This is a genomic window from Calothrix sp. CCY 0018 (assembly GCF_963920925.1).
In the GTDB taxonomy this organism is placed as follows: domain Bacteria; phylum Cyanobacteriota; class Cyanobacteriia; order Cyanobacteriales; family Nostocaceae; genus Rivularia.
In genome coordinates this window covers 57672-101008 of the sequence record NZ_CAWUDI010000034.1, presented here as the reverse complement: position 1 = coordinate 101008, position 43337 = coordinate 57672, and the positions used below count along the sequence as shown (strand labels likewise).

Annotated in this window: 36 protein-coding genes and 2 pseudogenes (1 of these 38 only partly in view); 13 read left to right on the top strand and 25 right to left on the bottom strand. The window is 38.8% G+C overall.

The features are described 5' to 3' along the window. Window positions 1–260 precede the first annotated feature (260 nt). Together ACM03V_RS23205 and ACM03V_RS23200 are read right to left on the bottom strand one after the other, a co-directional pair. The gene (locus tag ACM03V_RS23205; RefSeq protein ID WP_414623161.1) at window positions 261–563 is read right to left on the bottom strand and encodes an RNA recognition motif domain-containing protein; all 303 of its coding nucleotides are present in this window, start codon (window positions 561–563) and stop codon (window positions 261–263) included. A gap of 343 nt (window positions 564–906) precedes the next feature. Then, window positions 907–1767: a glycosyltransferase family 2 protein gene (locus ACM03V_RS23200; RefSeq protein WP_414623160.1), complete on the bottom strand. Its 861-nt coding sequence runs from the start codon at window positions 1765–1767 to the stop codon at window positions 907–909. A gap of 306 nt (window positions 1768–2073) precedes the next feature. Between ACM03V_RS23200 and cobO the strand changes: the two genes are divergently transcribed. After that, the gene (cobO, locus tag ACM03V_RS23195) at window positions 2074–2739 is read left to right on the top strand and encodes a cob(I)yrinic acid a,c-diamide adenosyltransferase (protein ID WP_414623159.1); all 666 of its coding nucleotides are present in this window, start codon (window positions 2074–2076) and stop codon (window positions 2737–2739) included. Window positions 2740–2830: 91 nt separating this feature from the next. Here the strand turns inward: cobO and ACM03V_RS23190 are convergent, their stop codons facing one another. From ACM03V_RS23190 to ACM03V_RS23180, 3 genes are all read right to left on the bottom strand, one after another. After that, on the bottom strand, window positions 2831–3625 hold the full coding sequence (locus ACM03V_RS23190) for a hypothetical protein (protein ID WP_414623158.1): 795 nt from the start codon (window positions 3623–3625) through the stop codon (window positions 2831–2833). A gap of 888 nt (window positions 3626–4513) precedes the next feature. Next, window positions 4514–5497: an RNA polymerase sigma factor, RpoD/SigA family gene (locus ACM03V_RS23185; protein WP_414623157.1), complete on the bottom strand. Its 984-nt coding sequence runs from the start codon at window positions 5495–5497 to the stop codon at window positions 4514–4516. A gap of 591 nt (window positions 5498–6088) precedes the next feature. Then, the gene (locus ACM03V_RS23180; protein WP_414623156.1) at window positions 6089–7318 is read right to left on the bottom strand and encodes an RNA-guided endonuclease InsQ/TnpB family protein; all 1230 of its coding nucleotides are present in this window, start codon (window positions 7316–7318) and stop codon (window positions 6089–6091) included. A 27-nt stretch (window positions 7319–7345) separates the two neighbouring features. On the opposite strand from ACM03V_RS23180, the gene tnpA reads away from it, so the two are divergent. Further along, the gene (tnpA, locus tag ACM03V_RS23175) at window positions 7346–7741 is read left to right on the top strand and encodes an IS200/IS605 family transposase (RefSeq protein ID WP_414623155.1); all 396 of its coding nucleotides are present in this window, start codon (window positions 7346–7348) and stop codon (window positions 7739–7741) included. Between the two features lie 176 nt (window positions 7742–7917). Here the strand turns inward: tnpA and ACM03V_RS23170 are convergent, their stop codons facing one another. Further along, window positions 7918–9654: a helicase HerA domain-containing protein gene (locus ACM03V_RS23170; protein WP_414623154.1), complete on the bottom strand. Its 1737-nt coding sequence runs from the start codon at window positions 9652–9654 to the stop codon at window positions 7918–7920. A 141-nt stretch (window positions 9655–9795) separates the two neighbouring features. Between ACM03V_RS23170 and ACM03V_RS23165 the strand changes: the two genes are divergently transcribed. Together ACM03V_RS23165 and ACM03V_RS23160 are read left to right on the top strand one after the other, a co-directional pair. Then, the gene (locus ACM03V_RS23165) at window positions 9796–9957 is read left to right on the top strand and encodes a hypothetical protein (RefSeq protein WP_414623153.1); all 162 of its coding nucleotides are present in this window, start codon (window positions 9796–9798) and stop codon (window positions 9955–9957) included. A 114-nt stretch (window positions 9958–10071) separates the two neighbouring features. Then, complete coding sequence (locus tag ACM03V_RS23160; RefSeq protein ID WP_414623152.1) at window positions 10072–11019, top strand: DUF6492 family protein; 948 nt, start codon at window positions 10072–10074, stop codon at window positions 11017–11019. A gap of 118 nt (window positions 11020–11137) precedes the next feature. On the opposite strand, the gene ACM03V_RS23155 is transcribed toward ACM03V_RS23160, so the two are convergent. The 9 genes from ACM03V_RS23155 to ACM03V_RS23115 all read right to left on the bottom strand — a co-directional run bounded on the left by ACM03V_RS23155 (window position 11138) and on the right by ACM03V_RS23115 (window position 20182). Continuing rightward, entirely contained in the window at window positions 11138–11872 is a 735-nt protein-coding gene (locus tag ACM03V_RS23155; RefSeq protein ID WP_414623151.1) for a sulfotransferase domain-containing protein, read from the bottom strand. Window positions 11873–11916: 44 nt separating this feature from the next. Then, on the bottom strand, window positions 11917–13137 hold the full coding sequence (locus ACM03V_RS23150) for a glycosyltransferase family 4 protein (RefSeq protein WP_414623150.1): 1221 nt from the start codon (window positions 13135–13137) through the stop codon (window positions 11917–11919). Window positions 13138–13192: 55 nt separating this feature from the next. After that, window positions 13193–14020: a phytanoyl-CoA dioxygenase family protein gene (locus tag ACM03V_RS23145; protein ID WP_414623149.1), complete on the bottom strand. Its 828-nt coding sequence runs from the start codon at window positions 14018–14020 to the stop codon at window positions 13193–13195. A gap of 185 nt (window positions 14021–14205) precedes the next feature. Next, complete coding sequence (locus ACM03V_RS23140) at window positions 14206–15975, bottom strand: multicopper oxidase family protein (protein WP_414623148.1); 1770 nt, start codon at window positions 15973–15975, stop codon at window positions 14206–14208. Window positions 15976–16376: 401 nt separating this feature from the next. Next, window positions 16377–16958: an NADPH-dependent FMN reductase gene (locus tag ACM03V_RS23135; protein WP_414623147.1), complete on the bottom strand. Its 582-nt coding sequence runs from the start codon at window positions 16956–16958 to the stop codon at window positions 16377–16379. A 106-nt stretch (window positions 16959–17064) separates the two neighbouring features. Continuing rightward, window positions 17065–17499, bottom strand: coding sequence for a hypothetical protein (locus ACM03V_RS23130; protein ID WP_414623146.1), 435 nt, complete (start codon window positions 17497–17499; stop codon window positions 17065–17067). Window positions 17500–17535: 36 nt separating this feature from the next. Further along, window positions 17536–17946, bottom strand: a complete 411-nt coding sequence (locus ACM03V_RS23125) for a hypothetical protein (protein ID WP_414623145.1) — start codon at window positions 17944–17946, stop codon at window positions 17536–17538. A gap of 103 nt (window positions 17947–18049) precedes the next feature. Continuing rightward, complete coding sequence (locus ACM03V_RS23120) at window positions 18050–18835, bottom strand: SDR family oxidoreductase (protein ID WP_414623144.1); 786 nt, start codon at window positions 18833–18835, stop codon at window positions 18050–18052. A gap of 114 nt (window positions 18836–18949) precedes the next feature. Continuing rightward, the gene (locus ACM03V_RS23115) at window positions 18950–20182 is read right to left on the bottom strand and encodes an acyl-CoA dehydrogenase family protein (protein ID WP_414623143.1); all 1233 of its coding nucleotides are present in this window, start codon (window positions 20180–20182) and stop codon (window positions 18950–18952) included. Between the two features lie 526 nt (window positions 20183–20708). Here ACM03V_RS23115 and ACM03V_RS23110 point away from each other — a divergent pair. Beyond that, entirely contained in the window at window positions 20709–22226 is a 1518-nt protein-coding gene (locus ACM03V_RS23110; protein WP_414623142.1) for a hypothetical protein, read from the top strand. Between the two features lie 180 nt (window positions 22227–22406). Here ACM03V_RS23110 and ACM03V_RS23105 read toward each other — a convergent pair whose 3' ends face one another. Then, window positions 22407–23201 carry a glutathione S-transferase family protein gene (locus tag ACM03V_RS23105; protein ID WP_414623141.1) on the bottom strand — a complete coding sequence of 265 codons (795 nt, stop codon included), beginning with the start codon at window positions 23199–23201 and terminating at the stop codon, window positions 22407–22409. Window positions 23202–23915: 714 nt separating this feature from the next. On the opposite strand from ACM03V_RS23105, the gene ACM03V_RS23100 reads away from it, so the two are divergent. Next, on the top strand, window positions 23916–24803 hold the full coding sequence (locus ACM03V_RS23100; RefSeq protein WP_414623140.1) for a fasciclin domain-containing protein: 888 nt from the start codon (window positions 23916–23918) through the stop codon (window positions 24801–24803). A gap of 78 nt (window positions 24804–24881) precedes the next feature. Here the strand turns inward: ACM03V_RS23100 and ACM03V_RS23095 are convergent, their stop codons facing one another. Both ACM03V_RS23095 and ACM03V_RS23090 read right to left on the bottom strand, forming a co-directional pair. After that, window positions 24882–26429, bottom strand: a complete 1548-nt coding sequence (locus ACM03V_RS23095) for a phenylacetate--CoA ligase family protein (protein WP_414623139.1) — start codon at window positions 26427–26429, stop codon at window positions 24882–24884. Between the two features lie 80 nt (window positions 26430–26509). After that, window positions 26510–27692 (bottom strand): annotated as a pseudogene (locus ACM03V_RS23090) (RNA-guided endonuclease InsQ/TnpB family protein). Between the two features lie 67 nt (window positions 27693–27759). On the opposite strand from ACM03V_RS23090, the gene ACM03V_RS23085 reads away from it, so the two are divergent. From ACM03V_RS23085 to speD, 4 genes are all read left to right on the top strand, one after another. After that, entirely contained in the window at window positions 27760–27891 is a 132-nt protein-coding gene (locus ACM03V_RS23085) for a ribbon-helix-helix domain-containing protein (RefSeq protein ID WP_414623138.1), read from the top strand. Window positions 27892–28235: 344 nt separating this feature from the next. After that, complete coding sequence (locus ACM03V_RS23080) at window positions 28236–29957, top strand: protein kinase domain-containing protein (protein WP_414623137.1); 1722 nt, start codon at window positions 28236–28238, stop codon at window positions 29955–29957. Between the two features lie 571 nt (window positions 29958–30528). Then, window positions 30529–32721: a protein kinase domain-containing protein gene (locus ACM03V_RS23075; protein WP_414623136.1), complete on the top strand. Its 2193-nt coding sequence runs from the start codon at window positions 30529–30531 to the stop codon at window positions 32719–32721. Between the two features lie 207 nt (window positions 32722–32928). Then, a complete protein-coding gene (speD, locus tag ACM03V_RS23070; protein ID WP_414623135.1) occupies window positions 32929–33366 on the top strand; it encodes an adenosylmethionine decarboxylase in 438 nt (145 codons plus the stop codon). Window positions 33367–33447: 81 nt separating this feature from the next. Here the strand turns inward: speD and ACM03V_RS23065 are convergent, their stop codons facing one another. Continuing rightward, a complete protein-coding gene (locus ACM03V_RS23065) occupies window positions 33448–33612 on the bottom strand; it encodes a hypothetical protein (protein WP_414623134.1) in 165 nt (54 codons plus the stop codon). A 77-nt stretch (window positions 33613–33689) separates the two neighbouring features. On the opposite strand from ACM03V_RS23065, the gene ACM03V_RS23060 reads away from it, so the two are divergent. After that, complete coding sequence (locus tag ACM03V_RS23060; RefSeq protein WP_414623133.1) at window positions 33690–34904, top strand: RNA-guided endonuclease InsQ/TnpB family protein; 1215 nt, start codon at window positions 33690–33692, stop codon at window positions 34902–34904. Here ACM03V_RS23060 and ACM03V_RS23055 read toward each other — a convergent pair. The 5 genes and pseudogenes from ACM03V_RS23055 to ACM03V_RS23035 all read right to left on the bottom strand — a co-directional run bounded on the left by ACM03V_RS23055 (window position 34896) and on the right by ACM03V_RS23035 (window position 41051). Then, window positions 34896–37172, bottom strand: a complete 2277-nt coding sequence (locus ACM03V_RS23055; RefSeq protein WP_414623132.1) for a hypothetical protein — start codon at window positions 37170–37172, stop codon at window positions 34896–34898. The two genes, ACM03V_RS23060 and ACM03V_RS23055, sit on opposite strands and share 9 nt — an antisense overlap. A gap of 542 nt (window positions 37173–37714) precedes the next feature. Further along, window positions 37715–38638 (bottom strand): right-handed parallel beta-helix repeat-containing protein, encoded by a 924-nt coding sequence (locus tag ACM03V_RS23050; RefSeq protein ID WP_414623165.1) that lies wholly within the window; start codon window positions 38636–38638, stop codon window positions 37715–37717. A gap of 78 nt (window positions 38639–38716) precedes the next feature. After that, complete coding sequence (locus ACM03V_RS23045) at window positions 38717–39001, bottom strand: hypothetical protein (protein WP_414623131.1); 285 nt, start codon at window positions 38999–39001, stop codon at window positions 38717–38719. Window positions 39002–39220: 219 nt separating this feature from the next. Continuing rightward, window positions 39221–39601, bottom strand: a pseudogene (locus ACM03V_RS23040) (NUDIX hydrolase); the annotation flags it as partial. A gap of 244 nt (window positions 39602–39845) precedes the next feature. Continuing rightward, window positions 39846–41051: a phosphoglycerate kinase gene (locus ACM03V_RS23035; protein ID WP_414623130.1), complete on the bottom strand. Its 1206-nt coding sequence runs from the start codon at window positions 41049–41051 to the stop codon at window positions 39846–39848. 164 nt (window positions 41052–41215) lie between these two features. On the opposite strand from ACM03V_RS23035, the gene ACM03V_RS23030 reads away from it, so the two are divergent. Together ACM03V_RS23030 and ACM03V_RS23025 are read left to right on the top strand one after the other, a co-directional pair. Further along, window positions 41216–42403 carry an RNA-guided endonuclease InsQ/TnpB family protein gene (locus ACM03V_RS23030; protein WP_414623129.1) on the top strand — a complete coding sequence of 396 codons (1188 nt, stop codon included), beginning with the start codon at window positions 41216–41218 and terminating at the stop codon, window positions 42401–42403. Between the two features lie 79 nt (window positions 42404–42482). Further along, window positions 42483–42893, top strand: coding sequence for a universal stress protein (locus ACM03V_RS23025; RefSeq protein ID WP_414623128.1), 411 nt, complete (start codon window positions 42483–42485; stop codon window positions 42891–42893). 216 nt (window positions 42894–43109) lie between these two features. Here ACM03V_RS23025 and ACM03V_RS23020 read toward each other — a convergent pair whose 3' ends face one another. After that, window positions 43110–43337: the 3' portion of a DUF1622 domain-containing protein gene (locus ACM03V_RS23020; protein ID WP_414623127.1), read on the bottom strand. Its footprint extends 186 nt past the window's final position; 228 of the gene's 414 nt are visible here — the last part of the coding sequence; the start codon falls outside the window, past its right edge; the stop codon is at window positions 43110–43112.

The following is a 43337-nucleotide window of genomic DNA, read 5'->3' as shown; positions in this document are numbered from 1 at the left end:
AAATTTCATCCCACGATTAAAAACCGTGGGCTTTCATTTTCGTGAATGTTGTAAAGTTGTAGAGATGCAATATAAAACATAAAAAAACCCGGTTTTTTGGGAAAAACCGGGTTTTTTAGTTCTTAATTGAGATAGAGCAGATAGTTAAAGGTAATATCTTTCTCCATCAAAAAACTCAAGCATTCTCGCCTGAGTGACAAGTAAATTAATTTTATGGACTAGATAAGGTAATTAGCTGTTAAAGCTAACATAGATAAACCTTAGTAGCGGTTGTTAAAATTATTTCTACGATTGCCTCCTCCTCCGAAGGAATTTCTCTGTTCTCTGGGTCTTGCCTTATTTACTTTAAGATCGCGCCCCATCCATTCAGCACCATCGAGAGCCTCGATAGCCGCTGCTTCTTCATCTTCTGAATTCATTTCTACGAAGCCAAAACCGCGCACTCTACCTGTTTCGCGGTCAGTAGGAATTTGAACTCGTCTTACAGTGCCATATTCTGCAAAAACGGCATTCAAATTTTCCTCTGTAACGTCGTAAGAAAGATTACCTACGTAAATCGACATGGATCGTCTCCGAAATCATTAGTGTGTAGAGATTTACATTTCGGAGATAAGTCTGTGAATACTAAAAACAAACGCTGTCTACCGAATTCTATTCTCCTTGGTAAGTATAACATAAGGGTCAACTTATGGGGAGGGAATAATTCGTAGTTCCTAATTAAAGTTATGGGGAAATTAGTGGTGTCAGTTTCCTACCTATGATTTTTTATGTTTGACTTTAGGTTAAGATTATTACTTAATCTATATCAGTACACAATAAGAGGAAAAAGGTATTTATCCTTGTTAAAATTATCAAAGCGTCATCTCTACCTTATTCTAATTCTTATTAATATAATCACTATCTAATTTAGATAACCGGGTAATTATACTTAATACAACCTTGTAAATGCCCTCCTAACCAAGCCAAATCTAATAACCATCTGACAAAAGTTTCTTTATCCCGGACTTTAACTAAAAATTTCAGAGGGAGAATTGCAGCATCTTTAGACAAATTTCTCCACCTAATTAATTTAGGCATTCCCATCTTTTGATGTTTTTGATGCAGCAAAATATCGTAACAAGCTAATCTCCAGCATCGACGGTACATACCTTTTACAGTATTGCGAAATCGAAAATAAATGACTGCATTTGATGCGGATTCCAGCTTAATGCCCGTTTTTTGTACTCTCCAGCAGTAATCTATATCTTGGAGTAACAGCATCGTTTCATCGAAGCCACCAACTCGATCGTGAACCGAACGTTTAATACCAAGATTATTGCCTCCTGCATAAGGGAAATATACATAATCTTTGATTCCGTTAGCTTCTCTGACTCCGCAGCATTTTACTATCCACGGTTCGTTTAATTTGGAATAATCGCTATTACCAGCTACGAAGTCATGTTTCGAGAGTGCTTCTATGATTGCTGCTACCCACCCGGTTGTTACTTCATCATCAGCATCGCAAAATGCTAAATTATCAGATATTGCTACACTTGCTCCTACATTACGAGCATGAGCAGAACCTTTGATGGCTGATGCATTAACTATACGTAGGTTAGGTAAATTATGCTGATATTGCTTTACAATATTTGAGGTTTCATCTGTTGAACCATTATCAGCAATAATAATTTCCCAAGGTTCCGAGCATTTCTGTTTTGTCAAAGCTTCTAATTGAGCCGCAATAGTATCAGCAGCGTTAAAGCATGGAATTACAACACTTAATTTCATAAAAAAATTAGTTTTAGAAGGTTCGTTTGATTGTTTCTATCTCAGGAATTTCAAAAAAGTAGTTTATCTATACCTGTATAAATGTCACAGATAACACTCCATAATTGGAACAATCAATACAAATCAGAAATTATTTTTTACTTACTTTTAACTTACGATAAAAAGCTGTTAATAACCTTTAATTAATGGTGATTTTTCTGTAAAGATAGTTCAATATAAATAGAAGCATAAGTTCTTTTACCTACGAAATTTTAGTAATGACAAAGGTTTTAGAACTTTTAATTAAATAATTAAAAACAGGGTATCATGGAAGATAATCAAAATTTAGATACTTCATCTGACGTAAACGTTGCAGAAAGTAAATCGCTAACAGCAGAACAGTATCGTAAAAAAATGCAGCGGCGTAAAGCAGTGCAAGACCAAAGAATCGCAGACGCTTCTCTCGAAAAAGGTTTAATTGTTGTCAATACTGGCAATGGTAAGGGAAAAACAACGGCATCGTTAGGAATGGTGTTGCGTTCCCTCGGACACGGTTATAAAGTAGCAATTATTCAGTTTATTAAAGGTGCTTGGGAACCTTCTGAAAAAAAAGCATTTAGTACTTGGAAGGAAAACGGTCAGCTAGTTTTTCACGCAATGGGTGAAGGTTTTACTTGGGAAACTCAAGACCGCGATCGCGATATTGAAAAAGCCCAAGCAGCATGGGATAAAGGATTGGAATATATTCGCAATCCAGAGTATAAACTAGTACTTTTAGATGAAATTAATATAGCTATAAAACTCGGTTATTTAAGAGTAGAAGAGATATTAACTGGACTAGAACAAAAACCCGAAAGAAATCATGTCATATTAACAGGTAGAGGGGCACCTCAATCGCTGATCGAGCGAGCCGATTTAGTTACTGAGATGAGCCTAATTAAACATCCTTTCCGCGACCAAGCTATTAAAGCACAGCCGGGAATTGAATATTAAAGCAGGTTAGTTGTTAGTTGTTAGTTGTTAGGAGTTAACAGTTAACAAGATGGTTAACCATCAACTTAACTCTACTATTTAATCACCAAAACTATTGAAAATTAGCTTTACAGGCTTTCAAAATATTTTGGTCATTTTCACCAACGGTATCAAGCTGATAATAATCTTGCAATGTAACTGAATAAGCGTAGTTTGCTAATTCATTCTCATCTTCTTTGGGCAGCCCATTTGTTGAAGCTACTTCAGTTGGATGAATATCGCCAGCGTAACCTTTGACTGTCATCGCGATTTCTCCGGAGCGATCGAGAGTCCCTTGAAAGCAGTTGAACTCGGAAGAAGGCATATACATTCCACCAACAACTCTAAGTGCTTGTTTTTCAAAGACTATATACCCTTTACCAAATTCTCCGGCTCGTTGCGAACTTCCATAAAGAAATACCCCATCACGCTCCGGAAAATTATTTGTCAGTATAGTTCCCTTTATAGATGCTTTCTCCTCAGAAAATCTGGTTTGAGTGGGAGATACACTGTCTAATTCTTGCGTAACATCTTCGTAATTAGAAGAATTATTGCGCTGTATCCAAGTATAAGTCTTGCCAGGAGATACGCTCGCAGTGTCAGATGGGGACTCAGCAGACGAACTGTCTAATACTTTCCGCAATCGCGCTTCCTTAGAAATTAATTCGGGATTAATTTCCTGATTATTTTCTATCCCACTAGTTGCTTCTTCTTCCAAATGTAATGATGATGCTGCTTGTAGTCGAGCAATCTGTTTGGATCGAACGGGTTGAGCGTATTGAGCTACTGTACCAATCGCTAAAAATAATCCTAGTAAAGGAAGTGCAAAACGGCGGGATGGAACAATCTTTTTAATATTTTTAAGCACTCAACTCCTCCTATGATATAAACGTTTATATTTACGTATTAGGTTATAAACTTTACTAAGTGTTTTCCTTGAATGTATTATTAAAACTCTAATTTATATTGTCCGGTAAAAAAACCGTAAGTTATTAAAAGTTTTGTTTTATTTTTGTAAGTCAACTTTATACTATCACTACATAAGTATTGGCAGATCGTCCAAAAGGTTGAATCCAAAGGATGAAAAGTAGAAGTATTAAATAATTATTCAAATAAATAATTATGAAATTATTTATACTTTTTTCATCCTTCTATTTAGGTATTTTGATTTGTAAAAACTTATGACGTTAAATAAATTATTTTCACCTAAAAGCTCTTTGCTGCAATGCTTTCAAGCGTTATAGCCATTGAATAAATGATTTTTCATAGTTAAATAAAATTTATGATTAATCATTAATCATTTATCTTTGAATATATAACAGATATTAATCATTTGACAGTTTTGACAAGATACTTTATGTCTGAAAAAAATAATATATATTCTTTACGAAAACTTTGATAAATTACATAGACATTTAACCCTACATAACAATCCGATATGTTATCGGAATTTAATAAAAGCAATAATTGAAATTATTTTAATTGTTATAAACGGTTTTTTATCCTTAAAAGCTATTAGCTCCACCGCTGTTAGCTGTTAGCTGGCAATGTTCGTTGGGGATTTAAACCCCAACAAGACGCAAAGTCTGCCACGGGGATACTCCCTGTGGCGAGCTTTGCGGCTTGCACGCCCATTGACGGCGGGGCATATTAAACCCAGAGACGGCTAAAAGCGGGCATGCCGAAAGCTGGATAAAAAATCGCCCCCCTTATGGGAGGCGCGTCGCGTTTGGAATATTGCTACATCAAACTATTATTAACTTGCGACATATTCCTTAACATTGGCACGACGGCGACGTAAATGAGCCAGTGCTTGGTGTTCCAATTGACGAACTCTTTCGCGACTGAGGCTTAAACGTTCGCCAACTTTCGCTAAGGACATTTCATTACCATCTGTTAATCCGAAGCGTAAAGCCAAAACTTGCCGTTGTTGGGGAGTAAGTTCCGCTAACAAGTTGTTCAAGTCTTGACGTAAGAACTCCTGAGTTGTGTAATACTCTGGTGAAGGGCCGTCATCTTCAAGCATTTCTTGCAACTCGGTGTCCTGATTGTCGCCAACCCGTACATCTAAAGAAACTGGTTGACGAGCCATATTCAAGTACTCGCGAATTTGTGCGGGTTCCAAATTCAACTCTTTTGCAATCTCTGTCGGAGATGGCGATCGCCCTAATGTCTGAGCAAGTTCGCGCTGTACTTTTTTGATTTTGTTCAGCTTCTCGGTAATATGAATTGGTAAGCGAATAGTTCTACCTTGCTGTGCGATAGCGCGAGTAATCGCTTGACGAATCCACCAGTAAGCATAGGTAGAGAACTTATAGCCGCGAGTCGGATCGAATTTTTCTACACCCCGCTCTAATCCTAAAGCTCCTTCCTGAATTAAATCCAGAAACTCCATATTTCGCTTCTGGTACTTCTTGGCGATCGCCACAACCAAGCGCAAGTTCGCTTCAATCATCTTCTGCTTGGCGCGTTTACCCTCAAAAACTGTCTTTTCCAGTTCAGAACAAGGTAAATCAACTTCCTTACTCCACTCTTCTAAACTTATTTCGCGATCGTGCTTTTTCGAAGCAGCTTCTTTGGCTTCAACAAGCTTCATCATTTTTTGCACTTGCTTCCCGAAAATAATTTCTTGCTCGCGGGTAAGCAACGGTACTCTACCAATCTCGCGCAGATAGGTTCGCACCATATCAGCCGTAAACTTGGTATTGTTTTTTTCAGTTACAGTTTTTTCAATGGGCATTAGTGCGTTTTCCTCTACTCCGTAAATACTATGAGTATTTAATTAATTAGGGAGGGAATGGAAAATACTAGTGGTAGAACCGGCGGAAATGCCTTCCTTAAATCCCTACTCATACAGAGACTTTTCAGACGGTGATACTTCCCCATCAGTTCTTGTGCCTCCCCCTATTTATCAATCCCCTAGAATTAAAATTTTATGGTTTCAACAATTTATTTATTTTCCTCTATCGCCAATAGCGACAGCTTAAATATGAAGTCAGTATGAGTTTTACTTAATCTAATATTACGACAAATTTTGTCGTTAGTAAAGACCATTATATAAATCTTTCCATTATAAAGCATTAAGAGTCGGTTTACCAAGAAGTAACAAAGAGTTATCCTTTTTAGGGCAGCCGATATGTATATATATATAGTGACGCGAAAACAGCTAATCCGGTTCTCTCCAAATAGCCGGATAACCGAACTTAGGGGGATTTTTCATGGGTGGAAGTTACTAAGTTGATATATTGCGGAATCAGTAATTATCAATTTGTAGTTAACGGATTGTCTTTCTTTGACACTCCCCATCCATAAATGGAAGGGGATTCTAGTTTCACCGTCGTTGTTTGCTTTTGCAGGTATTGCTACCAACAGAAGTAGGGACTACAACTCCACTAGCGTTAGTTTGGGGATGCCCTCCCCTACCGTTTACACGACTTAGAATTACTTTGGCGGCGTTAATGTCGCGCTGTTCGATGTGTCCGCAATGAGAACAATAATGTGTCCGAGTACTGAGACTTTTTTGAGTCCTAACTCCGCAATTACTACATTCTTGAGATGTGTAGTGTGGTGGCACTGCGATTACTTCACGACCGAACTTTCTGCCAAAATATTCGAGCCACTGGCGGAAAAGATACCAAGATGCATCAACAATACTAGACGCTAGTTTGTGGTTTCTTACCAAGCCGCTTACATTTAAGTCTTCCAAGACGACCATACTGTTTAGTAGGCATAAGTTACGCGCAAGTCTAGAGGCGTGTTCATTCCTTTGTCTTGTTACTCTCAGATGTTTACGAGCATAAACACCACGCGCTTTTCTTCTACCAGATGACCCTTTTTTCTTTTTATAAATCTTGCGTTGAGAACGCTTTATATCTTTTTCGACTTTGCGTAAAAACCTTGGGTTGTGTTCATGATTACCGTTACTATCTGAATAAAAATATTCAAGCCCGACATCAATACCGACTTCAGAAGTAGTGTCTGGTGCGGGTTGAGTATTATCAACTTTGACGCAAAATTGAACATAAAAACCGTCGGCACGTTTAACTATACGCACACGTTTTATCAATTTTTCATCAATAGTATTGATGTCCCACTTGCCTAAAAGTTTTAATCCCCCAACACCTTTTTTATCAGTAAAGGTAATGCGTCTTTTAGTCGGGTGCAACTTCCACCCAGATTGTTTATATTCAACTGAACGGCTATGTTTTTTGAAACGAGGATATCCTTTTTTGCCAGGTTTTCCTTTTTTACACTTATCAAAGAAACGATTAATAGCACGTTCTACGTTTTCTACAGATGCTTGGCAAGCATGACTGTTTAAGTCTTTTACAAACTTGAATTCATCTCTCAACTGAGTGTTGTAACGGTAAAGCTCTTTTTTGCCAACACCGCGATTATCCATCCAGTAACGTAACACCTTGTTACGCACAAACTGTGATGTCCGAATAGCTTCGTTTATAGCAATTTTTTGGTTTTTATTTACTACTGCTTTATACTCCATTACAAGCACTCTTGCATCACCTCCTTGTCCCCACCGCTCACTTCTATATTTTATATACATATTAACTATATAATTGCAATTAAAATAATGAATCCTGTCAAATCAAACAGAAATATTGTTTACTCCTGCAAGTATCACGTTGTTTGGTGTCCTAAATATCGCCGTCCTGTACTAGTTGATCAAGTAGAGAAACGTCTTAAAGAGTTGTTATTTGAGATTGCAGAAAAAATTCAAGTAGAAATAATCGAACTTGAAACGATGCCCGACCATGTTCATATTTTGTTTGAATGTGACCCACAGTTTGGAGTACACAAAGTGGTAAAAAGGTTTAAAGGTGCTACTAGTAGATATTTGCGGCAAGAATTCCCACACTTGAAAAGCCGTATTCCTACTTTGTGGACTAACTCTTACTTTGTTTCTACTGTTGGCGGCGCTCCCTTAGAAGTTATAAAGCAATATGTAGCTAATCAAAAGGAAATTTGACGGACAATAAATTGTCCTACTGGCTAACCCCATAAATAGAATTTAGGGGCTTGCGCCCTATGATTCCCGGTCAAGGAAAGTAGATTACATTTGAGGAGATGGGGGGACAAGGAGACAAGGGGACAAGGAGACAAGGAGATAATATAAATAACTCCTAACTGTTAACTGTTAACTGACTAAAAGCCCAAATCTGCTTTTGCTAATTCTGCGGCTGCAAATACTTCTTCATCAGGTTTGCTTTCCCATTCGGGGTCGCCAATTTCTTTGTAAAATTCGGTATCATAGGGACGAGTACGCACAACTACCGGCATGGGAACGGCGTGACCTAAAATTAATGCTTGTTGTTTGGAATCTAATTTTGCTAACACCGATTTCAAGCCTCCAGCACCGGAAACCCCTGTAAATATCGCGTCAATGTCTTTTTCGTCGTTGAGCAAAGCTGTGATGCGGGTACCAACTTGGGACATAACTTCATTATCTATCCCAGAAGGTCTTTGGTCTACTACTAATAAAGTTACGAAATATTTCCGCATTTCACGAGCAATGGTACCAAAAATTGTACTTTGCACTATTGCCGAGTCAAGGAAACGGTGTGCTTCCTCAATTGTAATCATTAACTGTAATGGTTTATCAACGGGATTTTTAGTTTGCAGAAACTTTTCTGCTTTACGAACGTATTGTTGGTGAATGCGCCTTGTAATCATGTTCGTCACCAACATATAAGAAAGCATATCCGATTGAGAACCGAATTCTACGACAACATTTTTCCCAACTTCGAGCGATCGCATAATTTGAGTAATATAATTGTGTGGACAAGCAGCACGCATATACTTCATGTTGTCCATCCGCAACAGTTTGCGCTGTAGTGCGGTAATTGAACCTTGGTGTCCCCGTTTTTCTTCGCAAAACATTTTAATTTCTTCGTTTGTCATGTTCAATAGCTGAACAATCCAAGATTTACCAAATTCAGCGTGAAGAATATTAGCATTATCAATACTCGCGTCGGAAAGTCCTAACTCACGAGAACATAACTTAATATCTTCTACTTCTATTTGGTCGTAACTTAAATAAAGGTCTTGAGCGTGAGGTACTCCACGACGTTTTGTAGATTCCGGATCGAGAGTATATACTTCTATTTTGCTGGGAAATAACTGCTTTAAACCCTTAACAACACTTAAATTCTTCCCTTCGGAAACCGCTTCCCAACCGTATTCCGAGTGCATATCAAAAATTAAATTTACCGCAGCATTTTTCTTAATTGTCCCAGCTAAAAGCAAGCGCGTCAAAAAGGATTTACCCGTTCCAGATTTACCAAAAACGCCATTACTTCTTTCCACAAACTTATTCAAATCGATGCAAACGGGTACATCCATATCCAAAGGTTTACCAATGGAAAAATTCTTCCTTTGTGGATCGTCTTCCCAACCGAATACCCGGCGAAAGTCATCTTGAGAAGCTTCGTAAACTTGGCTAAAATGAGTCGGAATGGTTTTAACCGGCATTAATTCCATCGTAGTACTAGTTTGCGCTTGAAACGATGCCAAACTAGTATTTACAGCTTCTTTTATTTTTGCAGACTTGTTATTTGTATAAGAATCCGATTCGTTTGATTCGGGAGTAAACATTAACATTGGCGAAAGATTGATAGTACCGTAAGTACCGCTTCCTGCCAAAATATCGCGCATAAAAGTATCTTCCCAACTCGGAGGATAAGCCACAATCCTTTGGTTGGCTATTCCTAATGCCACATCCGTCAGCATACAGAAAAATCGCGATCGCACACCTTGAACAACCAGAAACTTACCCACCCGCATATCTTCAACCAAAATATCGGGGTGCAGTCGAACTTCCAATCCCCCAGTTAAAGAACCTTGAATAACCGAACCTAATGGTTGTCTATTAATAGAATTCATAAAAATCAGCGCATAACTTTATTAGTTCTTCTTAAAGAATTTTAATTGTACTGTATAAGTTATGCGAAAAATATATGAATCTATCCCACTAATACCAAAATTTGATAATCTATTTCTTAACTGAGAAGGGTGTATCACTTTATGGCTGGGCGTTTTGAAGGATTAAGCGATAAGACATGGAAGTTGTTCGAGGATATATTTCCTCCAGAACCAGAACAACGTGGTAAAGGAATGCCTCATGCACCGTATCGTCATATATTAAATAGTGTTATACATTTTTATTACTGGATGTCGATGGTGTGACCTGCCGCGAGGTTGTATAGAACCCATTTGGTATCTTTTCTTGAAATGCAACGGCTTTCCTAAAGCCGTTTTAACCACCCTAGTAACTATAAGGGTTGGGGAAACCGAAAAATCATGAAAAATATTCAATTAAAATCTTCAAAAATACCTGCCGTTTTACCAATAGCCGTTCACCCTCAACGTAATCAATTAGATTATCAACGGTTGCAAATGCTTTTGTATTCTCTAAGAAAAAAAGAAGCATATAAATGGCTAGAACAGTTATATCTGGTAACACCAGACAATCAAAAACAATCCCTAGCAAAGCATTGCAAAAATGTTGATTTTATCAAAATTAACATTTTAGGAGAAGAAGAATTATTTCCTGAATTTAAGCAGTATATTAATAAGCACTATTATAATTATAGAAAGCAAATGCTCATCAAGATTGGCATTGCTAAAATAATTGAAACCGAGTTTTTTTTAACTTTAGATAGCGACATTATTTGCCTCCAAGAAATTACCTCAGAAAGCTTAATTGTTGATGGCAAGGCTCTGATGGATTATGAAGAAAAAAGCTTACATCATGCTTGGTGGGAATCATCAGCAGAAGTTTTATCTACTCCTGTAGAAACTAACATACCGGGAATATCAGTTACTCCATCCATTTTGTCACGAACTATATGTGAGTACCTCATTGAAGAAGTTGAGAATAAGTATCAAGAGAACTGGATTTTGACTTTGATGGGAATGGAAAGAATAGAAAAAGCTAAATTTTGGACAGAGTACTCTTTATATTTTTTGTGCGCTCAAAAGAAAAACTGTTTGACAAAGTACCATTTAGATAATTTAGATGACAAGAATATTCCGTTGATAGATCATAACTATAGTGTATGGTTCGCTAGTGAAATTGAAAAGATGAAAAACCTAGAGCAATTGCCACCACCATCGGGTTTATTTGCAGTACTTCAAGGTGCATCAGGTATTTCTTTAGAAACAATCCTGAATCATCTTCCTACTATGCTTAAAATAGACTCTGAAGACGAACAGTTACTTGAATTACGTCAGGATATTTTACACTAACTTCTTTACAAAATATCAAGAAAAGCTACTAAAACATCATTTTCAATTTTTCCATTTTCGTTGCGTAAGTCCTATACTTATAAGATGGCGGATCACCCGATATTTATAATTTTTTTTACTACCAATTCTCATCAGTTTCATAACCAGTTTTGATTAAAATTGGATTAAACAATTTTTTGAACTGCTCAATGTGATGGGATGAAAAATGATTTTTCCAATCTCCTGGCAAACCCCTACGATAATGAGAATAAACATCTTCCTCTCCCTCTTTCCTTCCACCCGACAAACGATTAAAAGCGTGTTTCTCTACAATTGCGTGTAAATCTTCCTGAGAAAGTAAGTTTGGTGTAATCTGTAGATGTGAAAATATCTGTTTAAATTCCTCCACTGGATTAGCAATCAAATCCTCAAACCTTTTTTCTAAAATGTTGGGATTGTGGTAATCCCAAGAAAAGATGTGGTATAAGTAAACTGAGGAAAATTCCATTTCAGCTAATATTCCCTTTTCCTTATCTAAGGTTTTTAAGTAATTTCTATATACCTTCATCTTTGGCCAGCGTTCGCTATGATTGTATAAATGTGAGAAATAGCCAGATACAATCATGTCCCTGGGATCGCGTATGACATGGAAACCCGGACATTCCAAAGAGCGTACAAGTAAATAATCTGAATTCCAACAAATTAAACAGGATTTTTCTAATGGTAGATAATCTGGATAGAGTCGCTTAGGCAATTCCACTGCATGATCTTCTATTTCCCATGTATATTTGAGAGTATCACAGATATCCTTAATAATCTTAGTTATATACTGAGAGCAACATTTGTGATGACCATAATAGGCAGTTTGAAACATTTTTTAATACCTAATTAAAACAGTAGATTTTCTGTTAAATTTGCTCAAAATAGTTCTGCTACAGCAGATTCCACCCTTTTACCAATAGCTGACCAAGAATATTCTGCTTGCACCAGTTCAAAGGCTGAAGTAATAAGTTTTTGTGCCAAAGATGGATCTGACCAAAGCTGACGTACTCCTTCGGCGATCGCATCTACTTCTTCTCGTATCAGCAAATGTTCGCCGTCTTTAACTTTTAACCCCTCCGCACCTTTAGCGGTACTAACCACAGGAAGTCCAGCAGCAAAGGCTTCTAAAATTTTCAACCGCGTGCCACTACCGTGATATAATGGCACAACCATTACACTAGCTGCTGCAAAATAAGGACGCATATCTGGAACTGCACCAATTACAGTAATTCCAGAATCTTGTTCAGCAGCATCGAGCATCCATTGAGTTGGGTTACGTCCTACCACCAACAGACGACAATCTGGGTAAAGTTGTCGTAGTTGGGGATAAATTTTATTAATCAGTAACTCAACTGCCAAAGAATTAGGGGGAAATGAAAGCGTACCAGGAAAAAGTATATTTCGCTGTGTCTTTTCCCATCCTTCGGGTATTGGGTATTCACCAAAGCGAACACTATCGTAGTAAATTGTATTGACTCCGTTAGGAATCAAACGAGTGTCCCAAGCTCTTCCATATACCTCTGTTAGACCTTCGTCATCTACATCGCTGAATGTCCAAATTTGATCTGCTTGCGGGAGCAACTTACGTTCCGCTTGCTTTGTGCGGTAAATATCTATGAAGCCCGATAATTTATCATAAACCTTCACTTTCTGGTTCTTAATCGAAGAACGCGCTGTGTGGAACGCTTCAGTCACTACCACTTCAACGTTGTGTTCCTCTAAAATGAAGCGGCAACCATAACGTTTAATGACCGGAATATAATTATAAGCTCGAATATCCGCAAGCACTACATCAGGTCGAAATTCTTCCAGAGCTTTCTGTAGTTCTTGTTCGGCAACTTTGGTATACCGTCCCATTGTCCTACCAAATCTACCAGGATGCAGCCACCAAAATTGGAGTTCTAGTTTCTCCCAGAATGAATATTGCGGTGCAGTTAGGTTGTAATGATGCTGTGGTTCAATCCCTGGGATTACTTGAGGGTCGGGTTTCCTGGCAAAAATGTAAAAAACCCCAACAGGACCAAATTTCATCATAATATTAACGTCTTGCCAGTGACGTAAAGGTCCTCCTCCCTTGGCTGGGTACGGTTCACCCATAGAAATGATAATGAGTGTACGAATCGTGGGAATAGTCACGCACAAAACTCCTTATTCAACCAATTGTTGATAATAAAGCATCTTCTCGCAGTTGCTCAAGCGGTCGATAATCTTTACCTGCTAAATATTCAGGACGTGGATTTTCAACCGGAATGGGAATATTATCCACACTGTTGTAGGCAATTACGACAATTGTACGATTGAACGGGGACATAATATTAGGTGCTGAACCATGAACACAACTGGGATGAAACAGAAGAACTGAACCAGCAGCACCTTTTGGTGCAACAATTCCGTATTTTTCCACCAATTTGCTAACAGTTGTTCTACTCAACATATACTGTGTTCGACGATATTTAAGATATTGTTTCTGTTCGAGGGCTGAAGCTTCTTCCTCTTCAGCAATCGGGTTAATCAAGCCTTCGTGATGAGAACCGGGCATCAGCAAAGTCGGACCATTAAATTCGTTAACCTCATCCAAAAATACCATAGCGATCGCAGCAGCATCTGTAGGCATACCATCGTCTTTGCAAAAATAGTAAGAATCTTGATGCCACGACCACATGGTGTCTGCAAATGCTGGCTTAAAATTCAGGCTACAGCGGTGAATGTATACAGAAGAGTCCCCTACTATCTGCATTACTGGCTCTATAAGTTTTGGGTGACGGACTAATCTATGAAAAATTTTGTTTTCCAGGTGCGCCCCATGAATTATCCTGACAGTTTTCCCGTCTTTTTTGATAACCTTTCCAGGCAAATCTTGGAGACATAAAGCGTTCGCTTGAGTCCGCATCACCTCTACTTCCGCAGGGTTAAAACAATTGGGCAAAAGCAGATAGCCTTCGTCTTCGTAAGTTTTGAGTTGCTGGCTGGTTAGTTGCATCGGTAGTTATAGTCCTTATAAATTCATAATTTATCAAAGAAAGTGCTGATGACTTAATATTAATTGCGTGAAGGGAAGTTCCTTTTTCCAGGAAACTCCCCTTTTTAGAAAGGTAAATCTTTATTTACTTCCAATACTCTTAGGTGACAAGTTGAAGGTTAGGAATTAGGAACTAAGCTGGAAGTTTATTTATAGCTCTTGGGATCTATTACTTTGAGGTTCTGCATCATGCCCTTATCTTCGTGATCGAGAATATGGCAGTGATAGACAAACACACCAGTAATGAAGGGGTTTAAGAAGGGAATACGGATTGTAGTTGTGCTGTTTGGTGGCAAGTTAATCATATCCCGATACTCTAAGGATTCTAATTCACAAGTATAGGTATCATCCTTATTTTTCGTACATTTCCCATTTTTTATCTTGTAATTGTCGTAGGTGCTGCCCGGATCTTCTTGGAGTTTAACCTGAGTAACTAAGTAATCGAGCTGGTGCATATGGAAAGCGTGTGGAGCGTCTGTGGGGTTAACTACCTGCCATTCTTCTATATCCCCCAAGTGGGAAACTTTGTCAATCCTATTTTCATCGTACAGCTCATCGTTTATAGTAAATACCCTAAAACTCTTGGTAGGGTCTTTGGGGTCTTTAAGAGTTGCGGTATTAAAAGTGAAGGAACGTTCTTGAGTAAGTGGTTCGTTTGGATACGCATCTTTTAGGGTTATGCATTTAGAATGCTCCTCACCCTCTTGGCATTGGGTATAACTAGCTAGTTCAACAGGATCTGGGAGAATAAGGTCTACTTTTGATTCCTGCTCAGTGATGTAGTCATATAAATTTTCGCTGTTTTCGGTCTTACAATGTGAACCATCTGGAGTAAGCTGCCTACCATCTGGAGTTTTGTAGCATACCTCTTCACCTCCTACAGTCACAGTTACTAACTGGTAGCTTTTTTGGTTTGGTTTATTAACCCACTGTTGCTGCATTTTGGTCAAGTTGGTAGTAAAATCGGAAACCAGATTGTATGTATCGCTAGAATCACCTCCTACTACAAGCAGATCGACTCGGCTAGCAGGTGGAATTAGCACTGAGTCGGTAAGTTCTGGATTTTTCACAGAACCGCCATCACGCCCCAAGATAATAAAATTTTTGCGCTTATTAGGTTCAACAAAAGCAGGGTTTGATGTATTAGTAGTTTCTAGGGCAAGATTGAGGTAATTATCTGCGCCAATATTACCGATACGCCAGAACTGAACCTCACCAGGCTGAATTGTTATTTTTGGGTTAAGTTGACCATTAAGAGTAAAGCAATCTGGATGGGTTTCCTCATCACCTAGAACGTCATTAAAATCCTTGAACATCATCACCTGCTGAGTAATGTTACTGAGATTTCTTGGTTGTGACTTTTTGTTATAAGTGCTGGCTGGGGTAAGCTTGATTCCTCTAACAATTGGAAATGTGTCAGAATCCTCAACATTACTCCTCTCATCCTTAATGATAATTCCACCTGACATACCAGTCCGAACCTGATTATTGCTAACTGTGTGTACGTGGGGATGATACCAAAACAACCCGGACTGATGTTTTTCTGGAATATTGACTTGCATATGGTACTCAGTTGTCGCACCATACTTATTATTCGGATAAGAATCACCTGGATAAATACCACCAGGAAGATTAGTTATTGTGCCATGCTTTGAGTCAGGGGTCATAGAACCACCTTTTTTTGGTGTCACGTTTGAGTGAACGTGCATCACCACATCATCAGAACCCAGTAGAGGTGACACGTTGAAGCCATGATAATGAAGATTAGTGTCTTGAGATACGCTCTCTAAATTTTGTTCTGTTAGTGGTAGTTTCCCTTCCAATTCAACATTTACTGGTAAGTCGTTGGTAAGCGTCAGGTCAATGAAGTTACTAGGAGACACGACTATAGTTGGTGGGTTATAGGTTGGACTCAAGGTTTGTTTTTTACTATCCTTACCATAGTAAGTAGACCCGTAGAGGTAGCCATTGTAACTTGCCTTACTCGTATCTCCATCCAGCGTGAAAGCGCCCGAAGTCGCATCTAAACTAATTTGACCATTATCCGCGTATGCAAACGGTGGATTTTTAAAATCTGGCAAATCCGTTGTAGGTGTAAGCTCACATGAATTGAACTTAGAATTGTCGCCAGGGTTGTCAGCAACGGCTTCTCCATTAAACGTAGAAACAGAAATAAACACTCCTACCAAACTCACAATCAGTAGCCTGCGTAGGAATAGAAATAAACATTCCATAATATGTATTTTTCATCAATCGCACTCCTATGACAGTCTGTAATACTAAAATATACTTTCTCAAAATTTAATAAAATTTAAAGTTAGTTGGTATTTGAGAGTTGCTTTTGATTGACCATTGCTTCGCTGTACCAAACCAGTTCATTAATAAAGGATTCCAGTTTGGTTTTAAACCCCAAATCGCACAATTTACCATCTTCATCAAATACCTCTTGAATATAGGAAATCGGCAATTTATCTGGAATAGGCAATCCGCCTAAAGCAAGGCAGACTAATCGCAATTGCGCCAAACAATCTAATCCTCCAAATCCTCCAGAAGATACGGTACAAATGCCAATTGGTTTATGTTTTAAAGCCTGGGGTTCAAGATAGTCAAGAGCATTTTTTAACACTCCAGGATAGCCATTTTTATATTCTGGAGTAACAATCAAAATACCATCGGCTTCACCTAATTTGGAGCAGAATCTTAGTAAATTAGGAGGAGTTTCTTCCATTTCCTTTAATCGCTCCTCCAACATAAATAACTTATATTCACCGAGGTCAATTAATTCGGTTTGAATGCAGTTATTTTGGAGTAGTTCTCCTAAAATAAATTGAGCGACTTTTAAACTTTTTCTGCCATTTCTACAGCTTCCTAAAAGAATAGGTATTGATAATTTTGTCATATTTAATTTAGGAGTAATTTTTCTAGTTTGACTTGTAATAAACCTCCTGTTATTTTTGTTTGCGTATATCATATTTTGGGGTTCAAAATTAATAAAGTCTGTCCCATTATTGATCTAATTTGTAGTAAAACTCGCGGCAGAGGAAATTAGTGCGTTCGCCATCCTTAAATTTAAGAAAGGCAGCAATTACGCACAAACCTTTATTCATATTGGCTGCTAACAGAGGTTCTACTCCATCAAGGTTGTAATAGGCATTGAAGGCTGTTTGACCGAGATTATCTACAAATGTTGTTACCTCAACTTTGCCCCAATCTTCTGGGGAATCAGCACCATAAGCATTTATGAACAGCCGATCGTCTTGCTGAGTTATAGTAAACTTTTTAATCCACTCAGTTTGTTGATTAGAATTGATCCATGTACCCAGAATGGCATCTAAGTCAATTTGAGCATTGCTATTAGATTGATAACTCAGAGTTTCACCGTAAATTTCATTCCATTTCATCCTATTAATATCTCCATCTATTGTTTTTGGGGTTGGCACCAGAAAATTATTAGCATTAATTAACCCTAAAGACTACTAACGGTGGAAAAACTCACGGGAGAAGTGTCCAATACGACCGCTACCGTCTAAATAGCGAGTATAGGATTGAATGACAAGTATATTTAGTTTTTGATTTGAGACAAGATGCGTTTCAATTTCGTCAAGATTAAAAAGGGCATGGAATCCTGCTGCGATCGCGGATGACGTACCAGATCCGTAAGGTATGGCTTCCGCTTCTCCCCAATCAATTAAACCCTCATCGCTAACTCCGTAACAATTGATGATTAAACTACCATTACGTTCGCTTAGGATTACTTTCTTTAGGTAGATAGTATCTGCTTTAGTATTAAACCATTCTCCCAACAATGATGAAATATCTATAGAGCCATCCACAGATGGTCTTTCATCTGCTTTCATATATTTGGCAAATTGCTTGATACTTTCCATCGTATTAATTGTGATTTGTGTTTGATTATTTTATATTGCCCAGACTAAATTTGAGTTGTAGAAACATAACGGGTTATATTCTACAAGTTATTCCAACACTTATCTAAAACAAACTTTTCACAAACCCCCCATCAACTTGAATACAAGTGCCAGTGATATAACTTGCTTTTTCCGAAGCCAAAAATACCGCTAAATTAGCGACTTCTTCAGCTGAAGCTGGACGACGGAGAGGAACACTTTTCATCCATTGTTGGATAACTTGTTCGCGAGAACTTCCCTCTCTCTTCGCCACTTGATCCGCAACTTCATAAAACTTATTTGTAACAGTAAAAGAAGGGCAGATACTATTAACAAGAATATTATGCTCCGCTAATTCATTAGCAAGGGTTTTAGCATAGGCGACAACACTCGCTCTTTGAGAATGGGCAATAATCATACCTGGTTGTTTTGCTGCTACTGAAGTCACAAAAATAATCCTGCCCCAAGTTCGTTTTTTCATCTGTGGGAGTAAAGTTTCAGCTATATGCACCTGACTCATAAATGTCAGATCGAATGATAGCTGCCAATCCTCTTGGTTTAGTTCATAGTGGCGTTTGTAGGGCATTCCACCCACATTATTGACTAAAATATCGATGGTGGAAAATTGATTGGTAAGACGCTTTAGAAATTGCTCAATACTATCTTTTTGGCTAAGATCGACTTGGATAGGTGTAATCGATTGCCCAGTTTTGGCTTCTATTTGCTCGGCAGCCTTGAGTAAATTATCTTTATCCCTACTGCAAATAATCACCTGACAACCTTCCGTTGCCAATCCTTGTGCGATCGCTTTACCAATACCTCTACTAGAAGCAGTAACTAAAGCAGTTTTGCCAGTCAGTCCTAAATCCATGATTGAATTACTTTCTAACACAAGCTTTTGCTTGTACAATTACCTTTAATTATTAAAACCCTACTCCCTCTGTTTTGAAAAAAAAGTTATCTTTGTGTACTAAAGTTTCCTGCTTCATTTACTTGAATTTACTGAGGAATTTTGTCGATCAATTGCTGGGGAGTTGAAGAAAGAGCGGTCAAAAGACTGTCCCAAAATCTCTTGTCCAATGGAAGACAGAACGCCATCGCAACTGTCATGGAGAACATAGAAAGAAAGATCCCGGTAAATGCGCTCTAGAGAACTAGGTTGAATCATTGAACGCGCTCCACAAGTTTTAATGCAGTGGTTTAATGTTTCCATTGCCAAGCTCTCAGTTAGGTAACGGGTGCGATTTCCTGCACTTTTAGCCTCTAAATGTTGACCTGTTTCCCAAAGAGTCGCTGTATGACGCAACCACAATTGCATCGTTTCCAAGTTCATGGAACTTTGGGCAATTCGGTGCTGCACGTAGGGGTCGCCTTCTTTTCCCTGTTTCTTGACATATGCCAAGGCATAATCATAAGCTCCCTCCGCAGCCCCTAAAAAAGCGGCACCATACTGGGGAGTAAACCGCGTCTGCCACTCCTCAAACAAATACTGACCTGGATAACCAATTAAGTTTTCTTCCGGAATAAAAGTCTCCTTGAAACGCACCAGGTAGCTAATAGTACCTTTCATTCCTATCGGTTCCCACCAACTATTGTCAAAGCTGACGCTCTTGTCTGACAAATCACAAGCTAGCATGAGTACCGATTTTGCCGACCCATTACTGTGACGCGCTCCCCCAGTTCCTAATGGGTTAACTAACAGAATTGCCCATTGCGCTTCATTAGCACTTGTAGCAAATACCTTGGTGCCATCGATAATATAGCCCCCATCTGCCACTCGAACCGTTGTGCCAAAGCCGACTTTTTGACCGGGAATCTTAGACTGAGGTTCTCCGCTCCAAGCTGCCCATTTCTCACCCCGTCGGACAATACCCTCAAACCAGCGCTTTTTCTGGGACTCATTCGCCATAGCTGTCAGCAAAACCTGACAATTTGTGTGTCCTTCCCAGCAACGAGCCAGGGACAGATTTACCTTCGCCAGTTCCTTGGTCATCATCCAGAGGGTAAAAATATCGCTGTCATGTCCCAGCCCTAAACCACCGTACTCAGTAGGTACACAAGGGGCATTCAATCTTGCTTTTAGAAGGTCTTCAAAATCCTCTCCAGGAAAGCTAGCAGTACAGTCATAGCTAGCAGCGCGATCGGCAAACTTCTGGCTTGCCAATTCTCTTATGCGCTCCATAAATACTTGCTTATCGGCTCTTAGATTAAGAATCATGTAAAAATCCTAATTGTTCAACAATTGATTATTTTTATATAAAGTATTAATTAGTGACATCTGTTTACATTTTATAGTGTCAGTTAAGTATTTAGATGAAAATCATCTTTTAATTTTTAACAACACACCCTACACTACCTACTTTTTCAATAACCAAACCCCAGTTCTATAGATACGTCAAATATACATAAAAAAACTAAATTACTTTTTCAACCATGTTTTGATTCAGCAACGTTTCTTTGATAAATGATATTTATGACGGTGTTTCACCATATAGTAATAGTAATAGTAATCGAATATATACTACCATTTAAAGCCGCATTTTTAGTAAAATTTTAAAAAAGTAGGGAATTAATGTTTTAACCTGCATCTTTTGGCTTTTAACGTATTTTAAATAACCAGGGCTTGAGAAAATACTTTGTAAATTGATATTTACAAAGTATTTATGGACTGATATTATTAACGCTGCATATAAAATTTTTCAAACAATAGATAAATTCAAAAAAAGTTAAATCATATGAAGTTGATGTCGCTCAATATTAACTTAGGAATTTGGAAATTAGCAAGCGGCTATTTTGCTTTCTACATTCCCTACAGCGCCCTAACTAAAACTTTCTCCAAAGGACTACTACCAGGTACAGATAGACCGATTCCAGGCTTTGAACTTTTACCCGCTACAGCGATCGCTACCACAATTACGCTGCTAACATACATTAGCCTTATGGATGGGTGGCAGTATATCCAACGCAAGCAAATTCTAGGTTTTTCTCTTCCCATTCCTAGAACCCAGACCTTCTTTTCTGGTTTGGCTACAGCAACGATTATTGCCACAACTACACTTAACTACACATTTACAGGTATTTCCATCCTCTTCGCCCTATTATTGATGCGAGGTGGCGTACTGATAATGGCTCCCATTGTGGATACCATCTTTCATCGACGAGTACAATGGAACTCTTGGGTTGCGCTTATTTGCAGCTTTCTGGCTATCCGCATCGCCTTTGCAGATGTGGACAATTATCAGATGACAATGCTAGCAGTTCTGAACCTAAGTGCATATTTAATGGGCTACGTATTTCGACTTCAGTTCATGAATCGACTGGCTAAATCCGAGCAAAAAGCAGAGAATAGGCGCTTCTTCCTAGAAGAAACTATGGTGACAGCTATTGCCCTCACTTTGATTCCAGCCCTTCTTGCCCTTATTGGTCGAGGAGAGATTTTGCAACAACTGCGGTCGGGCTTTACTAGTTTTCTCGTTACTCCTTTGGTTTTACCAGCCCTAGCTATTGGTCTACTCTATGCCTGTCTTTACTTCTTTGGTTCCCATATTTACTTAGATTCCCGCGAAAACACCTTTGCTATTCCCCTAAATCGTTGCTCTAGTTTGATGTCAGGTTTAGTAGCAAGCTTGGGACTGACCTTATTACTGGGTCAAAAGCTCCCCAGTTATCCTCAACTCCTAGCAGCGGGAATCATTATCATAGCTCTTCTTTGTCTCAGCATCCCAGCCCTGCAAAAGAACTTCCAGACACAAACCAACGCAATCCCACAAAACCCGGTACAACAAATTTATTTATTTATCTGTGGCGGTAACACCAGTCGCTCCCCAATGGCTCAGGCAATCTGTAATCATGAGATCGCCCGCTTGCTGAATCTTTCCCTTGCCGAACTTACCCAAGCGCCCATACAAGCTATTAGTGCAGGTCTTGACACCAATCCCGGAACATCCATGACCCTTGAAGCGCAACAAACGTTAAACTATTTAGGCGTTACCCCTCATACTCACACTACGAATAATGTTTCAGCAGAGCAAGTGGAACAAGCCAATAAGATTTGGTGTATGACAGAAGCACAGTGTCAGGATTTACGGGAAAGATTTCCAGAAGCAGCGTGGAAGATTCAGAGGCTCGATCCTACTAGGGATATTGAAAATCCCAGCGGCGGTAGTATGGAAACTTACCTGGCGATCGCTCAACAACTCCAAGCACTGGTAAGTCAGCATCTCTCAGTACAGATTAACGTAAGTATTCCCAGAGTAAACTAAGGCATATCTGCAAACTGCTTTTTCCCATCCTTCTCGAACCTATCCCACTAATAAAAAATTGGGAATGGGTAATTGGTAATAGGTAATTGGGGATTGGGAAATTATCAATTATCAAAAATTAAGATTCAAGATAAAAATTCTCCTTGTCTCCCCATCTTCCCATTACCCATTCCCCATCAATTAATCAATCTGGATCGATGTCGGCGCACTGGGGCTGTTGAAAGTAGAGCCGATTATAGGTTTGCGGAATTGGACGTAAAGTCGATCGCGCCAGTCAAAAAATGGTTGGTAAATCGGATTATCTGCTAAACCAGGTACTCCTTTACCTTTAATAGTGGCTGGTAAATCTAGATAATCGCCATCTGGGAATTTCAATAATACAGATAAACCCGCTACCGCAAAATCGGCTAAACAAGGTTCATCTCCTAGCAAATAAGGGCTACTTTCTAATATCAACGTTAAAGCTTCTAAATCTTGCTTTAAATCCCTCATCGCATTTTTTACTGCATCGGGACTGTAACCGACTCCGACACCTAATACTTTTAATACATCACCAGGAACTCCTTCTATTAAGGTTTTGAGTACATCTGGTGCTGAATTAGGTAGCAAAGATTTGCGGAAATACTGGTCTTTACTTATAGCAGAGAATAAAGCTTTTCTACTTTTAGTGCCAATGGATTCATCTGCCCATTCTTCCATCATTAAGCATAAACCCCTAGTTTTGGGGTCTTGCGGCATCAAAGGGCGATCGGGGTACTGTGCATCTATATACTTAGCAATTTCAGTAGAATCAGCAATATATTTACTGCCATCTTTGAGTACGGGTACTTGACGCTGCCCTGTTTTTTGAAATAATTCAACCTGTCCGATTCCAGGTGTTACCTCTATTTTGCGGTATTCAAGACCTTTATAATCCAGAATCAAACGCACCTTTTCTGAGTATTGAGAAAGTTCAAATTGGTACAGCTCTAACATAAATAGCTTACTAGTAATTTGTTGACCTATCTTGACTTATAAATTCTACAACTTTATTTTTGTTAATAATATTTTCAAGTTATAAGTGAAAAATTTTATAACTTACGGATTATGTCTGTAGAGTGATATTTTCAGAATACTTAAATTATGCAGATGATTTTGTTGCTAAGCAGAACCATTTATACGCAAATAATTGGACGAAATTTATGTTAGTTTTCCACCGAAGAATAAAATCATCCCGACTTAAATAGTTAATTATTTATTAATAACGCTGTAAAGACCATGAAAGATTGGCATACAAAACATAAATGCTTGCACTGCAATCAGTTTGACTGTTGTCATCAAAGTTGTTTATCCAAAAACTAACGGTAAATAAGAATTTTAGGATGGCAGGAAATTAAATGATTATAATTTATTTAGATTTGACTTACGCGATTATGAGTTAATGTAAAAAAACTATATATATATTCTCCATGCTACAATAAATACAAACATCTACCACGGAACTTGTAACTGGAATTGAGAGTCATTTTTATTAAAAAATCTCGATACCACTATTATTAAAATGAATTGAATATTTTGTTTGATAAATAGGGTATCACCAACATTACCATGAAGCAATAAAAATCCGACTCTACGAGTTAGATTTTTGGCGTAAGAAAATGGTATAAGTCTTTAATGTAAAGTGTGGAATAAAAGCCAGATAAAATCGACATGAAGGTATATTACAGCAATTTGCTGACTAAATTAACTGGCATTGTGGGAGTGACTGGCATCAGCTTACTGATAGGATTGCCAGTAAAAGCGAATAACGCGCTTAACCAAGACCCCAGTGTTTTTACAGAAGCTCCCTACAAACGTAGTCGAACAGTGACCGTAAGTACTAATAATACTGACTTATCTGTTACACGGACAAAGGCGAGCGACAAATCAAATAAAACTTTGTTAGCACAAGGTGGAGTGCTTAATCCCAGACCGAGTATTCTGGATGAGTGTCCTTACAACCGTGCGGCTTGTGGAAATAGTACACCATCAACTTCACCCGCACCGTTACCGCCATCAACCGTACCGGCACCAGTACCACCTACTACAATTCCGGGTACCGTACCTCCACTACCGGGAACAGAAGTTCCCACAGCACCAGGTGCAGAAATAGAAACACCCGAGCCATCAGCAGAAACTGAAGGTGAAGATATTATAAGTATTGCCCAGTCAAATCCTTCGTTTACAATGCTGACAAAGGCTTTGCAAGCAGCAGGATTGGTAGATACTTTAAAAGGAAATGGTCCTTTTACAGTTTTTGCGCCTAGCGATGCGGCATTTGCAAAATTGCCACAAGACGCGGTACAGGATTTGTTGAAGCCAGAAAACAAAGAAGTATTGGTCAAAATTCTGTCCTATCACGTAGTACCAGGTAGAGTACTTTCCACCGATTTGAAATCAGGTGAAGTCAGAAGCGTCGAAGGCGGGCCAATTAGCGTAAAAGTTGATCCGGCTACAGGCGTACAGGTAAATGACGCTACCGTGGTACAGCCCGATATTAAAGCCAGCAACGGTATAATTCACGTTATCGATAACGTGATTTTGCCTCCCGACTTGTAAAAAGTTGGTAATTGGTAATCGGTAATTGGTAATTGGGAACAAAGTTTAAATGTTCAATCAATACCCATTACCATTACCTTAATTCCGGGTATAACGATGCTTCACACCTTGGGGAAAATACTCCGGCTCTCCCATTGGTAATAATTCCACTCGCGGTGTTTGATATTGCGGCGGAACGTAATTTGCAAATTCGCTATTAAGACGTTTAAGTTGAGTCAGAATAGAATCCGCTACAGCTTGTTTTTTCTCTTCACTGGCTTCAACTTCAGGTGCTAATTCTACAGCTATAGATACGAAATTATTTTTATCTGTATCTTCTAGTATTTGCATTACAAATTTACCCGTTACCCAATCTCTGATAACAGGTTGTTCTAAACCGACTTTGATATTTTCTGGGTAGATATTCGCGCCAAAGTAGGAAATTGTAAAATTAGAACGTCCAAAAATGAAAACGAAAGGTAAATTGCGAATTCCTCTTTGGTTTGATATTTTATTTGATAATGCTTCTACAGGGTTAAATCCCCACTCAGATAAAAACTTAAGCATTGCATCATAAGTAATTATGCCGCCATTATCTAAAATGTTGTAGCGGATTAAGGGAATTCCATTGTCTCCAGAAAATAATAATGTACCTCTTTCTATCCCTTCCCTATTATTCCCTTCTGTTTGTGCGACTTCAAAAAAGCGATTAATTGGGTCATACTGAACTAACGTCGGTAAACGGGATTCTCCAAATAAATTACGGGCAGCATCGGGATTTTTTGCCAAAAACTGGCGAATGCAGATACTTAACGGCGTTTCATTTCCTAAAACTCCCGCATCAGCCGTACCGTAAAGCGATGCAAAATCATAACAGGGATTTTGGGAACCAACTCTTTCCCCAACTAAATTTCGCCATTCCTCACTAAACACTTCTCCAGCCATTACAAACTTGAGATTATGTGGCTTTAATTCCATACCTTGAGCAATAGCCGTGTCAACTACATCTTTCAGAAAAGGCGGGTATCCTAATAAAACAGTTTGCTCAAAATTAGGACTTAATTCTTCCATTACCCGTAAAATTTCGGTTTTATTCGTACCTGGAGAGATGACGGTAACGGGATAACCTTTACTAGAAAGATAGCGACAGCAATTAGTAGTGAACATTCCCCCTACCCAAGTTCCCAAAGCAAAGCAAATTACAGCTAAAGTCGGTTTGGTATCCGCAAAAAAACTATCGTAAAATATTTGTTCAAACCTGGTAGCGATCGCCAACTCATCTGTAAAGAAACGCAGCCAGAAAGTAGGTTTACCTGTAGAGCCAGATGAAGCCGCTATCATATCGCAGCTTTCGATTTTTCCATGACGGCAGAAATCAGCTAAAGAATAACATTTAAGGTAGTTATCTTTGGTAAGGGTTGGTAACTTTTGAAAATCGTCAAAATTTTGAATATTATCGGGATTAATTTGCTGTTGATTCAAAAAAGCTTGATAAGCCGGTACATTTGTAGCCACATCCTGAAATAACTTGATTATTTCCCCAGCAGGATTTTTATTCAGGTGCTGTTGTAATACAGTTTCAAGAGGAGTATGTAAGAAATCCTCAAATCCCTTGATTGCACGTTGACTTTGTTGTTGGTAGTTCATAACGCTTGTTGTACCTTGAGAAACCGACTACTATATGCAGTTATTAGTTGACATTCCCTGCTCTAAAGAGACAGCGATTCTCAGTTCATCGTAGCTGCTTGCTCTACCAGGGTTGCCCCAAGTAGAGTAGTGGCTGCTACTCCCTGAGCGTTACTTTGGGGATGCCCTCCCCTAGCTCTTTCAAGAATATTAATTGCTGCGTTAACGTCACGAGGCAAAGTACATCCACATTTGCAAATATGTGTTCGTTGGCTAAGAGATTTTTTAACTTTTATCCCGCAACTAGAACAAATTTGTGATGTGTGATGTGGCTTAACAGCAATTGCTAAACGCCCATATTTTTTAGAAAAATATTCAAGCCATTGTCTAAAAAGTCTCCAAGCTACATCATTAATAGACTTAGCAAGACAATGGTTTTTTACCATGTTCTTAACAATTAAATCTTCATAGGCGATTACATCGTTAGATGATACAAGCGCGAGTGCCACTCTCTTAGCAAACTCGGTACGCTGCCTACTTACTTTCAAATGCTTCAAAGCATATATTTTTCTTGATTTATGGCGCTTGTTTGAACCTTTTTCTTGTTTGTTAATGCGTCGTTGACTGCGTTTAATTGACTTGTCAGCTTTGCGTAAGAATCTAGGATTATCTACGTGATTACCATTACTATCTGAGTAAAAGTACTCTAAGCCAACATCTAAGCCTATCTGATTTCCTGTTGGTTCTAACTGTTTTGAGTTATCAACATCAACAGCAAACTGGCAATAATAGCCATTAGCACGCCGCACTAAACGAACTCTTTTAATAGCTTTAACTGGGTAAGTATGGATATCCCATTTCCCCATTAATTTAAGTTCACCAATACCTTTTTTATCGGTGATAGTAATACGCCTATGAAGATTTGTGCAGCGACCATCCAGAAGTTTTATATTCAACTGAACGGTTGTCTTTCTGGAAACGTGGAAAACCTTTTTTACCAGGCTTACCAGATTTACAATTGTCAAAAAATCTACTAATTGATGACCATGCTCTTTCAGCAGCAGATTGTACCGCCATACTGTTTAAATCTTTAACGAATTTAAACTCGTTTCGTAAGACTGTTGAGTATTTATTTAAAGCAAATTTATTTACTTTGTCTTCTTTTTTGGAATCCATCCAGTAGCGAATACACTTATTTCTGATGAACTGTGTAGTCCGGATAGCTTCTTCTATGGCTTGATGCTGCTTCTCCGACGCAACTATTTTGTATTCTAGAACCAGCATCTACATCACCTCCTTGTGAATTTTATATGTTATTATTATGCTAACACATTGTACTCGAAGTAACAACATGAAAAAGAAGCAAACACCTGTTTATTTAGACAGTCATGAAAAAGAAAAACTAACTAAATTAGCTGCCGATTGGGGTGTAAGTCAATCGGCAGCTATGAAAAGATTGATTAGAGAATACAAGGCGGGATAAATCCCGTAATTAGCTTTCATCCCCGCAATGAATTGACGGGGTTTTCAGCATTCTCCTTATAAAGTGATGGGCATTGGGCATAGGGCATAGGGCATTGGGCATGGAGAGAGGGGGGGAGATGGGGAGACAAGGAGAAATTTAAAGTCTTAACTCCTAACCTAGAATTCAAAATCCCTGCATCCAAAACAAAAGCATCCGTTTTTAAAATCCAAAATCTAAAAATATTTAACTCCTAACTCCTAACTCCTACTCCCTACTCCCCATTCCCTATTCTTGGAAATTATACGTAAATCCTGTTGACAGCATTGTAGTTATTAGCAAAAACCCTTTTACTTTTGGGCATCATGCAGGTTAATTGCACTAGAAACCACGTAAACTCTTCAAATCACCGCTTTTGTACTGTATGTGGCGAACCTTTGCCTCTTCCTTCTGGGGAGGTTATTATCGATCGCTATAAAATTGTACGTCAACTTGGTCAAGGAGGGTTTGGACGTACTTATCTGGCGGAAGATATGCAGCAATCTCATCAAAAATGCGTGCTGAAGGAGTTTGCACCGCAAGTCGAGGAAGATAAAGATTTACAAAAAGCGAAGGAATTGTTTGAAAGGGAAGCCAGCGTGTTGAAACAGCTTGAGCATCCGCAAATTCCCCGCTTACATTTTTCGCTACAGGTAAAGTTACGCAATAAAGATTTTTTCTTTTTGGTACAAGATTATATTGAGGGTGAAAATTATCAGGATTTATTAGAAAAACGTCTTGATGAAGGACGATGTTTTAGCGAAGCAGAAGTATTTCATTTATTGACGCAAATTTTACCAGTGTTGAATTACATCCATTCTAGGGATGTGGTTCACCGCGATATTTCACCGGATAATTTGATTTTACGCACAACTGATAATTTACCAATATTAATTGATTTTGGCGGTGTCAAGCAATTACCGGCTTCTCAAGGTTTTTGGTTTACCCAACTCCCTGCAAATCGTACTTTGTTGGGTAAGAAAGGTTATGCACCTGAAGAACAGTTGCGTCAGGGGAAAGCCTTTCACAGCAGCGATTTGTATTCGTTAGCAGTGACAGCTTTGGTGTTACTTGCCGGAGAGGAGCCGCAGAAACTTTACGATAGTTATCAAGGTAAATGGCGTTGGGGGGAGAAAATCAAAGTTAGCGCCAACTTTGAAGCGGTGTTAAAGAAGATGCTTGCTTATAAACCTAGTGATAGATACCAGAATGCCGAACAAGTTTTAAAAGATTTACAGTCTTCGACTCCTGCTTCAACTCCTGCTTTGACTTCTAAACCAAACACTAATATTAGTAAAATTCATACAGCAGTAGTTGCTCCAGGGCGCAAACGTGCGGGTGCGGTTGCGACTCAATTTCACAACAAAACTCAAGCTTTCGCGAGTGCAATCCATTTACCTATTTGGTTGCGTCCTTTTTTCGTCAGTTTGGTAAGTACTAGCGTTGTTGTCTTGGTTTTTGCGGGTACGTGGGCTGTAATCAGTGGAGTTATTAATGCCGTAACTTCATTTTCTCTCCCGACTGTTTCCTTACCGCAATTACCCTCAGTTGAATTACCTAGTTTACCTGGGAATGATGATAATGGCGGAGGATTGAGCCGCAAAGAAACAAACAATATCGAAAAAATTGTCCGGCAACGTCAGCGGTTGGGAATTCCAGAATTATTTTTTAACCGTACAGTCAATCAAATTTTTTATACTCAAAACCCAGAAGCTCGCGGACGTACTTTAACCGGAAGTGCGGAAGACGAAGCTTTGAGGAAGAAGTGGTACGGCATTGCTCAAGAGTTGCTCGATAAGTTAGATAAAGCCAATCTCAGTCAGCAAACCAGACAAAAATTAGGCAGCTATACCGGACAAGACTATGCAACTTGGGAACGACTTGTGCGATCGGGAGAATTCGGTAATTATACTATTGAAGATTTAAACAGAGATACCAATAGTAAATTTGATAGATTATTTCCTGGAGAGAGAGAGGGGAACCTTAGACAGCAAACTTTTGGTCAAATTTGGTATGCATTCGCCTCGGAGGAAGTTAGTAAAAGATGAAGTCAATTATCAATTATCAATTATCACTAGTACAAGTCGGCGTAAATAAGGCAACCATTAAAAATAGCTGAAAAGCCTAGAAAATCAAACTTCTTACTTCTTACTTCTTACTTCTTACTTCCGCGAAGCGGTACTAGTCGGGTGCAAACTGTTAATTGTTATTTTTCGTGAGACAGCGGCGTTTACTATTTATGAATTTGGACGAAATTTGTGGTGTTGCGACTGTAGCTTTATCAGTAACGATTAGCAGTTTTAGTCACTGAAATTTTACATTTTGAATTGATAAGCCTTAAACTTATCTTCAAAATTATTTGAATGATCGAATAGTATATTTGTTTATACCATGCATCAATTATTGTGAATTATAAAAATATTAAGTATTTATAATTTGTTTGCGTTTATTCTCATCCGCCGGGGACTGCAAATCCCCGTCTGATAGCTAAAGTCCTCTCAAGAGGACTAAAGACATAATTATTTTAAGATATATGGTTCGCGACTGCGATTGATTTTCCACAACAGACGTAGCACTGCTACGTCTCTACATTCCTAACTCCTAACTCCTAACTCTCCCATGACATCTCTCAATTGCTCGAAAGGACATGAAAATCCTCACGGTAGTCGCTTTTGTTTACACTGCGGCGAAATGTTGGTTGATACTCCAGTAAATCAAGGTATCCAGCCGGGAATGACTTTGGGCGATCGCTATTTAGTTGTGCGTCAGTTGGGGCAGGGGGGGTTCGGCAAAACTTATTTAGCAGAGGATATTAACCGTTTTCGCGAGCCTTGCGTTTTAAAAGAATTTTCTCCCCAAGTTCAAACTGAATACGTTTTACAAAAATCGGAAGAACTTTTTGAACGAGAAGCCAGCGTTCTTTATAAGCTGCAACACCCTCAAATACCTCGCTTTCGCGAACTTTTGCGATTGAGTATCAACGATAAAGAATATTTATTTTTAGTCCAAGATTATGTAGAAGGAGAAAATTATCGTTCCTTGCTGGATAATCGTCTGAAGCAACAGATGAAATTTAGCGAAACTGAAGTCAAGCAGTTATTAGAGCAGATATTACCAGTATTAAATTATATTCATTCTTTGGGTGTAATTCACCGCGATATTTCACCCGATAACTTAATTCTTCGTAAAAGTGACCAGTTACCAGTATTAATAGATTTTGGCGGTGTTAAACAGGTAGTAGCAACCGTAGCTTCCCAATATTATGCACCCGGCAGCCCTCCAGCAACCCCAATCCCAACTCTACTGGGGAAAATAGGTTATGCTCCACCAGAACAAATGCAAACCGGATCGGTAGAGCCTCACAGCGATTTATACGCTTTAGGTGCAACAGTATTGGTTTTACTTACAGGCAAACAACCAGCAGAATTAATTGATAACTATAACCTGCAATGGCAGTGGCGACGATTCGTTAATGTGAGTCCGGAATTTGGAATAGTGTTAGATAAAATGCTATCTGCCGCACCAAGAGAACGCTATCAAAGCGCCAATCAAGTTTTACAAGCCCTTAATCCTCCCGCACCTACAAATAATAATCCACCGCCGCAACCATTACCCCAACAAGTTACACAGCGAACCTTTGCCGTAACACCTGCCGTACAATCGGCTCCAATAACTCCGCAACCTAGAACCACTTCACCCGGTTTTTCAGAATCTCAACCGAAGCCAAAACCTTGGTGGACACCCGCACGCATTGCCATGCTATTTTTCGCAATAATTGTTTTAGGTGGTTTAACCTATGGTGCTATTTCTCAATTTACAAACACAGATTCCGATCCAGCAATTTCCTCAAATTATTCCCCAGAAGAAAAGCAACGTAAAGAAAGACTCAAAGCACGACGCGAACAACTGGGTATAGACCGTAACTTCTATGTCAAACTAGTTAATCAAATATTCTGGGAGAAAAACCCCAGTTTAAATGGACGCACGTTGAGTGACGAACCCCAAGATGCAGAACTTCGCAAACAATGGGACGAAACAGCAAGCGAATTGCTCAACAATATGTCTCAGCTAAGTTCCGACGCTCGCGGCAAACTCGGAACCTTTACCTCTTCAGATCGCGATCGCTGGAAAGTCAGAGTCAACAATATTAACGTTGGTAGTCGTTCGGTATACGACCTCGCAGACGCACCATTTTTACGAATATTCCCCGAACAAAGAGGTAAAAATTTTATCAACGAACCCGTAGGAGAAATTTGGCATGGATTTGTATTCGACAAAGTAAACGCGGTATTTGCAAAAAGCGCGTATGAGAAACTGCAAATTGCCAGCGGTGATACAAGCGTTACTAGAAGCGGAAACTTTCCAAGCTTGCAAGGTAAAATTTTCATCGCTCAATTGAACGCAAATCAACAAATGCGAGTCAACTTAACGGCTTCTCCCAAAGTACTGTTTTCCATATATTCACCTTCCGGGCAAAGAGTATTATTAGAAGATTCCACAAAACGCTCGTGGTCTGGTACTCTCAGAGAAAAAGGATATTACGAATTCGTCATCGTCTCTACATCAACCGAAGCTCAAGATTATCGGATGCGCTTGAATGTAGAAAACCCCGCACCACCCCCAGAACCGACACCAGAACCAACCCCAGAACCGACACCAGAACCAACACCAGAACCAACACCAACACCAACACCAACGCCAACACCAACACCAACACCAACGCCAACGCCAACACCAACACCAACGCCAACACCAACGCCAACGGCAACACCGACACCAACACCGACAGTAACAGAGGAATCGGAACCGTAGTTAGAAGGGATGGGGAGATGGTTAGCCATTGCGTTGGGCGGGTTCCCCGACTTGTAGCAAATGGCGCAACCCGTAGGGGGAGACAAGGGGACAAGGGGAGAGAAATAATTTTAATCTTTAAGCTTTAAGCTTTAACCTTTAACCTTAACTGGTCATTGGTCACTGATAAATGATATAATCACAAGCTTGTTGTTAAAGGGTGAGAAATTGGGAAATCAATCATATTTAGAAACAGACACTCCTTTGGTTCCGGTAGGTAGTCACTGTCTTTTGGAACTGTATGACTGTCCCAAAGATTTGCTTAATGATGTTGATTTTATTAAAAAAGCTTTGGAAGAAGGAGTCAAAGAAGCTGACTCAACTTTGCTCAAGGAATTGACGCATCAGTTTGAACCATACGGTGTAACTGCTTTGGCTCTTTTAGCAGAGTCTCACGTTTCGCTTCATACTTGGCCCGAAATTGGCTATATCGCTGTAGATATGTTCACCTGCGGGGAACACGCTGAACCCGAAAAAGCCTGTAAGTATTTGGTAAAAGCTTTTCAAGCTAAAAATCATGTGCTTTTGAAAATTCCCAGAGGTAGATTGACTCCTCAGTTGAAGAAATTGGAAGAAAGTCTGATGGCTGGCGCTGGGGAGAAGTAGGGAGATGGGGAGATGGGGAGATGGGGGAGAGGGGAAAGAATAACCTACTCCCTAACTCCTAACTCCTAACTCCCTACTCCCTTATCCCATTTCTGATAGAGAAATATTACGGAACTGAGTTTGTGCTGTTGAGTTGGAAACATCATCGTCTGAGACTAAGGTGAGATAGTTGAATTCACCGCTTATCCGAATACAAGCAGCGTAAAACCCAGTCTTTTTAAAGCTGGGATATAAGCTAGTGGGCAAATTTATTATTCGTGAGTCTTAGTAATCGTGCGGAAGATTATTAATTAAGGTGTATAATGTAATAAGGAGGTAATACAATGTTTACTTTAACTTACGAATTTAAGATCAAAACAACTAAGCGCGAGCAAGCAATATTTGAAGAATGGCTAGAAATTAATCGCCGTGTCTATAACTATGCTTTGCGTGAAAGAAAAGATTGGTATGAATCTCGTAAGTGTCAGGTAAATGCTTGCAGCCTCAAACAATGTTTTGTGATGAGTGCTTCGGCACCTCGCCCTACCTACAACCAGCAAGCAAAGCAACTAACAGCCGCAAAGAAAGAATACTTAGATTTAAAAAAGCCACAGTCTCAAGTGTTGCAACAAACCTTAATGAGGTTAGAAAAAGCGTTTGTGTCAATGTGGGAGCAAAATCATGGTTTTCCTAGATTTAAAAAAGCTGGTAGGATGCGTAGTTTTGTTTTCCCACAGGTCAAAAATGAATGGTTGTGGGAAGATCAAATATACCTCCCTAAAATAGGTTGGCTGATAATTCGTAATTCTCGGCCAATACCAAAGGATGCTCAATTAAAACAATTCCGTGTAGTTAAGCGTGCCAGGGGTTGGTATGTACAAATAACTGCTAGTTGGGAAGTTAACCCCCCATCTCCTATACCGAATGGTCGCGCAATTGGAATAGATGTAGGGCTGACAAGTTTTGCAGCTACAAGTAACGGTCTTTTAATCAAACGCCCTAGATTTTTTGTTGACTTGCAAAATAAGCTGAAATCGCTACAACGCAAAGTCTTCTGCAAAATTAAAGGTTCTAATAATTGGAAAAAGGCACAGCACAAAGTAGCTAGATTACATGAACGTATAGCTAATACTCGTAAGGATTGGCACTACAAGTTAGCGCATAGATTGTGCAACGACGTAGGGATGATATTTGTAGAAAACCTTAACTTAGTAGGTCTTTCCAGAGGGATGTTAGGTAAACATTGCCTCGATGCAGGGTTTGGTCAATTCTTCAATATCTTAGAGCAAATTTGTTTTAAGCGCGGTGTATATTTTGAGAAAGTTGACTCGCATAAAACATCTCAAATATGTCCTAATTGTCAGCACGAAACTGGTAAAAAGACATTAGCTAACCGCGTTCATTCGTGTGAAAATTGCGGCTATACCACTGACCGAGATGTGGCAGCCGCGCAAGTAGTTCTATTAAGAGGGCTTGCAGCCGTGGGACACACGGTCAAGATGCTTTGTGAGGGTAAAAGCACTAGCTTCCCTGTGAGCAAAGAATCTCAGTCACTTTAGTGCTGAGAGTGTCAAGTCTAACTTATTCCAACTATTACCTTTTAATTCAATTTCGGTTTTATCGTCAGAAAGAGTAAATGAACCTTTATCTTGAGTTATGCCGCCGTAAGAAGAAAGGTTGTAATTGTTGGTGCTATCTTTTATAGTTAATAAAACATTTGATTTTTCATCGGTAGTAGCGTGACTTAACTTATTAGCATCGCCTTCATAAAGTTTGATATTGCGATATTTACTAGCGGCATTTTTTTCGCCTTTATCGTGGTCGTTAACAAAGGTAAGATAGTTAAAATCACCTGTTAAGTTGTCTCCTACGGTAATTTGATAATTTTTCCAACCCTTTCCGGTAATATCTTGTTTGAAATCATCAACACCAAGTTTATCTTTGCCTTCTAGCTGGAATAATAGCTTTTTATCGTTACTACTACCGAATTGATCGTCAGTATCAAAGCCGATACCCTGAATCTCTCCTCTGATATCGCTTTGAAATTCAAATTCTAAAATTGTTTTATCGGTAATTTCGTAGTCAAAAGCAAGTTTCTTCCAACCATTTCCTTGAATTTCAATTTCTTGGTTGTTATCTGAGATAGTAAAGATAGAATCTTTGTCTTGCCCAGCGTAGGAACTAAGTTTGTCTTCTTGAATTTTAATGATGCTTGGCTGTATTGATGGGCTATCAACTGGGGTTTGTGGTGTTGTATCAATTACAGTTGGGGTAGGTATTTCTGGGGTAACAGGTTGCTGCCCTTCTTCGTATATGCTTAAGTTGCGGTACTGACTGTGAGCATCTTTTGTACCATTATCGTGGTCGTTAGCAAAGGTGAGATAATCAAATTCACCAGTAAAATAATCACCGACGCGGATTTGATAAGATTGCCAACCGGAGTTGGTTTGATATTTAAAGTCGGTAATACCAAAATTGTTTTGAGTTCCCGAAAGTCGGAATAAATACTTCGCATCGCTAGAGCCTAAATTATCGTTGGTATCAAAGCCAATACCTTGAATTTCTCCTTCTTGAATGCTGTTAAATTCAAATTCAAGTATTGTGTCTGAGGTAATTTTGTAATCAATAGCAAGTTTCTTCCAGGAATTACCTTTAACTTCAAAGGCTTTATTATCATCAAAGAATAATAAGGTATGTTGCTTATCTTGTCCGCCATAAGATTCTAGAGTGTCAAAGCTTAATGTTGGTATTGTCGTCGGTTTTTCAACGGGTGTTGCGGCGGTTGGAGGGAGAATAGTTATGTTAGCTTGTGGAGGTTCAATAACAGGCTTGCTATCAACCTGATTAATATCCCAACCTAAATCTTTTAAAACACCCAAAGCGATCGCACCAGGATTATGAATTGCTTCACCTGCTTTGAAATAAGGTGTCATCAGAGAATCCCGATCGCTTTTAGGATATGTTTTCTCGTCAAGATGGGCAACGCTTGAGCCATATTCCCATTTACTAGGCGCGTACAGCTTAACTTGCTTGCCATCATTAGCTGCTGTTGCATTAACACCGTTAAAAAACAGGTTGTTACTGGTTAATTGCGCTCCTAATTCTAGAGAATTATTAGTAAATGTATCAAGACTTTGATTATCGCTATTAACTATAAAGCTTTCAAAAATTGTATTTCCATAACTTCCTTTACCGTTGTTATAGTCTATAAAATCCGTAAATCCAAAACCGTGTCCTAACTCGTGCAATACTACTGTTGTAAAGTCGAATTTACCTTTTTGTGCTTCACCATCAGTACCAAAATACCAATTAGAAAAACCGCTGTTAAACCAAGCCTCAATTTCAGAGCTACCACCGTTTAAATCTTCACCAGCTAAATGATTAGCTAATGACATTGCATAAGAAGTATTGTTTTTAGTTGCACCCGTAAAATTCCTTTTAAAGCTATATGGTGAAGCCGCACCCAGAACACCCGAACCGTATTGACTCAAATCTTCCCAATAAGCATCAACTTCAATAGCAACGTCTGATTTGATCCACCCTTCCCAGATAGTTACTGCATATTCAAAAGCATTTTTAGCTTCTTGGGAAAAGCCATAATAATTAACGTCGATTGTGGCTGTAGGAGAATTTATAACAGCAGCAGATACAGATATTTGCTCTGAATTTGTTGAATCACTACCAGCAAAATCGTGTTCGTGTTCGTCATCACCATGATTATGACCAGCTAATAGTTCAGCAAGTGAAATCGGTTTCAGTTCTTCTGTTATAGGTTGATTATCCGCATCCAAGTTAGAAAATTTAAACCCAGAATTATTATTAATCATTTAGATATACTCCTAAAACTAAAGATAAATACCCTAAAAAAGATTGTTCGAGACAAATTGAAAGCAACTTAGATAAACTGCCACTTTGAATTATTTTTTCTTAAAACTTTTGATTTTAAACTGATTTTTAATTAAGCAAGCTGTGAAAATAATTATGGATTAGTTATTATTCAAAACTTTTTATCTGACCACAAAAAAATACTAGAAAGGTGATTAAGGTAATCTTATCCACTTAAAAAGTATATTTCTTCAGAGCTAGCACCTAATTCGTATTTAATCTGTGAATACCTAAAAACCTAAAATTTGAATAGTTTTTGATAAAAAATTTATACTTAATAAGTAAATGAACTTAATTTAATTGATTTTTATTTGTATAAGTTAGATCCAGAACCATAAAAATATAGTTATCCTAAAAGCTTAAAAGAAGGAGTTTCTACTCTTTTCTAGTGAAATTACTTACAGAATAAATATTTGATATTAGATATGAACGACATAAAAAAACCCTCTTTTTACAAGAGGGCTGAAAAAATAAAAACTATTTTCTAAAATTCATAAGCACCTGCATCAACTCCGCCACCACCTAAACGTTGATTTCCATCTTTATCGAGTTGTGCGTAGTCACCAATTGAGGAAGATCCAATATCAATTGCTGGCGAGTTGGATGTAAGACGGTAATCGTTACCTTCTAAATTCACAAAATCAACCGATTCGGCTAATTCATTATCGAAAGCGTTGAGATTCCCGACTCTTTGCCCTCCGTCATAAAGAATTTCAGTTTTATCTGCAAATTCCTCTGTGTTTGTAAATAAATTATTGTCCACAGTCACGTTACTTGCATCTTCAACATATACATTCCGAAAACTGTTATCACTAAAGATATTGTTGCGAATCGAAATATCGCGTGGATTATAGCCGCTACCGCTGTTATCGACATAAACACCTTGGACGTTATCAACAAAAGTATTATTAACAATCTCTACATCTTCAACGTTGTTGATAACAGCAACTCCTCTACCACCATTCTCAACCCGTATTCCATTTCCATAGATAACGTTGTTGTAGATATTCACATCAGATACATCTCCATTGCCGGGAACTTCATCTCCAAGCAAAATTCCATCAGCAGTATTAGCAAAGATTTTGTTGTTGTAGATATCTAAGTTAAATGAATCAGCCCGATTACCATCTACATAGATAGCAGCACCGCCTCTAAAACCTTCGTAAGTACCGGAAATCAAAGCTTGAGAGGTGATGGAATTATCGTGAATTAAACCGTTGCGAGAACCAACTTTAATATCTATACCTTCCCGCTTACCGTCAATCATGGTGTTATTTGCAACTTCAAAACCATCAACACCCCAAATGCTCAATGCTTCCTGATCGCCATCGGTATCTCCGGGGCCATCCCATTTCCAGTTAGCTCGTTCGACAGTATTGTTGAGTATCTTGACATTGCTTCCCGTAATCTCTTTTTCTCCGCCACCAAAAAAAGTTTTGGGTAAAGCAATGATTCCAGAACTTCCAGTTTGATAAGTTTCGTTGTTTTAAACGGTAATATTTTTAGCGTCACTCAGAGATATTCCAGCCCAAGATGTATTTTCTATCCGAAAACCATCAATTACCCAGTTACTCTGCCCTGGTGATTGAATTACCCCTTCTGGAAATCCTCCACTATTGGGGTTAGGGTCGCGCAATGTCACGTCACCGTTGGCTTTGAGGGTAATCCTTTGGGAATCGCTACCAGATTTACCAAGGCTAATCAATTCTGTATAAGTACCCGGTTGAACCAGAACCGTATCACCTTTCTCAATAGGAGAATCTTCACTCACTGCATAATTAATACTTTTCCAAGGTTGGTTTTGGGAACCAGAATTTTCATCGCTACCGCTTGGAGAAACGTAATAAACCCTGCCACCCGCACTTTGAGGAATCGGAGTTACGGAAGGTGTAACAGAGGCTCACACTAAGACAGCAGCATTTTCAGTTCCTGTAATTTGGTCTGAATCTTGATTACCATTAAGGCTATCCGAATTCAAAACAGTGCTTTCTATCAACTTTGTAGCGCGAGTATGATAACCAGATTCTTCTAAAATTTCCTTGACTACAGATTCACTAGGAGACTCGCTGATATCAGCCCATCCACCGGGTAAAGTCCAACAACCATCGGAACGTTCTTTTACTAAAAGTATTTTATTTTCTTGAAAAACTGCACCCCTAACATCCACTTTAGGAGTAGCGTATCCCGTTTCTTGAGTAAATAAATCTAGTATGTAACTTTGTTCGACATTTGTATAATTCGTAATAATTTCCGCTGCTAGTTTCTGCAAATACTGATAACGTTCGATGTCAAAAGCATTTTCTGTATACGTCAGACCATTTTGAGCAGTAGCTTGAATTTTCTGCGCCCATTCTAACCATTTTGGCTGCATTAGTTTTTTCTAATCGCAATTAAAAAGCAATGAAATAATAAATTGTGGCTCGTAGTAAGGGCTTTAGCCCTTGTTTTCACGATCTTCGAGGTAAATAATTCTCACTTCAATCGTTTTTTAGCCTAGAAGAAATTAGGACTAAAGTCCTTACTACAAACCTAAAATTATATGTTAGTTGCGTAAGTGCTAAGTTAATTATTAATTAAAACAACTAACCACTAACAACTAACCACTAACCCATTAATTAAGCATCATTCAATGCTGCAATACCGGGCAAAGTCTTACCTTCGAGTAATTCCAAGCTGGCACCACCACCAGTGGAAATATGGCTCATTTGGTCGGCTAAACCAACTTTTTCCACGGCTGCAACGGAGTCACCACCACCAATAATGGTAGTAGCACCTTTCTTGCTCAAGTCTGCTAAAGTATGAGCGATCGCCTCAGTACCCACAGCGAATTTATCAAATTCAAATACGCCCATAGGACCGTTCCAAATCACTGATTTACACTCACCAAGGGCTTCTTGGAACTTTTTAACGGAATCGGGACCGATATCTAAACCCATCCAACCATCGGGAATATTTTCGATGCTGACGGTTTGAGAATTAGCATCGGCAGCAAAGTTATCTGCTACAACTACATCTGTAGGTAATAATAAATCTACGCCTTTTTCTTTGGCTTTAGCTTCCAAAGTTTTCGCTAATTCTAATTTGTCTTCTTCTACTAAAGATTTACCAACGTTCAAACCACGAGCTTTGTAGAATGTGAAAATCATTCCACCACCGATGATTAGTTTGTCGCATTTATCGAGTAAAGTTTCAATTACACCGATTTTGCTGGAAACCTTAGAACCACCGATAATTGCCGCTAAAGGACGCTGAGGATTTTCAATAGCGTTTTGTAAATACTCTAATTCCTTCTCAATCAAATATCCAGCAATGGAAGGAGTGAGATAGTGAGTTACACCTTCAGTAGAAGCATGGGCGCGGTGGGCAGTACCGAAAGCATCATTTACGTATAAATCGGCATTTGACGCGAGTTTTTTCGCAAATTCGGCATCATTTTTTTCCTCTTCACTATGAAAACGGACGTTTTCTAATAAAAGTACGTCACCGTTTTGCATTCCCCCAACTTTATTTGTGACTTCATCACCAATACAGTCATCGCATTTGACAACTTCTTTGCCTAACAACTCAGAAAGCCTTTTAGCAACTGGAGTTAAGCGTAATTTATCTTTGACTTCACCTTTTGGTCTGCCAAAGTGGCTGGCTAGAATTACTTTAGCGTTTTTGCTAATCAAATCTTGAATTGTAGGTAATGCTGCTCGGATGCGCGTATCATCTGTGATATTGCCTGCATCATCCAGAGGGACGTTGAAATCCGCTCTTACCAAAGCGCGTTTACCTTCCAAGTCGCTTTTAGATAAATTTGCTAAAGTTTTTTTGGACATAATTAGACTCTCCCGATCGCCTTTTTGTTAATGTGATTGAAAATAGGACTATCAAGATTTTACCAAAAATACTGAGTTTAAAGCCCCGTCCTTTTAGGACGGCTTTGATTTATCTTATTCTTTATTTATACTCAATGTGGTAGTATAAGTCAGGAGATAAATCTATGTTAGTTTTTGAGTTTAAGGCATACGGAAAAGTTAGTCAGTTCCAAGCAGTAAGTGAGGCAATTCGTACCGCTCAATTTGTCAGAAATAGTTGCATTCGTTTATGGATGGACAATAAAGGAACGGGTAAAAACGACTTGCAAAAATACTGCGCGGTTCTGGCTAAACAATTTTCATTCGCAAGTGAACTCAACTCTATGGCAAGACAAGCTAGTGCTGAGAGAGCATGGTCATCTATCAACCGTTTTTATGTTAGCGCAGCGTGTCGCGATAGCGATATAAACTGTAAAAAAGGATTTCCAAAATTTCAGAAAAATTGCCGTTCTGTTGAATATAAAACATCGGGATGGAAGTTATCAGACGATAGAAAGTCGATAACTTTCACAGATAAAAAGCGTGTTGGCAGGTTGCGTTTAAAAGGCACTCGCGATTTGCATTGTTATCAAATTAACCAGATTAAAAGAGTTAGATTGGTAAAACGTGCAGACGGCGTGTATGTTCAGTTTTGTATTGATATCGAGCGCCGTGAAGATATCACGCCAACTGGCAATACAGTCGGTTTAGATGTTGGATTAAAAGAATACTATACCGATTCAAACGGTGAAGTAATCAAGAATCCAACATTCCTCCGCAAAGGCGAAAAAGTGCTTAAGCGCGCTCAACGTCGTGTTTCTAAAAAGATAAAAGGTTCAATCAATAGAAAAAAAGCTAGACAGATTTTAAGTAAACGCCACCTTAAAATAAGTAGGCAACGTAAAGACCATGCTGTGAAATTGGCACGGTGCGTAGTTCAGTCTAACGACTTGATAGCTTATGAAGATTTGAGGATTAAAAATATGGTGAAAAATCACTGTTTAGCTAAATCGATAAACGATGCATCTTGGTATCAATTTCGTGTTTGGATTGAGTACTTTGGTAAAGTATTCAAACGAGTCACGATTGCGGTGAACCCGCAATATACTAGCCAAAATTGTTCTAGTTGCTCAGAAGTTGTCAAGAAAACGCTATCTACAAGAACTCATACCTGTAAGTGTGGTTGTATGTTAGATAGAGATGAGAATGCCGCAATTAACATTTTGCATCGTGGTCTTAGTACGGTAGGGCATACCGGAGCTACTGCGTTAAACGTAGAAAACGCTTGGAGAGATGAAACCTCTATTCAGCTAGGCGCAAGCCTGGTTGAGTAAGTTATGTCGCTGAACCAAGAATCCTCGCGCCCGTATTGTCGAGGAGTGTCAAAGAGTTTAGGGGTCACAAGGGAATCCGATGTTCAAAACAATTCTTTTTCCGGTAGATCAAAGCCGCGAAGCACGGGAAGCAGCAGAGTTTGTCGCCAAACTAGTACAAAAGCATCAAAGCAATCTCATATTACTGAGTGTAGTAGAAGAGACTACTCCTTCCGAATCATCCAACGATGATGTGATGAAGTCAGCAAAAAAGGTTGAACAGTTGCTCAAAGATGCTCAAGCTTTCTTTTCCAGCCAGGGAATAGAAGCAGAAATCTTAGAAAAACAAGGGCAACCTGCTTTTGTGATTTGCGATGTTGCCGATGAAATTAAAGCAAATTTAATCGTTATGGGCTGTCGCGGATTGGGCTTAACTGATGAAGGTTCCCACGATAGCGTTAGCAACCGCGTTATTAATCTTACTCCTTGTCCGGTTTTGATTGTGCCGTAAGTAAGTTAGGAGTTGGGAGTTGGGAGTTGAAAGTTAAGAGTTAGGAGTTAGGAGTTAGGAGTTATAAATTACAGCAATCCTATATGAGTTGTAAAAAATTGAGACTAAGAAACCCGGTTTTTTGGAAAAACCGGGTTTCTAAATTTTAACTTCAGGTAATGAATTGCTATTCTTAATGAAATTAAACAATACAAATTAAGAGTTACCAATCTACTTTCAAATAATGTTATTCTTTACGTTCTCGTACAAGGATTTATTGCTCGAATTATTAGAAATATTCGATTCAGACGGACTATCTTTAAGGACGGGTTTGTTTATATTTTGTAGTAGTAAATAGTTTAAAACGGTGCGAATGACAATAATTACAGCTAATCTTCCTATGTCTTCCCAGCTAGGAGTTATGGTAGTTCTAAGAATACTTCCTCCAACCAAAAAGTTTAATCC

Coding starts and splice junctions, on each gene's coding strand:
- ACM03V_RS23205 (WP_414623161.1), bottom strand. CDS start 563: ATGTCGATTTACGTAGGTAATCTTTCTTACGACGTTACAGAGGAAAAT.
- ACM03V_RS23200 (WP_414623160.1), bottom strand. CDS start 1,767: ATGAAATTAAGTGTTGTAATTCCATGCTTTAACGCTGCTGATACTATT.
- cobO (WP_414623159.1), top strand. CDS start 2,074: ATGGAAGATAATCAAAATTTAGATACTTCATCTGACGTAAACGTTGCA.
- ACM03V_RS23185 (WP_414623157.1), bottom strand. CDS start 5,497: ATGCCCATTGAAAAAACTGTAACTGAAAAAAACAATACCAAGTTTACG.
- ACM03V_RS23180 (WP_414623156.1), bottom strand. CDS start 7,318: ATGTATATAAAATATAGAAGTGAGCGGTGGGGACAAGGAGGTGATGCA.
- tnpA (WP_414623155.1), top strand. CDS start 7,346: ATGAATCCTGTCAAATCAAACAGAAATATTGTTTACTCCTGCAAGTAT.
- ACM03V_RS23170 (WP_414623154.1), bottom strand. CDS start 9,654: ATGAATTCTATTAATAGACAACCATTAGGTTCGGTTATTCAAGGTTCT.
- ACM03V_RS23165 (WP_414623153.1), top strand. CDS start 9,796: ATGGCTGGGCGTTTTGAAGGATTAAGCGATAAGACATGGAAGTTGTTC.
- ACM03V_RS23160 (WP_414623152.1), top strand. CDS start 10,072: ATGAAAAATATTCAATTAAAATCTTCAAAAATACCTGCCGTTTTACCA.
- ACM03V_RS23155 (WP_414623151.1), bottom strand. CDS start 11,872: ATGTTTCAAACTGCCTATTATGGTCATCACAAATGTTGCTCTCAGTAT.
- ACM03V_RS23150 (WP_414623150.1), bottom strand. CDS start 13,137: ATGGGTGAACCGTACCCAGCCAAGGGAGGAGGACCTTTACGTCACTGG.
- ACM03V_RS23145 (WP_414623149.1), bottom strand. CDS start 14,020: ATGCAACTAACCAGCCAGCAACTCAAAACTTACGAAGACGAAGGCTAT.
- ACM03V_RS23135 (WP_414623147.1), bottom strand. CDS start 16,958: ATGACAAAATTATCAATACCTATTCTTTTAGGAAGCTGTAGAAATGGC.
- ACM03V_RS23125 (WP_414623145.1), bottom strand. CDS start 17,946: ATGGAAAGTATCAAGCAATTTGCCAAATATATGAAAGCAGATGAAAGA.
- ACM03V_RS23120 (WP_414623144.1), bottom strand. CDS start 18,835: ATGGATTTAGGACTGACTGGCAAAACTGCTTTAGTTACTGCTTCTAGT.
- ACM03V_RS23115 (WP_414623143.1), bottom strand. CDS start 20,182: ATGATTCTTAATCTAAGAGCCGATAAGCAAGTATTTATGGAGCGCATA.
- ACM03V_RS23110 (WP_414623142.1), top strand. CDS start 20,709: ATGTCGCTCAATATTAACTTAGGAATTTGGAAATTAGCAAGCGGCTAT.
- ACM03V_RS23105 (WP_414623141.1), bottom strand. CDS start 23,201: ATGTTAGAGCTGTACCAATTTGAACTTTCTCAATACTCAGAAAAGGTG.
- ACM03V_RS23100 (WP_414623140.1), top strand. CDS start 23,916: ATGAAGGTATATTACAGCAATTTGCTGACTAAATTAACTGGCATTGTG.
- ACM03V_RS23095 (WP_414623139.1), bottom strand. CDS start 26,429: ATGAACTACCAACAACAAAGTCAACGTGCAATCAAGGGATTTGAGGAT.
- ACM03V_RS23085 (WP_414623138.1), top strand. CDS start 27,760: ATGAAAAAGAAGCAAACACCTGTTTATTTAGACAGTCATGAAAAAGAA.
- ACM03V_RS23080 (WP_414623137.1), top strand. CDS start 28,236: ATGCAGGTTAATTGCACTAGAAACCACGTAAACTCTTCAAATCACCGC.
- ACM03V_RS23075 (WP_414623136.1), top strand. CDS start 30,529: ATGACATCTCTCAATTGCTCGAAAGGACATGAAAATCCTCACGGTAGT.
- ACM03V_RS23060 (WP_414623133.1), top strand. CDS start 33,690: ATGTTTACTTTAACTTACGAATTTAAGATCAAAACAACTAAGCGCGAG.
- ACM03V_RS23055 (WP_414623132.1), bottom strand. CDS start 37,172: ATGATTAATAATAATTCTGGGTTTAAATTTTCTAACTTGGATGCGGAT.
- ACM03V_RS23035 (WP_414623130.1), bottom strand. CDS start 41,051: ATGTCCAAAAAAACTTTAGCAAATTTATCTAAAAGCGACTTGGAAGGT.
- ACM03V_RS23030 (WP_414623129.1), top strand. CDS start 41,216: ATGTTAGTTTTTGAGTTTAAGGCATACGGAAAAGTTAGTCAGTTCCAA.
- ACM03V_RS23025 (WP_414623128.1), top strand. CDS start 42,483: ATGTTCAAAACAATTCTTTTTCCGGTAGATCAAAGCCGCGAAGCACGG.